Source organism: Acinetobacter geminorum (assembly GCF_013009345.1).
GTDB classification, from domain to species: Bacteria; Pseudomonadota; Gammaproteobacteria; order Pseudomonadales; family Moraxellaceae; genus Acinetobacter; species Acinetobacter geminorum.
Map to the genome: position 1 here is coordinate 1 of NZ_JABELE010000005.1, position 53,612 is coordinate 53,612.

The 53,612-nt window shown below is 39.4% G+C and carries 76 protein-coding genes, 1 tRNA gene and 2 pseudogenes (1 of these 79 running past the window's edge); 21 read left to right on the forward strand and 58 right to left on the reverse strand.

The features are described 5' to 3' along the window. From HJG58_RS05755 to HJG58_RS05810, 12 genes and pseudogenes are all read right to left on the reverse strand, one after another. Positions 1–378, reverse strand: a pseudogene (locus HJG58_RS05755) (tail assembly protein); the annotation flags it as partial. Continuing rightward, positions 362–1,117, reverse strand: a complete 756-nt coding sequence (locus HJG58_RS05760) for a C40 family peptidase (RefSeq protein ID WP_170248240.1) — start codon at positions 1,115–1,117, stop codon at positions 362–364. The pseudogene HJG58_RS05755 and the gene HJG58_RS05760, both read right to left, overlap by 17 nt. A 6-nt stretch (positions 1,118–1,123) precedes the next feature. Next, complete coding sequence (locus HJG58_RS05765) at positions 1,124–1,930, reverse strand: phage minor tail protein L (RefSeq protein ID WP_170248241.1); 807 nt, start codon at positions 1,928–1,930, stop codon at positions 1,124–1,126. Beyond that, positions 1,917–3,077, reverse strand: coding sequence for a phage tail fiber protein (locus tag HJG58_RS05770; RefSeq protein WP_170248242.1), 1,161 nt, complete (start codon positions 3,075–3,077; stop codon positions 1,917–1,919). Before HJG58_RS05770 ends, HJG58_RS05765 begins: the two co-directional genes overlap by 14 nt. 52 nt (positions 3,078–3,129) lie before the next feature. Further along, complete coding sequence (locus HJG58_RS05775) at positions 3,130–3,471, reverse strand: phage tail protein (protein WP_170248243.1); 342 nt, start codon at positions 3,469–3,471, stop codon at positions 3,130–3,132. Further along, on the reverse strand, positions 3,468–3,611 hold the full coding sequence (locus HJG58_RS05780; RefSeq protein ID WP_164523119.1) for a hypothetical protein: 144 nt from the start codon (positions 3,609–3,611) through the stop codon (positions 3,468–3,470). The genes HJG58_RS05775 and HJG58_RS05780 overlap by 4 nt, the downstream gene beginning before the upstream one ends. A gap of 39 nt (positions 3,612–3,650) precedes the next feature. Next, positions 3,651–7,577 carry a tape measure protein gene (locus tag HJG58_RS05785; protein ID WP_170248244.1) on the reverse strand — a complete coding sequence of 1,309 codons (3,927 nt, stop codon included), beginning with the start codon at positions 7,575–7,577 and terminating at the stop codon, positions 3,651–3,653. A gap of 77 nt (positions 7,578–7,654) precedes the next feature. Continuing rightward, positions 7,655–7,927 (reverse strand): hypothetical protein, encoded by a 273-nt coding sequence (locus HJG58_RS05790; RefSeq protein ID WP_170248245.1) that lies wholly within the window; start codon positions 7,925–7,927, stop codon positions 7,655–7,657. Between the two features lie 5 nt (positions 7,928–7,932). After that, a complete protein-coding gene (locus tag HJG58_RS05795) occupies positions 7,933–8,457 on the reverse strand; it encodes a DUF4468 domain-containing protein (RefSeq protein ID WP_017394224.1) in 525 nt (174 codons plus the stop codon). A gap of 97 nt (positions 8,458–8,554) precedes the next feature. Beyond that, positions 8,555–9,094: an antA/AntB antirepressor family protein gene (locus tag HJG58_RS05800; protein ID WP_057076547.1), complete on the reverse strand. Its 540-nt coding sequence runs from the start codon at positions 9,092–9,094 to the stop codon at positions 8,555–8,557. Then, on the reverse strand, positions 9,091–9,477 hold the full coding sequence (locus tag HJG58_RS05805) for a hypothetical protein (protein WP_000932189.1): 387 nt from the start codon (positions 9,475–9,477) through the stop codon (positions 9,091–9,093). Before HJG58_RS05805 ends, HJG58_RS05800 begins: the two co-directional genes overlap by 4 nt. 79 nt (positions 9,478–9,556) lie before the next feature. Next, positions 9,557–9,718: an Arc family DNA-binding protein gene (locus HJG58_RS05810; RefSeq protein WP_057076546.1), complete on the reverse strand. Its 162-nt coding sequence runs from the start codon at positions 9,716–9,718 to the stop codon at positions 9,557–9,559. 141 nt (positions 9,719–9,859) lie between these two features. On the opposite strand from HJG58_RS05810, the gene HJG58_RS05815 reads away from it, so the two are divergent. Beyond that, positions 9,860–10,114 carry an Arc family DNA-binding protein gene (locus HJG58_RS05815; RefSeq protein ID WP_016803943.1) on the forward strand — a complete coding sequence of 85 codons (255 nt, stop codon included), beginning with the start codon at positions 9,860–9,862 and terminating at the stop codon, positions 10,112–10,114. 269 nt (positions 10,115–10,383) lie between these two features. Here the strand turns inward: HJG58_RS05815 and HJG58_RS05820 are convergent, their stop codons facing one another. The 34 genes and pseudogenes from HJG58_RS05820 to HJG58_RS05980 form a co-directional block, all read right to left on the reverse strand. Beyond that, complete coding sequence (locus HJG58_RS05820) at positions 10,384–10,917, reverse strand: hypothetical protein (protein WP_170248246.1); 534 nt, start codon at positions 10,915–10,917, stop codon at positions 10,384–10,386. Positions 10,918–10,963: 46 nt separating this feature from the next. Further along, complete coding sequence (locus HJG58_RS05825; protein ID WP_000094305.1) at positions 10,964–11,884, reverse strand: phage tail tube protein; 921 nt, start codon at positions 11,882–11,884, stop codon at positions 10,964–10,966. A 64-nt stretch (positions 11,885–11,948) separates the two neighbouring features. Then, complete coding sequence (locus HJG58_RS05830) at positions 11,949–12,344, reverse strand: hypothetical protein (RefSeq protein WP_170248247.1); 396 nt, start codon at positions 12,342–12,344, stop codon at positions 11,949–11,951. Between the two features lie 36 nt (positions 12,345–12,380). After that, on the reverse strand, positions 12,381–13,535 hold the full coding sequence (locus HJG58_RS05835; RefSeq protein ID WP_170248248.1) for a GIY-YIG nuclease family protein: 1,155 nt from the start codon (positions 13,533–13,535) through the stop codon (positions 12,381–12,383). Positions 13,536–13,582: 47 nt separating this feature from the next. Then, complete coding sequence (locus HJG58_RS05840) at positions 13,583–14,008, reverse strand: hypothetical protein (RefSeq protein ID WP_170248249.1); 426 nt, start codon at positions 14,006–14,008, stop codon at positions 13,583–13,585. Between the two features lie 4 nt (positions 14,009–14,012). Next, positions 14,013–14,405: a glutamate 5-kinase gene (locus HJG58_RS05845; RefSeq protein WP_170248250.1), complete on the reverse strand. Its 393-nt coding sequence runs from the start codon at positions 14,403–14,405 to the stop codon at positions 14,013–14,015. Positions 14,406–14,408: 3 nt separating this feature from the next. Continuing rightward, positions 14,409–14,795 carry a hypothetical protein gene (locus HJG58_RS05850; RefSeq protein ID WP_004989982.1) on the reverse strand — a complete coding sequence of 129 codons (387 nt, stop codon included), beginning with the start codon at positions 14,793–14,795 and terminating at the stop codon, positions 14,409–14,411. 56 nt (positions 14,796–14,851) lie between these two features. After that, positions 14,852–15,037 carry a hypothetical protein gene (locus HJG58_RS05855; protein WP_000818586.1) on the reverse strand — a complete coding sequence of 62 codons (186 nt, stop codon included), beginning with the start codon at positions 15,035–15,037 and terminating at the stop codon, positions 14,852–14,854. 11 nt (positions 15,038–15,048) lie between these two features. Continuing rightward, positions 15,049–16,065, reverse strand: a complete 1,017-nt coding sequence (locus tag HJG58_RS05860) for a hypothetical protein (protein ID WP_170248251.1) — start codon at positions 16,063–16,065, stop codon at positions 15,049–15,051. A 17-nt stretch (positions 16,066–16,082) separates the two neighbouring features. Then, on the reverse strand, positions 16,083–16,808 hold the full coding sequence (locus tag HJG58_RS05865; protein ID WP_006582101.1) for a hypothetical protein: 726 nt from the start codon (positions 16,806–16,808) through the stop codon (positions 16,083–16,085). A 182-nt stretch (positions 16,809–16,990) separates the two neighbouring features. Then, entirely contained in the window at positions 16,991–18,076 is a 1,086-nt protein-coding gene (locus tag HJG58_RS05870) for a minor capsid protein (RefSeq protein ID WP_170248252.1), read from the reverse strand. Between the two features lie 16 nt (positions 18,077–18,092). Further along, positions 18,093–19,499, reverse strand: coding sequence for a DUF4055 domain-containing protein (locus tag HJG58_RS05875; RefSeq protein ID WP_151277460.1), 1,407 nt, complete (start codon positions 19,497–19,499; stop codon positions 18,093–18,095). After that, positions 19,499–20,782, reverse strand: a complete 1,284-nt coding sequence (locus HJG58_RS05880; RefSeq protein WP_170248253.1) for a terminase large subunit domain-containing protein — start codon at positions 20,780–20,782, stop codon at positions 19,499–19,501. The genes HJG58_RS05875 and HJG58_RS05880 overlap by 1 nt, the downstream gene beginning before the upstream one ends. Continuing rightward, a complete protein-coding gene (locus HJG58_RS05885; protein WP_170248254.1) occupies positions 20,742–21,251 on the reverse strand; it encodes a terminase small subunit in 510 nt (169 codons plus the stop codon). The genes HJG58_RS05880 and HJG58_RS05885 overlap by 41 nt, the downstream gene beginning before the upstream one ends. 301 nt (positions 21,252–21,552) lie before the next feature. Then, positions 21,553–22,035, reverse strand: a complete 483-nt coding sequence (locus tag HJG58_RS05890) for a NinB/YbcN family protein (RefSeq protein ID WP_000433690.1) — start codon at positions 22,033–22,035, stop codon at positions 21,553–21,555. A gap of 34 nt (positions 22,036–22,069) precedes the next feature. After that, entirely contained in the window at positions 22,070–22,255 is a 186-nt protein-coding gene (locus HJG58_RS05895; RefSeq protein WP_000907104.1) for a hypothetical protein, read from the reverse strand. Further along, positions 22,255–22,530, reverse strand: a complete 276-nt coding sequence (locus tag HJG58_RS05900; protein WP_001257963.1) for a DUF968 domain-containing protein — start codon at positions 22,528–22,530, stop codon at positions 22,255–22,257. Before HJG58_RS05900 ends, HJG58_RS05895 begins: the two co-directional genes overlap by 1 nt. Further along, positions 22,481–22,684: a hypothetical protein gene (locus HJG58_RS19195; protein WP_001984758.1), complete on the reverse strand. Its 204-nt coding sequence runs from the start codon at positions 22,682–22,684 to the stop codon at positions 22,481–22,483. Before HJG58_RS19195 ends, HJG58_RS05900 begins: the two co-directional genes overlap by 50 nt. A gap of 163 nt (positions 22,685–22,847) precedes the next feature. Next, a tRNA-Ser gene (locus HJG58_RS05905) sits at positions 22,848–22,937 on the reverse strand. 91 nt (positions 22,938–23,028) lie between these two features. Beyond that, the gene (locus HJG58_RS05910; RefSeq protein WP_050436878.1) at positions 23,029–23,820 is read right to left on the reverse strand and encodes a death domain-containing protein; all 792 of its coding nucleotides are present in this window, start codon (positions 23,818–23,820) and stop codon (positions 23,029–23,031) included. A gap of 94 nt (positions 23,821–23,914) precedes the next feature. Beyond that, positions 23,915–24,355 carry a hypothetical protein gene (locus HJG58_RS05915; RefSeq protein WP_039245343.1) on the reverse strand — a complete coding sequence of 147 codons (441 nt, stop codon included), beginning with the start codon at positions 24,353–24,355 and terminating at the stop codon, positions 23,915–23,917. Positions 24,356–24,364: 9 nt separating this feature from the next. Continuing rightward, positions 24,365–24,658 (reverse strand): hypothetical protein, encoded by a 294-nt coding sequence (locus HJG58_RS05920; RefSeq protein ID WP_079270956.1) that lies wholly within the window; start codon positions 24,656–24,658, stop codon positions 24,365–24,367. Beyond that, complete coding sequence (locus HJG58_RS05925) at positions 24,658–25,110, reverse strand: hypothetical protein (protein ID WP_006582144.1); 453 nt, start codon at positions 25,108–25,110, stop codon at positions 24,658–24,660. The genes HJG58_RS05920 and HJG58_RS05925 overlap by 1 nt, the downstream gene beginning before the upstream one ends. Positions 25,111–25,121: 11 nt before the next feature. Then, on the reverse strand, positions 25,122–25,490 hold the full coding sequence (locus tag HJG58_RS05930) for a hypothetical protein (protein WP_000123971.1): 369 nt from the start codon (positions 25,488–25,490) through the stop codon (positions 25,122–25,124). 260 nt (positions 25,491–25,750) lie between these two features. Next, positions 25,751–26,023: pseudogene (locus HJG58_RS19000) on the reverse strand (hypothetical protein); the annotation flags it as partial. Between the two features lie 3 nt (positions 26,024–26,026). Next, positions 26,027–26,251 carry a hypothetical protein gene (locus HJG58_RS05940; RefSeq protein ID WP_170248238.1) on the reverse strand — a complete coding sequence of 75 codons (225 nt, stop codon included), beginning with the start codon at positions 26,249–26,251 and terminating at the stop codon, positions 26,027–26,029. Continuing rightward, on the reverse strand, positions 26,244–26,720 hold the full coding sequence (locus HJG58_RS05945; protein WP_170248255.1) for a DNA N-6-adenine-methyltransferase: 477 nt from the start codon (positions 26,718–26,720) through the stop codon (positions 26,244–26,246). The genes HJG58_RS05940 and HJG58_RS05945 overlap by 8 nt, the downstream gene beginning before the upstream one ends. Then, entirely contained in the window at positions 26,717–26,893 is a 177-nt protein-coding gene (locus HJG58_RS05950; RefSeq protein ID WP_170248256.1) for a hypothetical protein, read from the reverse strand. Before HJG58_RS05950 ends, HJG58_RS05945 begins: the two co-directional genes overlap by 4 nt. Then, positions 26,890–27,147: a hypothetical protein gene (locus HJG58_RS05955; RefSeq protein WP_000854669.1), complete on the reverse strand. Its 258-nt coding sequence runs from the start codon at positions 27,145–27,147 to the stop codon at positions 26,890–26,892. Before HJG58_RS05955 ends, HJG58_RS05950 begins: the two co-directional genes overlap by 4 nt. Continuing rightward, complete coding sequence (locus HJG58_RS05960) at positions 27,144–28,463, reverse strand: replicative DNA helicase (protein ID WP_170248257.1); 1,320 nt, start codon at positions 28,461–28,463, stop codon at positions 27,144–27,146. Before HJG58_RS05960 ends, HJG58_RS05955 begins: the two co-directional genes overlap by 4 nt. Next, positions 28,463–29,287 (reverse strand): hypothetical protein, encoded by an 825-nt coding sequence (locus HJG58_RS05965; protein WP_068568587.1) that lies wholly within the window; start codon positions 29,285–29,287, stop codon positions 28,463–28,465. Before HJG58_RS05965 ends, HJG58_RS05960 begins: the two co-directional genes overlap by 1 nt. After that, complete coding sequence (locus tag HJG58_RS05970) at positions 29,287–29,445, reverse strand: hypothetical protein (RefSeq protein ID WP_001109087.1); 159 nt, start codon at positions 29,443–29,445, stop codon at positions 29,287–29,289. The genes HJG58_RS05965 and HJG58_RS05970 overlap by 1 nt, the downstream gene beginning before the upstream one ends. A gap of 41 nt (positions 29,446–29,486) precedes the next feature. Beyond that, positions 29,487–29,861 carry a helix-turn-helix domain-containing protein gene (locus tag HJG58_RS05975; RefSeq protein ID WP_000049343.1) on the reverse strand — a complete coding sequence of 125 codons (375 nt, stop codon included), beginning with the start codon at positions 29,859–29,861 and terminating at the stop codon, positions 29,487–29,489. A gap of 10 nt (positions 29,862–29,871) precedes the next feature. Continuing rightward, complete coding sequence (locus HJG58_RS05980) at positions 29,872–30,072, reverse strand: helix-turn-helix domain-containing protein (protein WP_001077692.1); 201 nt, start codon at positions 30,070–30,072, stop codon at positions 29,872–29,874. Between the two features lie 113 nt (positions 30,073–30,185). Between HJG58_RS05980 and HJG58_RS05985 the strand changes: the two genes are divergently transcribed. From HJG58_RS05985 to HJG58_RS06050, 14 genes are all read left to right on the forward strand, one after another. Continuing rightward, the gene (locus tag HJG58_RS05985; protein WP_025466410.1) at positions 30,186–30,848 is read left to right on the forward strand and encodes a LexA family protein; all 663 of its coding nucleotides are present in this window, start codon (positions 30,186–30,188) and stop codon (positions 30,846–30,848) included. Between the two features lie 20 nt (positions 30,849–30,868). Then, on the forward strand, positions 30,869–31,084 hold the full coding sequence (locus HJG58_RS05990; protein ID WP_000370478.1) for a hypothetical protein: 216 nt from the start codon (positions 30,869–30,871) through the stop codon (positions 31,082–31,084). A 155-nt stretch (positions 31,085–31,239) separates the two neighbouring features. Further along, positions 31,240–31,503 (forward strand): type II toxin-antitoxin system HicA family toxin, encoded by a 264-nt coding sequence (locus HJG58_RS05995; protein WP_068543841.1) that lies wholly within the window; start codon positions 31,240–31,242, stop codon positions 31,501–31,503. 1 nt (position 31,504) lies between these two features. Continuing rightward, a complete protein-coding gene (locus tag HJG58_RS06000) occupies positions 31,505–31,957 on the forward strand; it encodes a type II toxin-antitoxin system HicB family antitoxin (protein ID WP_068543839.1) in 453 nt (150 codons plus the stop codon). A gap of 24 nt (positions 31,958–31,981) precedes the next feature. After that, positions 31,982–32,434 carry a hypothetical protein gene (locus HJG58_RS06005; protein WP_068543836.1) on the forward strand — a complete coding sequence of 151 codons (453 nt, stop codon included), beginning with the start codon at positions 31,982–31,984 and terminating at the stop codon, positions 32,432–32,434. A gap of 285 nt (positions 32,435–32,719) precedes the next feature. Continuing rightward, positions 32,720–32,929 (forward strand): hypothetical protein, encoded by a 210-nt coding sequence (locus HJG58_RS06010; RefSeq protein ID WP_170248258.1) that lies wholly within the window; start codon positions 32,720–32,722, stop codon positions 32,927–32,929. Then, positions 32,926–33,135: a hypothetical protein gene (locus tag HJG58_RS06015; protein WP_170248259.1), complete on the forward strand. Its 210-nt coding sequence runs from the start codon at positions 32,926–32,928 to the stop codon at positions 33,133–33,135. The genes HJG58_RS06010 and HJG58_RS06015 overlap by 4 nt, the downstream gene beginning before the upstream one ends. A 7-nt stretch (positions 33,136–33,142) precedes the next feature. Continuing rightward, complete coding sequence (locus HJG58_RS06020; RefSeq protein ID WP_128202745.1) at positions 33,143–33,457, forward strand: hypothetical protein; 315 nt, start codon at positions 33,143–33,145, stop codon at positions 33,455–33,457. A gap of 2 nt (positions 33,458–33,459) precedes the next feature. Beyond that, positions 33,460–34,338: an ATP-binding protein gene (locus HJG58_RS06025; RefSeq protein ID WP_170248260.1), complete on the forward strand. Its 879-nt coding sequence runs from the start codon at positions 33,460–33,462 to the stop codon at positions 34,336–34,338. A gap of 10 nt (positions 34,339–34,348) precedes the next feature. Next, positions 34,349–34,717, forward strand: coding sequence for a hypothetical protein (locus HJG58_RS06030; RefSeq protein WP_170248261.1), 369 nt, complete (start codon positions 34,349–34,351; stop codon positions 34,715–34,717). A 4-nt stretch (positions 34,718–34,721) separates the two neighbouring features. Further along, positions 34,722–35,135, forward strand: coding sequence for a hypothetical protein (locus tag HJG58_RS06035; protein ID WP_170248262.1), 414 nt, complete (start codon positions 34,722–34,724; stop codon positions 35,133–35,135). Further along, positions 35,132–35,614 carry a TRM11 family methyltransferase gene (locus HJG58_RS06040; protein WP_170248263.1) on the forward strand — a complete coding sequence of 161 codons (483 nt, stop codon included), beginning with the start codon at positions 35,132–35,134 and terminating at the stop codon, positions 35,612–35,614. The genes HJG58_RS06035 and HJG58_RS06040 overlap by 4 nt, the downstream gene beginning before the upstream one ends. Next, positions 35,611–35,898, forward strand: a complete 288-nt coding sequence (locus HJG58_RS06045; RefSeq protein ID WP_016653786.1) for a hypothetical protein — start codon at positions 35,611–35,613, stop codon at positions 35,896–35,898. The genes HJG58_RS06040 and HJG58_RS06045 overlap by 4 nt, the downstream gene beginning before the upstream one ends. Continuing rightward, positions 35,898–36,098 (forward strand): helix-turn-helix transcriptional regulator, encoded by a 201-nt coding sequence (locus HJG58_RS06050; protein ID WP_001291525.1) that lies wholly within the window; start codon positions 35,898–35,900, stop codon positions 36,096–36,098. The genes HJG58_RS06045 and HJG58_RS06050 overlap by 1 nt, the downstream gene beginning before the upstream one ends. A 141-nt stretch (positions 36,099–36,239) precedes the next feature. On the opposite strand, the gene hchA is transcribed toward HJG58_RS06050, so the two are convergent. The 4 genes from hchA to HJG58_RS06070 all read right to left on the reverse strand — a co-directional run bounded on the left by hchA (position 36,240) and on the right by HJG58_RS06070 (position 40,240). Beyond that, on the reverse strand, positions 36,240–37,115 hold the full coding sequence (hchA, locus tag HJG58_RS06055) for a glyoxalase III HchA (protein WP_170248264.1): 876 nt from the start codon (positions 37,113–37,115) through the stop codon (positions 36,240–36,242). 207 nt (positions 37,116–37,322) lie between these two features. Further along, positions 37,323–38,333, reverse strand: coding sequence for an NAD(P)H-quinone oxidoreductase (locus tag HJG58_RS06060; protein ID WP_170248265.1), 1,011 nt, complete (start codon positions 38,331–38,333; stop codon positions 37,323–37,325). Positions 38,334–38,366: 33 nt separating this feature from the next. Further along, the gene (locus tag HJG58_RS06065; protein ID WP_170248266.1) at positions 38,367–39,263 is read right to left on the reverse strand and encodes an AraC family transcriptional regulator; all 897 of its coding nucleotides are present in this window, start codon (positions 39,261–39,263) and stop codon (positions 38,367–38,369) included. Between the two features lie 158 nt (positions 39,264–39,421). Next, on the reverse strand, positions 39,422–40,240 hold the full coding sequence (locus tag HJG58_RS06070) for an undecaprenyl-diphosphate phosphatase (protein WP_002116515.1): 819 nt from the start codon (positions 40,238–40,240) through the stop codon (positions 39,422–39,424). Between the two features lie 353 nt (positions 40,241–40,593). Here HJG58_RS06070 and HJG58_RS06075 point away from each other — a divergent pair, with 353 nt between their 5' ends. Then, positions 40,594–41,394: a PaaX family transcriptional regulator C-terminal domain-containing protein gene (locus HJG58_RS06075; protein ID WP_170248267.1), complete on the forward strand. Its 801-nt coding sequence runs from the start codon at positions 40,594–40,596 to the stop codon at positions 41,392–41,394. Between the two features lie 106 nt (positions 41,395–41,500). Next, positions 41,501–42,493, forward strand: a complete 993-nt coding sequence (locus HJG58_RS06080) for a fatty acid desaturase family protein (protein ID WP_170248268.1) — start codon at positions 41,501–41,503, stop codon at positions 42,491–42,493. 48 nt (positions 42,494–42,541) lie between these two features. Here HJG58_RS06080 and HJG58_RS06085 read toward each other — a convergent pair whose 3' ends face one another. Beyond that, entirely contained in the window at positions 42,542–43,567 is a 1,026-nt protein-coding gene (locus HJG58_RS06085) for an AraC family transcriptional regulator (protein WP_170248269.1), read from the reverse strand. A gap of 153 nt (positions 43,568–43,720) precedes the next feature. Here HJG58_RS06085 and HJG58_RS06090 point away from each other — a divergent pair, with 153 nt between their 5' ends. After that, complete coding sequence (locus HJG58_RS06090; RefSeq protein ID WP_170248270.1) at positions 43,721–44,419, forward strand: NAD(P)H-dependent oxidoreductase; 699 nt, start codon at positions 43,721–43,723, stop codon at positions 44,417–44,419. Positions 44,420–45,017: 598 nt separating this feature from the next. Next, entirely contained in the window at positions 45,018–46,529 is a 1,512-nt protein-coding gene (locus HJG58_RS06095; RefSeq protein ID WP_170248271.1) for an OmpP1/FadL family transporter, read from the forward strand. A gap of 58 nt (positions 46,530–46,587) precedes the next feature. Here HJG58_RS06095 and thrH read toward each other — a convergent pair whose 3' ends face one another. Then, positions 46,588–47,205: a bifunctional phosphoserine phosphatase/homoserine phosphotransferase ThrH gene (gene thrH / locus HJG58_RS06100; protein ID WP_170248272.1), complete on the reverse strand. Its 618-nt coding sequence runs from the start codon at positions 47,203–47,205 to the stop codon at positions 46,588–46,590. A 184-nt stretch (positions 47,206–47,389) separates the two neighbouring features. Here thrH and HJG58_RS06105 point away from each other — a divergent pair, with 184 nt between their 5' ends. Both HJG58_RS06105 and HJG58_RS06110 read left to right on the forward strand, forming a co-directional pair. Then, a complete protein-coding gene (locus tag HJG58_RS06105) occupies positions 47,390–48,124 on the forward strand; it encodes a phosphoadenylyl-sulfate reductase (RefSeq protein WP_068565648.1) in 735 nt (244 codons plus the stop codon). Between the two features lie 171 nt (positions 48,125–48,295). Then, complete coding sequence (locus HJG58_RS06110) at positions 48,296–49,681, forward strand: WS/DGAT/MGAT family O-acyltransferase (protein WP_170248273.1); 1,386 nt, start codon at positions 48,296–48,298, stop codon at positions 49,679–49,681. Between the two features lie 27 nt (positions 49,682–49,708). Here the strand turns inward: HJG58_RS06110 and HJG58_RS06115 are convergent, their stop codons facing one another. The 6 genes from HJG58_RS06115 to HJG58_RS06140 form a co-directional block, all read right to left on the reverse strand. Continuing rightward, on the reverse strand, positions 49,709–49,882 hold the full coding sequence (locus HJG58_RS06115) for a PA1571 family protein (protein ID WP_002116397.1): 174 nt from the start codon (positions 49,880–49,882) through the stop codon (positions 49,709–49,711). Positions 49,883–50,021: 139 nt separating this feature from the next. Continuing rightward, the gene (gene rng / locus HJG58_RS06120; protein ID WP_005064412.1) at positions 50,022–51,476 is read right to left on the reverse strand and encodes a ribonuclease G; all 1,455 of its coding nucleotides are present in this window, start codon (positions 51,474–51,476) and stop codon (positions 50,022–50,024) included. Positions 51,477–51,590: 114 nt separating this feature from the next. Further along, positions 51,591–52,151 (reverse strand): Maf-like protein, encoded by a 561-nt coding sequence (locus tag HJG58_RS06125; RefSeq protein WP_170248274.1) that lies wholly within the window; start codon positions 52,149–52,151, stop codon positions 51,591–51,593. Further along, complete coding sequence (gene mreD, locus HJG58_RS06130; protein ID WP_170248275.1) at positions 52,139–52,630, reverse strand: rod shape-determining protein MreD; 492 nt, start codon at positions 52,628–52,630, stop codon at positions 52,139–52,141. Before mreD ends, HJG58_RS06125 begins: the two co-directional genes overlap by 13 nt. Then, positions 52,617–53,474, reverse strand: a complete 858-nt coding sequence (gene mreC / locus HJG58_RS06135) for a rod shape-determining protein MreC (RefSeq protein ID WP_033850763.1) — start codon at positions 53,472–53,474, stop codon at positions 52,617–52,619. Before mreC ends, mreD begins: the two co-directional genes overlap by 14 nt. Before the next feature lie 16 nt (positions 53,475–53,490). Continuing rightward, positions 53,491–53,612: the 3' end of a rod shape-determining protein gene (locus tag HJG58_RS06140; RefSeq protein ID WP_000601379.1), read on the reverse strand. 919 nt of this gene lie beyond the right edge of the window; 122 of the gene's 1,041 nt are visible here — the last part of the coding sequence; the start codon falls outside the window, past its right edge; it ends in the stop codon at positions 53,491–53,493.

Here is a 53,612-nt window from a genome sequence, read left to right on the forward strand (position 1 = left end):
GACCATCACAGCACCTAAAACAGTCTGTAATATTCCATTACCGCCTGCACCAACTACACGTGGAACAATATGAATAACCTCAGCTTCAGTATTCATATCAAGCTGTTCTTCACCGATATTGTCACCAGTGATTAGGCGCTTAGTTTCATGGTCATAAATTGCTGGGCGTTTCTTGCCTCGCTTATTACTTGAGTTATTACCCTTTAAAAACACGGCAAAGCGTAGGCCATGCTCATGTGCATGTAACATAAAATGTTCAAAGCCAGAAATTTGAACAGATAATGCTCGCATTGCTTCGCGGGTATTTGCGACATCAAGCTTAAATTCGCGGCCAAATTTTTGCCCCAAGATGCCGTACAACTTAATTGTTTTTAACATCTCTATGCCTCAAGATTTTTACCGTTCTGGTTGACCATTGCGGTCCATAGATTTCACGTATAGATTTACGGCCGTGAAGCTGATGCAAAATTAATGTATTGCCAATACAAGGTTCAGTATCTTCGGACTTGAGCAATGCATTATCACCAAGCCAAATGATGCAATGATTTGGGTGTTCTGTTCGTGGTACTCGACAAATCAACATATCTCCATATTGCGGAGTGTCCACTTCATAGAAACCAGCTTTCGGAAAGTTATCAATCAAAATTGACGGATGATCTTTGTCTTCCCACCACCCATCTTTTCGTTCAAAGTCTGGCAATTTAATACCAAATTCGCGGCCATAAAAGTCACGAACCAATGCATAACAATCCTGATAATGGTGAATATAATTACGCCCCACTAAGGGGGCGCGATAACCAAATGGTTCATAAACTTGAAAATCCAGATCTGGATATGAACAAATCACCCATGGTTTTTTGTGCAGTTCAATTTGAATCAGATCAAGCTCAGATGCTTTTGTAGTTCCATCTGGGTGGCTATGAATATATGCAGTAATTTCACCTTGATCTTCAGCATTTGCCAAATCTTCGGGATGAATTTCAAATTGATCATGTTGATTTGAAATATTACGGCATGGGATATATTGCTTATCAACAATCACCCCACAGCATTCAAGCGGATAGCATTCATCAGCATGCGCCATGATTGCTTTTTTAAGTTTTGCTGTAAGTTTCATAAGACCTCACAATAAGCTTGAAGCTGGGAACCCACCAAATGGCAATGGTTTATTTTCACCGTGACGCAATCCGCAAGAACGCAAACGTCCACCACAACGATCAAGTGCCGGATTATCTGTTGGCTCATCTTTATCAGTGAACATTGCAACACCTGTGTAACCGCATTCTTCGCCTCGATATTTCCCGACCATGCACCAATGACAAAGTGAAGTAATTTGGCGAACTGGAATTTTCAAGCCTTCAAAATCAATCGGATTTGAAAGTTCAAAAGTAACCTGCTGGGCATTTTCCGATGTCTTTTGCTCGATGTACCAGATTTGCTCTTTTGATTCATTCGATGCAGTTGGATTGCCTGCTGTGAAGTTTTCAGCATCAAGGTATTTAGCAAGGGTGGTAATGACTTTAAGTTTTGCACCAGCAAAGTCTTTAAACTGCAAACAGTAAGCAGACACAGCATTTTGAATGCCGTTAATATTGTTCGCCATGCTTAAAGTGGGTGCTGAAGCTTTACCATCTGAACGCATTTCAAGCCCAGATACTTCCAAAGCCATAGGCTCAAAAACTTGACCCTGCCAGATAATATTTCGGTTCCATACTTTTTGATCACCGGTATCAAAAACTTTGCCAATGCTGCCAGAGTCGGCACCAATTAAACCTTCGGAACCAATTGAAGAGTAGATTTTCTCCCAGTCTTGAAAAGAAATATGTCCATGAAAACGCAAGATGCCAGCACCTAAGCTGCTGGCATCTAGTTCATACAAATGAATTAATCCATCAACATACAGCTTCTGGAAATCACTATTCAGGGTCATAAGTCACCTCGTCATAGATTGGATTTCCATCTTTGTCTAAGACTGGCACCTCGTCATAGATTGGATTTCCATCACTATCAACTGCTTGAACCCATTCAAAAACTGGCTCACCATTTTCATTAATGACTGGTTGATTCGACAAAATAGGCGTACCGTTTTGATCAGTTTGAATGTGAGTTACTGGCTTTTTATAATTCTTGCCATCCACAATTACAGCTTTTCCTTCATCATCAAATAAATCTTCGTATTTAGTGATATAGGTCAATTGCGGTGCATATTTTACTTGCTGGACCATACGCGGTTGTTTTTCAGTACGTGGAATTTTTCTGACGATTGTCTTCTTGATACTGTTTAAACGAATATCAATCCAGCGCGGCTCACCGTTTGCGTTATTTGGGATATCAATTGGTGCATCGAGATTCGCAACAATGTCACCCTCTTCATTCATTTTTTTCTTGTATGTTTTAATTTCAAGATCACCATTTTCCAATGTCTGATATTCAACTGCACAAATCTTATTGCCGTGAGTGTCGGTCGGAATTTCAATCCACCAACCTTCTTTAGCGAATCCAGAAGAACCTTTAACTAAATAATGACCAATACCCAACTTCTCAAAAGCAAGAGGTTGTTCAGCGGCTTCATCGTTAGGTTCAATTTTATCTGCAAATAGTTTTACGATCGGAGATGCTGACTTAATGAAACCGTTCGAGTCTGTTGTTGTATTAATTCCACTAATTAAGATATTTCCCCAGCCAGTAAACGAATCTGGACCCGTTCCAAATCGTATACTTAATTGGTTTTTAAGATTTTGCTTATGAATTTGGGTTTGATAACTTGGATTACCAAAAGCGAATAGATACCCTCCCCCCATTGCTCCAGGTGCTCCTGTAGCTGTGGGGGAAATACCATAATAACCAGTTGGAATATTTCCAATATTAATATTTGAATAGAATGTATTCGAGCCACCTGTTGTTCCAATCCCAAACGCCCCTACCTCCATCACATTCCCAGCAGCAGTCCCAACCAAACGACTAGCTGCATGGTTGTTATTCGTAAAGTTTTCATTTATTTTTGCGCCAGTTGAACGGAAAGTATCACCGCCTGCGCCAGTCGGTGCTGAACCAAGATTAACAGTTTGAATTGTCATTTTCTTACTCGCATAAAAAAGCCCCTAAAAAGGGGCTTTAAAGGGGTTTAAATTAAGGGTAAAAAACTTGGGTGAAAGTCGTGGAGATTTGCCAAATATCACCACCTAAACAACGGGGTTGATATTCACCTGTTTTAACTCGGACTTCACCGTCTAAAGGTGAATCCCAAAGAAAAGAGTCAGCTCCCTTGTGCTGATCAAAGAATGCTTTGATTTGCATAATTTCGGCTTTTACTGCTGTTCTAGTGTATTGCCATGTACCAGATCGGTTATTGATACCTACAGCAATGTTTTGTTCATAACCGTCACCAAATTTGCTTGATAACGTATTAAAGCGCTGAGTATTACTATTTCCGTTTAAGTCACACTCAAAAGTAAATTTAAGGTTGCTCATTTAGAAAGTAAGCCTCCTTGTCGTTTATCTTTCAGAATTAATTTCTTTACGGCTTCACCAATTTGCGCACCTAAAGTCATTTCTGATTTTTGGTGTTCTTTTAAAGTAAATCGACGTTTTTGCTTTCTAAGAGATTTCATTTTTAGATCTCCAATAAAAAACCCACATTTTCGAGTGGGTTACTTTGATAATAAACCACCCTGTCGTTGCTCTTGCCGGATAATCGTTCTAACAGCATTGCCGATCATTTGCCCAAGCTGCTTCTGATCCTGAGTATTAGCACCATTAGTACTAACACCTGAATCAGTTACATAGACTTGGATTGTGACAGGCTGTCCAGAAGATGAAACTGTTCTCTCCAAACTCCCACCAGAGTTAATGGCATTCAATGTATCAACGCCAACTCGCTTAGTCGCTGCGGCATTCAATACATATTCCTGACCATGAACCACACCAGCTACATCACCTCGGCCCATGTTGCCTGTGTAGCCGCCTGAAGAGAAGCCTTGCGGAGTTGCTGCTTGGATGAGAGATACAAATGTACCCGATTTAATTGTCGCGATCGCTGCTGCTGCCGCTTTTTGGTACCAAGTACCTGGCTCATTTGCATAAGCATCTGAAGCAGCTTTCCACATATTCATACCAGCCTGCGCCAAAGCAAATGCTCGCTGACTTTCATAAAGAATGCGGTATGCACTTGATGACTCACCAAGCATATTTTTAAACATGCCAGCTAATGCACCAGTTACATTAGCTCCATAACTTAACTGAAGGTTCATTGAGTCATTTTGATAAGTTGATTCAATCAGTTTCAAACGCTCAAAGTGCTCCTTCATGATTTGTTCACGTTGTGCATTTAGAGCTACCATATTTGCATTTGGATCTTGTTCCTGAGTTTCAATATCAGCAAGCTGGCTATCAAGTAGATTTGTCGCGGCACTTAGGCGGCTAGATCGTTCTTGATCTAGTCTATAGAACTCACCACTGCCATTCATATCAGCTTGAATACCACCCCATGCTTGACCAGCTTTTGCTGCACGATCAAGGGCTTCTAATCGTTCTTGATCACGTGATAATGCCAGTCGCTTACGTTTTTCCTCCTCATCTTTTGCTGTTTTAGCAATTTCTTCTCGCTCCAATCGGTAGCGTTCTTGCATTGCCTCAGTTTCTGAAAGCAAGAATAATTTAGCTTGAAACAACCGCTGTTCCTGAGCGAGTTTTAATAACCCTAACTCTTGCTGTTTTTGCTGTTCCAGCAATTCAACGGCTTGCTTCTGCTCAGACTTACTTAATTCAATGTCATGAGCTGCATTGAACTTTTTACGGTTAAAGCTCTCCTCAAGTAACTGCTCCTCGGTTTTCTGGAACTCCTTATAGTCTTCCAGTTTGCTTCTAATTGCTTGTTTGGCAATAGCCACATCATTATCAGCACGGCGCTGTAATTCTGCCTTAATTTCAGCTGTTCGTTCTGGCGAGAATCCTGCCTTATCAACGTCTTCCAATCTAACTTTCAAATTATTCTGGATCCGCTGCACTTCAGAAGCTACTTCATTTTCAAGAGAGCGCTGAGCATCTAATTGACGATCAAGTTGAGACTGGATGTCACCTGCTGCTTTATCACTTCCCTTACTCGCACCACCTTTCACCTTGCTTTGCATCTTTGGAGATTGATGAAGCAACTTAAGAGATACACCATCCTCAAAGATTACTTCACTGACATAACCACCACCCTTGCTGTCATACCATGTCTTGATATCTTTCACAGCAACATTAGTCGTGATCGGCGTTCCTTCAGGCATTGAAAAATCAATACCCTTATGAAATGAAGAAGCCCCTTTAGTAGGGGCTTTTCGTGGACCATAATTAGAACTGATCTTGTAGGAAGTTAAAGGTTTGCCTCCCGCCTGTAATCGAGCCAGATGTTCATTAGAAACTTTCTGGCCCGACATTGAGCCACCATATCGAACATCAAGATGTGGACCAGTACCAATACCAGATTGACCGGAAATACCGACTAGACGTTTGCTGACCTTTTCTTGTTTCTCTAACTCTTTAGTACGTGCCTTATCCTTGTTTACAAGATTATCAAGAGCACTTTCCTGACTAACAATGCCCTTAATGATTTTGTCTTGTTCAACTGTGACGCCTGCAAAACCTTTTTTCTGATTTTCTCGATAGGTCTGTAACAGAAGCTCTGCTTCTTCTGCTGATCTCCCATATTTAGTGATCAGAACGGACTTAAAGTCTGCATCCCATTTGCGATCTGCAAGCGATTTATTGATGTCTTTAAGCTTTTTATTAAGCTCGGTTACGTCTTGAACCGCTCCTTTCGCTCCTTGACTCACATCATTAAAACCAGCTTTTGCATTGGCACCAGACGCGCGAACCTGATTTAACTCTGCGTTTGTTTGTTTAACAGCTTTTGAGTTTTCATCTACTTTCTTCTTGCTATCAGCCAGCTGGTTAATTTGATCCGAACTGATGAACGAAAGTTGATTTAATCTATTGAAAGCTTGGTTTACATCAATAACGCCAGTTTTTAATTCTGCCCATATTCGATAAGCTTCAGCACTTTGCTTATTGTTGTCAGTGATAGACTGAGTAAGTAACAAGAACTCGTTCTGAGATTTAGATAGTTGAGCATTCTGTAAACTTAGTTGCTTTGTCAGTTCACCTTCCGCTGCTCGCTTTTGTGCACCTTCAAGCTTCATGAGTTCATCAGCTGCCATGCCTGCATAACGTGATTGCTTCTCAAGCATATCATTGGCTTTATCGCCATTGTCTCGCATTAATAAATATCCAGCTGCTAAACTTGCTACTGTAATCCCAATACCAACTGGACCACCAAGTAAACCTAAAAGCCGTGATCCTATCCCTACACTAGCCGCACCTGCCGCTGCCGATCTAGCTTGTGCTGTTGCCAGTGCACCTTCCGCTACTGCCAATTCTCTTGTAACTTGAGCCTCAATCTTCTTAAGTTCAGCCATACGAGTTAAAGTCGCTGTACGCCCCTTCTCAGAGATTTGGGATTTTAAGCGCTGTACTTCTAAGGCTTTTTCTGCGGCAATTGCAGCTAAAGTTGCTTGAGTATTTGCAACAACTGTTTGAGTGCTAATTACTTGTTGAGCTGCAGCTGCGCGCTCGGCTTGAATTGCAGCATATTGCGTAACTGTTTGAGCAACTAATTCCTTTGTTTTTGCAACTACAGCAACACCTGAGGCATAAATTGCAGGAATATAGGTTCCAAGCCAATATGCACCACCGATCATCATTGCGTTAGTTAAAGTATCTAAATTTCCTGCAAGCGTTTGAATGGACCCTGATAATACTTGCGCTGCGCCAGATCCTTTGCCTGCTTCACCTACGAATTTAGTAATCCCATTACTTAGCATTCCAAGAGATTGACTAATCGTTTTATCGGTTTTCCCATAAAGCTCTTCAACACTATCACCAGCTTGCAGAAGTGCTTTAGTGATTACCTCCCCAGTTAGCTTGCCATCAAGCATCATCTGACGAAGCTCACCACGTGTTACTCCTAGTCCTTTTGCCATGGCATTTAAAAGACCACCAGCCCCGTCTACTAGACTGTTGAATTCCTCTGCACGAAGCACACCACCATCCAAAGCTTGCCCATACTGAAATAGTGCTGCCGAAGCTGATTCGGCATTAGAGCCACTAATTGCAACCGCTTTTGACGTAATTTCGGTAAGTTTTGCAGTTTGTTCTTGAGTTAGATTTAGTGTTTTTGCATTTGACATATATTTGGAGTAGACATCATTTACTGCACTCCAAGAAGAAGCCGATCTTTGAGCAATATCAAAAGTGTCAGCCATGGCCCGAGTTAATTCTTCTTGGCTATTTGTCACTAATTTCAGTTTATTGTTAATACCTGTATAGAGATCCATTCTATTAATGGCAGCTCCAACAGTTATAACGCCTGCCATATAACCTGCAAGTTGACGTGTCGCAACAGATAACGCATCCATTGATTTAGTGGCAAAGTCGCCTTTACGCTCAATGCTATCCAGCTCATTGCCTAGATTGCGTGCATTTCGCTCTGCATTTTTAGCATCAATTACAATGACCAAACGGGATTCTTGTGCCATCTTACTTTCCTCTAGGCAATAAAAAGCCCACTCAATGAGTGGGTTGTTAAGGTTGATTTTTGGGTTAGTGTTTTTGCTTAAGATGCGCTCTTGTTCTCGTGATATCTCAATATGCTGGCAATCTTTTGGAACAGATAGCCTACTAAAAATCCATTAAAGATTATCCCAATACCTGTAATCACCATGATTCCTGACCATACGGTCTCGGTACCATAATAAGTTCTTGGCACTTCAACTCGCCCAAATACAAGTATAAAAATAAATCCAGAAATAATACCTAGAACAATTATTCCCCATCCAAGAGCATTGCAAACTTCACTCTCGGTCATGCCTTGACTTTCTGTGCTCATGTTAATTACCAATCCGCGTTAGCTTTTTGCTGTGTTTTGATTTTTTCAGCCATTTCATCAGATGATTTATTTAATTCATCTACAATTAATTTTGCTGATGGATAGTTTTCAGTAATAGGTCTATTAGTTTCATTGTAGCGAACTCCACTAATCACCTGTGCAGGTTTGTAGTGGCTAAGATTGTCGTAGCTAACTCGCATTTTTCCATCTTTTGTATCTACGCGCACTGTGAAATCTACTCGATCACCAGCAGTAACAGTCATACAATCAGCAAACCCAGAACAACGGTATGGCATATTACCTTTGCCAATAATTGAACCCGTAGTCTTATCTTCGTACTGAATTACTGCATTTGCTGAGCGAAAAGCTGTTGCAAACCATTGACGTGCGCCATCATAAATTTGGCCTTGCTTTAATCCATCTATTTGATAAACCTTTTCAAACTTTACAGGTTCTGATGGTTGCTGAGGGGTAGTAGCACACCCAACTAATCCCAAACTCAATAATCCAGTAGCCAATAATTTTTTCATGAATTTCACCGTTTGTTATAAAGTGTACTAACTTTAACAAACTGATCATTAAATGTCACACGAAGAAAAACCCGCACTTGGCGGGTTCTTAATTCTTTTAAGCTTGCATCTCGTCTTCTTCGAATGGGAGCAAAGGCGTAATCTTTTGCTTCAGCTCCTCAACCTTACTTAATGCTTGAGGTTTGTACTGCTTACCAACCAAACATAATGTTCTTCCAGCATTTGAAGCAATTTCAGTAAACTTCTCAAACTCTAATACAGCTCTGTTGAATTGGTTCATCAAACCAAACGCAGTTTGACGCAAGGCTTTCTCACAATTAATAAAGTAGCGTCTTGCAGCTCTACCTTGTTCATTGTTTTCAACCATCGAAAGCTCTTTAGCCATATCAATAGTTAATATGTATTCTCTTGAAGAACGCCCACCATTAGGTTTTTTGGGGTTTACCAAAAAACTAATATAGTCTTCATTTTCAATAAATTTATAGGTCTTAATCCGTTTTTTTATCCATGTGGCAAACATTTCCCCAGATTTAAGCCACTTATGCAATTCACGTGCATCAACAGAAGGCTGAACCTCTCCGCCAATATCTCTATCAACAACTGGAATTAAAGTTTCTTGGTTAATAAGCATATTCATGACATTAGCCCTCCATTGCCCTTAGAGATTTTGTTCTTATTACTTGCATCAAGAAGTAAGTCAGCGAACCCTTGCATATGGCTTATAGCTAAAACTTGTTCGCTAAGCGATTGTATTAACCAGCCAACATCATTAAATGTTCCTAACGGTATTTCTTCATTTGCGTTGGCAAGCAACACACCAATAGCACTTAATCCCTTTAAAACTGGAAGGTTTGCATTTTCCGCAGCACGGCCTACAGATTTTAGAAAATTTTCTTCATCTGCCGAAACAGAGCCGTTTTGATCTGTTACTTTCTCAAGAATCTCAATAGGAATGGTTGGCAGTAGATCGGTAATATCTAGAACCTTGTCTTTATCAAATTCGAATGGTATATTTAACATAGTTCATATCTCACTGTTATGACTTCAATCAAGCTCCGCATCCGCCAAGATTCAGGGGCTTTTTTGTTGTCTATTAGATTCATGCTTTCGCATCCTGTTGTTTTTTGCTATCTAACCATTCTTCAATAATTAGATTTATCTGTGCTGTCATAGTTCTTCGCTGATCACCTGCCTCTTTCTTAACTTCGTTTAACAAATTCTCAGGGATTCGTACGTTCATCTGTGGATCATGTCTTGCCATATTTTCACTCCTTATAGCATGTGATGTTTATTTCAATCACAATCACATTAAAGCAAGTGCTTTACGCCAAGTCAAGATTTTTTGACTATTTATTTATAGCACTCTATAGTTAATGTACTTTGTACAATCTCTTTGACTGCTATGGCCCGCACAGATCCTCAAGTAAACTTTAGAATACCTGCTGAATTAAAGGATAAGCTTGATAATGCTGCCAAAGAAAATGGTAGGACTTTAACTGCTGAATTGATTCTTCGCCTTGAAATGACATTCGAGCATGATGATCATATTCAAGATCTAATTGATAGAATTGAAAAGTTAGAAGACACTGTTTCTGATTTAGAATACCATGCAAACGACCATAGTCGACGTATTGATAATCTTGAAGGTCGTTATTAAAAAAGCACCTCACGGTGCTTTTTTTGTCGCCTTCTTATGCGCCTCATCCAAGAACATATCGTCGAGTGTAAAGATACAGTCATTAAAGATGTAACGCTCAACTGGTAAATCATATTGCTCAACATAAGCATTAATTGCTGAGATATCTAGCGCCAGAGGAACACCTTGTTCATAGCGTCTAGATCGTGCAATTGTGTTATATGCAGACAGGATGGCATTAGCTACATAAGAATAGTCAGGTTTAGTTAAAACCTTAGTGTTGTTGAGATTTAAAGCTTTTGCGACTGCGCTTTGCTTTTTGCTGTAGTCGCTCGCTTCTTCTTCTGAGCTGAACTTTGCCCATTCGTAGAGGCTGACGACTTTCCCACAACATCATCTCGATACTGATTTGCTTCAGATTGGATCTTTTCAGATTCAGTTCGAATAAAGGACCAGAGAGAAACCCCTAAATCGCCCATGTTAAGCAATTTCGTAGCGTTCTCTGCATTGTATGCAGGTTCGGACTTTAACTGTTCGCCATTAGGACCTTCTTCGACAAATACAACACCCTTCCAGTCTTCAATTAAATGGCATGCAACTGCTTCCAATAGTAATTCATGAAAGAGTTTGTCATCGGGTGAAGCTTTAGCAACATCAAATCCTTTAGCTGTGATTTGGTTATTCGCACGTTCTAAAGCTACTTGATAAGGCTTATATCCAATGCCTCGGATTTTGAACTCAGCAAGTACATTACCTTCTTCATCTTTATATTCGCGCCACAAACTGACGTCTTTATTTCTTTGAATATTGACTTCAAGAGCCATGTTATATCTCCAAAAATAAGGCAGCAATTAAGCTGCCAAATCAGTATTAAGGCGTTGCTGGTGTACGAGTAATTGTTGGAGCTTCATCAACCACTGTGTAGTCAAAAGAAGTATTTAAGATGTCGCTTGTACCACCTGTAGGTAATCCTGCCGTAATTTCAACTTTAGGAATGAATAGCTCATATTCATTACCTTCACTGTCTGTAATTGGCACACGAAGAGAGATATTGGCATTCGTGAATTGTTTAGCGTACATCTCAGAGGTGTTTTGAGACCAAGCTGCTGTAAATGATCCTGTCCCTGCTGCAATCATTTCAAGAATCTTTTTAGGATCAATGCCGCTACCTAAACAGCGTTGAACCTGCATTGAGTTATCCCAATTGAATGTAAAAGCTGTAATACATGAAATGCCCGCTTGAGAAACACCATCAATCAAAATATCCCCTACAGAGATATTAGACATTTTAGGATTGTCATCGGCTGGCGTTACTGTGCCCAATGGAGGAGTAGTTGCACCCAAACGACCTAGAGCCATTAACCCGAAAGTCATGGTGATTAAGCCCTGCTCTGGAATATCAATTCCAAAGGTGTTTACGTGCGTGCCTTTAAAGATGTGGTAGTCATTTACATCAGTGAAACCGCGGAGCACACTAAATGTTTGACGCACATTTCCGCCAAACGTCAGAACATTGTTATCCCAATTATTGAAAGCGGCTGCGGCCATCAAGTCTTGAATCAATGGACTGTATTTAGCTTCACAAGTTAAATCGCCCGCATATTCAGCACCAGTAATCATTGATGATCGGGCAATTCGCGAATCTGCAATCGAATTAGACGATTCTTTAGTTACCGTAGCATCTAATGCATTTTCGGTGAATTCAAATGTTTGACGATCAAATGGGCTTGGTGTAACCCCAATTGTTGTTTCTTTAGCTATTTGTGTTAGCTGACGAGCGCCTGAACTCATAATAAGCTCCTAATTTTTGGCAATAAAAAACCCAGCTATTGCTGGGCCTAATTTGTCGAGAATGTTAATTGACTCTAAAGTTTATTGTTACCATAAATTCATAGAAATCTGAGGTACCAAGAGGCTGGATAGAGCCTTCAAGAATCTCTAGGTTTTCCTTCCTATAAAACTCAAAATGTTGAAGAACCTGGTCAGCCTTTTGAGTAATAAGAACTTCATGAGTTTCCGGTCTACACATTAACCGTATCTGAATAATTCCTGTTCTTCTTACGCTTGGCGAATCACTTAAGGAAGCAATAATAGACCCGCCCCAATTAATGTATATTGCTGCCCACAATCCTTCTGCTGGAACAGAAATTAGTTTTGCATTCGGATATTGAATTCTAGACTGTTCGAGATATGGGAAGGCCATCATTCGCTCAATTATGAACTTTCTAGCCTGATCAATATTGTTCGCCATGATGTTTCCCTTAACCTTTAAATTGATATGCTCCCTTTACACAATTAGTTGGAGCTGATTCGTTCTAAACAATCCTTCAACAAAGTCAGTAATTTGCTTAGGAATTTCAGAAAAACACTCAGATTGCCCTTCAAACGATTTCAAAGGTCTGTACTTAAAGTCTCTTAGAAGTTTATGCAGCTTATGTTCTAGATCATAAATAAAGCCAGCCTCGCCCCTATACAAGATTTCATGCTTAATTGAATAGCACTTAACTTTCCTGAATCGCACCTTTGGATTGTGTTTGGTTATTCCCACTTTAAAGAAAACTTCACCCTCTGAATGCATCTTAATTATATAAAGGTTGCTCAGACCATCAGTGTCTTTGCAAGCTCTTATGTACTTTTGTCGAGCATAAGCATTTCTGCAAAGATCGGCACATTTTGGGCATTTAAGTCCATTCGTATGTCCTGCCGCTTTCTGATGGAACCACCCATGGTCCTCACAAAATATCTTTACTTTTTTATTACTACTTACATAACTGCTTTCATCATATTTATATATATTTCCATGCACTTTTTGGGCATGGTTTACGAAATCACTGAATGTCTTGATTGATTTTATAGTTGTTTTTAATGTGCTGCATTTAACACACCCTGACCCTAGTCGATGTTGATATGGTGTTTGAGAGAAAACCCCATGTGATTGACAAATTATCTCTACTGGCTTATCAATCCCAATGTATTCAACCCTACTATAATCATAAGTATCACTATGAACTTCTTTGAATTGCTGAATAATAGTGATGTTATCTAACCTCTTGCAACCTGCACATGCTGGACAACCATGCCCCTTCATGTGATTCCCTGCCATTTGGTAGAATTCACCATGTTTAGGGCATATTATTGCTATCTGCTTATCAACTCCATTAAATATAGAGCCAACATAGCTATATTTACTATTGTGAACTTTGTTTGCTCTTTCAATGAACTCATCTATTCCAATACTTGGCCTTGTTTTTCTGCATTTTAAACAGCCAAATCCTCTTAAATGAGAACCAACCATTTGATGAAAAAAGCCATGCTCCTTACACTCAATAGAAATAATGTCTTTCTTATATGAAAACTCTACTTGATCATAATTGTATTTATCTGAATGGATTAGCTTAGCTTGCTGGATAAAATCTTCTTTTGTAAGGGTGGATTTTCGCATGGCCACTCCATTAAATAGGCAAATATCAGAATGCAATTATATCATATTTACCTATACTTTTCAGATATATACATAAATGTTGTTTCATAAAAACCTGTTGGATCTTGTTGACTATACCCATTTACCGTTTTACTCGGTTCGACCTTTGGATTCTTAGGGTAAAGGCCATAGTTAAGAACATATGCGTAAGGTAGGCTATTTGATAAGTACACCGTTTGGAATGGCTTAAGGCTGCCTAATTTAGCTAACTCACGGCTTAGCGTGCGTTGCCCGCCCTCATCTACGTCATTCTCATCAGCTTTTCCATCTACATGACCAATCCCAATACGGTTATTTGCTCTCACTGCACCAGTGTCCACCGCGCTCGAAAGAACAACACCTTGCAATGCATCAATCACAATATCTTTTTGTAGTTTAGTTAGATCGGCTTCAATAGTTTGAATAAAGCTAGTTGGTTTCTTTGTCCAGCCCATGGCGCTACACCTTCCTCAGTTGGGCCGTCCATACACTTGATGATGGATCCTGACCATAACTCACAACTCGATAATTGCCACCTTCAATCACCCAAATATCATTAACATCTGGCTTAACTAAAGTTCCTGCTGAATCCTTCACTTCATTTTGCAGTAGCACGGCTTTAGAGTCTGTTGCTCGGTAATCTATAGGCTTGACCAAATCTTTTGCCCAGCTTCCAAATAGGACGCCTCTGCCGCTATACACATATTCGGTGTAAGTATCCTCACCAGTAGCAGGATTGGAGCTGACTAATTGTTTGCGAGTACAGGTAAAGGAATCAACCGCGTCTGCCAGTTCATCTTCAGCATCAAAGGCAGCGCCAAGTTCTTTTTGAATCTCATCACGCATTCCCATGACTTACTCCGTAATGACATATGTGTTGATGTGATACTTCTCGCTAAAGAATGGTTCTAGAAGGTCAAGGATGAATTGCATATCTCCACTTACTGACTCTTCTTTGCCTGCAACATAGGTCTTGCTTACTGATGTTCCAGATTGAGCAGATACGGTCTTAGAAGCAACCACACCTTCTTTAGTTGTGTAGAGTTGCCCTGCTGCTGCCAGTTTTGCTAAGTAAGCGCCAGCCGTAAGAATCGCATCTGGCACTTCGCCTTCTGGATAATCTGGTAAATTTCTAGCATTAAGCCACGCATTAGCCTGCATCACAGCAATAACCGGATCACCAGTTCCCCACCAGTCAGGCCCTAGCTTTTGAGTCACACTTTCGACTGTTACATAGTTCATAGCTTAATCCTAAAAATCTAATTAAGAAGGACGGCCCGAAAGCCGCCCTGCTTTAGTTATGCACCACCATTCAGCGGTGCTTCTGGCACAGGAACTGCTACTTCTGGGTCCTTAATGCCATAGTCACCCGCTGTTTTGGCAGGGTCAAACATAGTGCCTGCTGCTAATGTGTCAGTCGCATCATCAGCATATCGGCGGTCAGTTGGGTATTGGTATTTGTAGTCTGGTTGCTTCTCAGCCATGACTGCTCTCCTTAAAGGTTAGTAATTAGGAAGCGGATTGAGGTGTCTTCTGGTTTGGTTACAAGTTCCCAGTTAGCTGCCTTCTGCAAATCAGCCCAAGAAGCGCTTAAAGACTCACGCTCTGTACCACCAGTTAAAGTGTCTTTAGGTGCAATGAAGCTAAAACCTTGCGGATGGATCAACATGTTGCGACGCGTCCAAAGGATTTCATGACCAGCACCATTACCAGTTGATTGTGTTTCTTCAACCTTCAAATCTTTTGGACCGGGAACAGAGTCATATGCAAATGCGCGTGGACCTGCAAGAATCGTGATGAACTTAGCGTTTGCGCCTGTGCCAATTTGCGTATTGGTATCTGTTTCAATGACTGCGCGCCCGTTGTAAACGGTGATTGGTGGCAAGTTATCACTTGTGGTCACTTGTTCAAGTAATTGCTGTTTACGCATCTTCGCAGCAATACGTGAATGCACGAACATCACACCACGTCCACGTAATGAAGCATTCATTGTGCTTTCCGCATCAATGTAGGCATCTACTGACCAACGTGAAGCATCTGTTGCTGTTGAAGCAGAGATGTCAGTAGTGAATCGCTTGCCGTTCGCCTGGTCATAATTACGCAAGCCAATTACTGTTGCTAGAGCACGGTTTTCGGCAGCTTGTTGCCAATACTTATTCAGCATTCCACCAATAAGCTCAAGTGAATTGACCTTCGATAAATACTGCCCAAGAACAGACTCAAGAAAGCCTTCGTTCATATAAGCAACGCGGCCTTGCATTTCACCTGCATCAATCGTGCGAGGCATTGCGATATCAGTCAAAATGGTGTTGCCATAGTTCTGTTCAACATTACCATCCACACCGTTAATGTATGGAACGACGAATGTTGATGAACCACTTGTAAGCAAAGGACGTAAAGATTCATCAGATACGAATGCACCTGAATGCACGAGTGGCGAAACTGCCACAGGATTTGGACGTAGATAAGATAAAACTACGTCACGGTTAAATACTTCTACTAAAGAAGGCATGGAGTTACTCCCAATAATTAATTATTAAAGTCACCATTCGCTACTGCTGCTTGGAACCCTTGAGGATCATTCTTTTGGAATTCCAAGCGCTCTTGCGTGGTCATTTCACTTGGTTTCTTGGCAGCTCCACCACCTGAACCACCGCCAGAAGCCCCACTTCCTGACGCATTTGAAGCAACAATTAATGGCTTGAATGCCACATTGCCGCGGAACTCTTTTTTGAGGTCATCAATACTTAAAGCACTAGGTTTGCCCTGCGAATCTAGTACACGTACTTTGACCTCTCCGTTTTCATCAGTTTCAACTTGAAGACGATTTGTAATATGTGGAAGCAAAACTGCCTCCGAGCCTTTGATTGAAAGCTCACTTGCTAATGCTTGTGCTGTTTGCCCGACAGTTAATTTGTAGACTTGGTCTTGCAATGCTTTGGTTGCTTCCGCATGTTTTGCTTCTGCCTGCTCAAGCTTGGCTTTCCAAGATGCTTCAATTGCAGCAACGTCACCTTTTTTACGGGCTGCTTCTTCGGCTTCGCGTTGAGCTTTCTCTTCGGCTTCGCGTTGTTTTTGTTGAGCAGATTTCTTTTCACCAAGAAGTTCTTCAACTTTCTTCTTCAGCCCATCCAGTTCTGAATTATCTTGCTGCGGCAAACCTTCAACTTTTAAATAAAATGCACCATCTTTTTCTTCATAAAGTGCTTTAATTTCATCAGATAAGCCCTCTAGGCTATCGAGTTTGTATTTCATGTTTTGCTCCCTGAGCGGTTTTGCAGTCACAAACTGCGGGCAATAAAAAAGCACCCGAAGGTGCTATGGTTTAATTTATTTGGTAGGCTTGTTAATTCTTCTAAGCCATCGGCGCAATCTGAACTTACTTCGCGTTGAAAGTCTTGAAAGCTCTAATGAGCCTTCGCCTGTTAAATCAATGATCATAATCCCAACCTCTTAAACATTTCTTCATCAAGCTTTTTTAGTTCTGCAAGCGTGAATGGTTGACCTGTTAGCGGATCCACAAACTTATCCAATGAGTACTTACCCTCTTTGAATAGTTTGTATCGCGACGGCCCAAGCCAAGACTTTTGAAAAGCTGCATCTTGTTTATCAAACCACCCTTTGAATGTTGTATTTGAATCAACTACACCTATCTCCCCCTCTCCATTCACTTTGTTGTTGAATGGGCGCATGCCGATTGTTTTCCCTGAATCATCCGAAACCGGAATTAGGATCGATCTACAGTTGGGGTGAAGTGGTGGCACTGGATGAGGTTCATCTTTCTTATAAACCTTGTCAGAGTAACCCATACAGATTTTAGAAGTACGGCTATCTAGTGTTGCGATGAACTTTACATATTCAACACCAATGATCTGATATGTTTCATTCAGAGCAACATTGGACACATGACTTCGAGCAGTGCGAACCATAGTTGAAATCTGGTTTCTACTCTGATCAAGCAAACCGTCTTGGTAATTAAGAGCCTTCTTGCCTTTAATTCGCTGAACAATCTGCTGGTTTGTCTGACCCCGAGATAGACCATCTCGAATTGTTTGCTCTACCCGAACTTTTGCATCGTCTGCGATCTTCTCGAATAGGTAATCAAGCAGCACACCACCGCTTAAAGGCGTTTTCTTTGCCTTGTTGAATAGCGTCTTTCCATTTGGTTCTATTTTGCGATTAGCGAGGGTTTTAGCCTGATATGTAGCTTCATACACCGCTAATGCAGTAGCGCTTACTGTGAAGCTCTCAAGCAATCCTGATGCTACACTTGCCTGCCAAGTCTGAACCAGTGCTCTAACTTCTTTCAAAGCAGGTGTTGTGTATTGCGCTGCCATCAATGCAGTCTTTTCAGCGTCACTCAAGTCATCTAACAAATCTCTTAACTTTGAAAGCATCTCACTAGAGAGCGAATCAAATTGTGTTAGGAGATTATTGATTTCAGTTGAAGAGAGCCGATACAGATAGGCCTGATGTGATACCAGGGCATCAAGTAGAGCTTGTTGTGACAACTGGACGTTCATTTGTCACTCCTGCGATTTAAACCACCATAGGTCTATTAATTGACTCGCTTTCGATACGTGTTTGCTCATCTTCAAAGCTAATTTCTGGCACTTTCCCAGTTGTAAGCAACTCATGGAAGGTTTCCATACTCATGCGATTAGCAAGCACCATTTCCCAATAGAACTTAAGCGTATCAAGGTCAATCTTACCTTTAGCAAAATCTTGCTTAATTGTGAGTTTCGCTTTAGATCCGCTTCCATAATATGCAGCACACCATTTAAGCGCATATTCCATCGCCTCATTGGTATTCGCCACACACAAAGAAAGAACACTATACTGAGCCAGCTTTTCATTATTTGATTGGGTAGCTGTCTTGTTGACCTGCTCGGTCTCAAGAATCTTGGCACCCATGGCCTGCATGTACTTTTCTTTAGCATCCATAGCCTGCTTGGCTAAGGTACTTTCAGTTACTTGCTTGTAATCAAATGATGAACCTTTCGGAAGCATTAAAGGATTCTTAGAACCTAACCGCACTCCATTTTTCTGCAACCAGTCGCGCCAACCTTCATCAAGTTCATTAATAACTGGTTGAGCTTGCCCACAGATAAATACCATCTCTTCATAGCTTGCGCTGTTCTGATAATGGGCCAAGTTCATAGTGACAATTGGTTCTAATGGGATCGGGTCAATATTCCAATCATTAGCCAAAGACCCCAAAGGAATAAAAGGAATTTCATTCCATCTTTGGCCTAATGAATTTGTTGGATAAAAGATATCCCCGCCCTGTAGTTCTCCTGACTTATCTGTATAAACTTGAACGTTATATTCATTGTTTTCATCAAGGCGAAGTACACGGTAGATATTGATTTCTTTCTTAGAGAACTCGTCTTCTGGATCCTTTTCCGTAGTCTTCTCATGCAAGACAATAAGTTCAGGCTTATAGACCGAACCAACTCGCTTTAGACTCCAATTGATAATGCTCAACGACTCATAAAATACGATTGTTGGTCGAATGCCTAAGCTCTCTGCCTGCTGCACAGACACATTGCCGTCAGTAGTTGGATAATCAACAAATAAACCACCACGTGCATGTTTAAGCTGACCTTGCAAGGCAGATTGTGCAACTTGGTAAATTGACTTACCTGTACCATCTGCATCGTATTTAAGAAAATCCATTCCATCTGGTTCGAATGTTGGATCCTCTGCAAATACCACGCCGACCATCTTGTTTAATGTGTCCTTAGAAATCTCATAAAACACAGCACGGGTTAAGTAAGCCAAATAATATTGATCATTCTGCGTTAAATCAGACGATACATTGGGTTTTGGTAAATAAAGTTCGCCACGCTTCTTAACCGTGGCAGAACCATCACAGACATCGTCGATAGTTTCCCAACGCTTTTTCATGTCTGCATAAGCTTGATGTTCAGTATTAACTGGCATTAGTAAACCATTCCTATATCTAGTGATCTTGCAGGACGAATAATCGGGAAGCGTTTAGCAAGAGGATATCCGCCAGCATCTCCCACATGGTCCAAGCCTGATTTCTTATCTGGCATTCCAAAATCGTCATAAACTTGCTGCTCAAAGGTCTCTGTGAGTCTTGGGCATTTATTTGTGTTGACTAAGAGTGTTCGCTCACCATTGCCATTTAAGATCAAAGCATTTACTGCATTAATTCGGTCTTTAATGTTCGGGTTTGTTGAATTTACTTCGACCCTTAAACCCTTCTGTCTCAAGATTGCATGATCAGATTCGCTACTCTTTTTCGATGAAGTAGCTTGGCCTGCCGCATCTGGGATAATTGTCATCTCATGGTTTGGGAACTTTTCAATCAAAAGATCAGCCATAGTTGGCGTATCACGAACGCCTACCAGCTCATCTAAGGCTCTTGGCTTGCCATCTCGAATGACATAAACAACAGCTGCCATTTTCAAGACGTTGAAGTCCATACCAATGAGTAAAGCCTCATTAGGTCTTATTTCCTCATCTGTATGGTTTAAGGTCCGGTCGAAGTCTGGATAAACTGCTCCGCTCGTTAAATTAACAAACTGCCCTTTTAAGTAGGCTGAAATCAATTGAGGTGGGTAAGACTCAAACAATGATGCAATGTAGTCATCAGGAAGATTGGCTTCATTGTCATAGGTGGAAGCTTGAATCATTCCATATAGAGCGCGCTTAGCATCGCTTTGGTTTGCTTCTTTGACAAATTGCTCATGAGTGAACTTAAAGCCTTCTGGCGTTGTTGCAACATCAATACCGTTCAACAAACCAGCTTGTTTATATCGCATACGAGCAATGATCTTGCGCCAAGCTTGTTGAGCCTTGACCTTTGTCATCACATCAAGCTCATCAATCAGAGCATGACCAATCTTAAAACCTACAATAGTGTTGGGCTTTTCCATTGAACGGCAGATAATTGTGCTTCGATACTGACGTCCATAATAAAGATCCACTTCTTTATTTGATTCATAGATCTTTGTCTTTAATCCCCAATCGAAAGCAACTTCATCAATAGTGGGAAAAAAAATATCCCGGATCTGCGGATACGTTGGAGCGAAGTAACCCAACGGCACCTTTGGAAATGACCAAGATTTATCACAAAGACTTGAACAACCTACCCAAGTTTTACCTGAACCAAACCCTGCAACAAAAGCTCTAAACTTATTTGGCAATTGGAGAAAGTTAGCCTGAGGCACATTCAGTGTTGGATTGATGTTCGGCATCTTTTTTACTCGCATCTACAACATGAATAGTCACCTGCACTGGGGTTACATCTTCATCTTCTTCTGGATTAAGTTCTTTTTGGAGTTTTGCTATTTCAAGCTCTTGTTTCTTCACCTGAAGTTCACTCACTTTATCCAACCCTAGTAGCTTAGCTTTGCCCATTGTTGCTGCAACTGCCGCAGAAACTTGAACTCGCTCTCCTTCAAATGCGGCTTTACGTGCTTCTTCTAATTCTTGAAGCAAGTCATCCACAGTCAAGTTATGGCGGGTTTGATGTTCCTTTCTAATGAGTTCGAGCCTTGTTGTAATCTTGTGGTTATCAAGTAATCTTTTAGCCTCACGGTTGACCGTGTTTTCATTCATTGAATCCGCATCGTAGGCTTGTCGATACGCCTCCGAAGCGTTCCCCAATTCGATAAACAATTGGCAAAAGTTCTCTTGCTTCGGAGTTAGTTTTAACTCCGCCATAAATCTCACCCATTAAAAAACCGCCACTTGGGCGGTCATAACTACTTCACAATTTCCAACTTTTCCAAGAACCGATCTAGCTCTTCCTCAGAATTAAACTCTAGATCTAGGATGTCATTGGAGGTTAAAGTTAAAACTAACTTATAAAAATCTCTATTAGCAAATTTATTGTTTTCTGATGTAGCCTTTTTCACTTTTACCACATGATTTAAATTAATGTATTCGGATTTATGCTGAACAAACATTATTTTTCCTTTATTAGTAATGATTAAAGAAAAAACAATATATCTTAGCTGCTTAACTATTCCAACACATACTTAAGGTCATCAGGTGTTTCCAAATAACACCCATGTTTATTGCAGAATGCATGAATGTCATTTAGGTATTCTGTGAATTGAGCTGTGCTTGCATCTGTAGTGCTCATTAGCTCGCATAGTCCATCAGCTACTTGTTGATAGGCTGGATGTTTAGAATCCTTCAATTCTCTAACAGCCTTGAATGTTTTTTTGTATTGGCCAACGTCATCACGGTCATAGATTTTTGCTAAGAAGTTCTTCTTAAAGAACAGATGCTCATAATCTTTATCAGTACCTTGACGTTTAGCCCATTGATTAAGCCACATCCAGTACAAACGATTTTGAGCTTTTGTCCGGTCTTTCTCTTGTGGTGCAATTAAAACCACTAAAGGCTTCCCTTCACTCGCTGCCTTTGCATGATTATTATTGAGATAGCCAATTACATAGTTGATGTCAGAATGGTTTTTGATGACGAATCGTGGTTCCATTTTGACCTCGCAATAAAAAAACCACTGAAGGTGGCTAAGCTTCTTTATTCACTAATAACAAAAATTCTTCTAATGAGTATTCAGTAAGACGATACCACTCATTATCAACTGTCATGACAAACCATGCTTCAGGATTACATGGTCCTTCCACAATTTCTTTCTTTAATAATTTTACTTCTTCAGTCTTAATTACCATCTTGCTATTAATTTGTATAAGCATCAAAACACCTCATCATCTTTAAGATTAAGCATGCGCTCTGTTTTTTCTAACATCTTGTCGAACCATTCTTTAGATTCTACAAGTCCCATCCCTCGATACTGGTCAAACCATTGATGGCAGGAATGGCACAAAGGTATTGTGTATTTATCATCTGCTTTAATCCCCTTGCCTTTACCATGTTCACTGAAATTAGAATGAGCCGCTTGTGAGTGAGGATATCCGCATCTAACGCATGGTAACGCTCTTATTTCGTTTAGCCTCTTTGTCGAACGCATTTTCTAGGTTCTCTATTCTGGTTCTGAGAGTATTTACTTCACGCTGGCATTCAGTCTTAAACGTATGGCTGCTGAATAAGTGGTTATAGTTTTCTAACCGGCTAAGATTACGTTTATAGATTTCTAAATTCTTCTTCGCTTCGATTGTGTCCATGTTCACCCCAAAAAAGAAAACCCCGTCAAACGACAGGGCTATAAACACTTAATCTTTCCACACTTTCTGCATTCTTTCTGATTGAACATGTCGGATTCATATTCCCAAACATGTATGCAAAAGACCTGCTTAATGATTCGGAGCATGTGAACCTCCTAGAATTTGGCGGAAAGTATGAGGTTCGAACTCATGCGTCGCTGATAGCAACAATGGCTTAGCAGGCCATCCCCTTTACCAATTCGGGCAACTTTCCTATAGGCAACAAAAAAGCCCACGATTAAGTGAGCTTTTAAATGACAAGTGACATATGCTTGTAACTCTGCCACTCTATCACATAATTTACCCTACGCGTTTAAACGAGTCAACACTTCTTCAAACTTTTCATGAACTAAATCATCATCTCTATAGCATTCGCCCATTCCAGCAAAACCAATTTTTGGAGAATATTTAAATTTTGATAAGAACTTGTGAATCTTCTTTTCCATATCCCAGATTCTGGAAGCCCTTCCTTCAATTTGCTTTATAAGCTCATACTTGTACGGCATCTTGGAAATAGTTAAAAAGCGCTGCTCAACAGTTGTTGCACAAATACCGATCTTTATAAACGATTCTTTTTCTCTAAAACAACGAACAAGATAAATACTGGAATTGCCATGATATTTTTCACTACACAATTTTTGATACTGTGTCTTGCTTAAAGGGCTTAAGAAGCAATTTGGACATCCCTGACCTAAAAGATGCGCGCTAGCTCTTTGTTCAAAGAAACCATGTTTGTAGCACTTAATTTTTACTTTTAAAGTAGACTTCACATATACAGTTTCAGTGTAATCATATCTATCACCATGCTTCTCCCTGCTTTTTCTAACAAAGTCTTCTTTTGTTAACTTCGCCTTGGTTGAACATTTTGAGCAAACCATTCCACGCATATGTCGATCAGCCCTTTGCTCAAAAACACCATGAACTTTACAAATTATAGATACCTTCCCAAATAGTCTCTGGAAGTTAGTTATTGAATAATCATACTTGTCGCCATGGATTTGTTTGCAATTTTCAATATATTGCTCCTGTGTTAATTTTGTTCTTGAACTTTTTGTTTGCATAGCTTCCGCTATGACAATAGAATTGCTTCCAGTCATTTTGTTGCCCTTTTAACGATTTGATTAGAGCCATATAGGTGTTGGTAGCACCTGTATGGCTTGCTTAAATATTATACCATAATAATAAATAAACTTATGATATTCTTAATCTTTTGTCATGTGCATGAAGAAAGAATCTTGCACATCCAACCATGATATTTACTTGTGCCTTAGATTGCTTCGTGATGATACCCACAGCACTTAATGATCTGTTTTCCACCTTATGTCGAACTAAGCACATCACTGCATATTTAGCCTGATAATCCACTTTTTCTGATCTTAGGACACTTCGCAACAAAGCCTGTACTTGATCCGCCTCAAAGTCATTAATCTCACATCGAATGTAAGATTTACCTTTTGGAAGCTCTCTGTCTGCTTCACGCATTAACCAGTAAATTTGATTGATATGAAGATCATCTGGTAAATCCCCTCCTTTCATGCGCACAGTTTCACACCAAGCGCCGAATTGCTCTAGCCATCCATCAATTGTGTATTTGTTCCAATCCATTACTGGTGTTACTACTGCCGCATTCATACCATCACCCTAATCGTCTAATTCTGCTTTGTTTATAAGTATTGAGTACATGTCTTTTGAATAGTTTGATATTGGGAACTTCTTGCCGATCAGTTCCGCAAATTCATCATCAAGCTTGCGCACCAGATCCATGTATTGAATTTGCTTTTCATCAGTCTCACCTGTAGGCCATTCAGGTGTCTTAGCTTGGTACTCCTCTGCCCATGCTTTGACTTGTTCAGCTTTATCTTCATATCGAGTGCGAAAGAAAGCATGAAAACCTTCTTCGTATTGTTCATATGTCCCAACTTCGTAAAAGACCATCACGCCACCTTCTTCCCTTGCATTCCCCAGATCAACATGCCTGCGTCACGCTGCTCTTGATTCGTACGCCCTTGCCAACCTGTAATCTTGTTAAACTGCTCTGCATTGAGTTTTGATTTAGTAGGCTTCACCAGTAAGACTGCTAAGCCTAAAGCCTGTGCTATTTCTGCTAACAAGATGCCTGTTGCATGGTTCATCCCAACGCGTCTAGCAATCTGCTCGTTCACTTGTTTTGAGTGACCACCACCTACTCTGAAGTTTGCTTTCTTATTTTCCCAGCCTGCTTCGATCACAACCTTTTTGATGCTGTCCTGTTCATTTCTGAATAGCTCAACAGTTTCAGGAAAAGTTAGATTTTTGAGTTGAAGATCATTCCCTAGAATGGCAACTCCCGACTTTTCCAAGTCAGGATCGATGCCAATGATGATTTGAGCCTCTTTGAATGTGGTCATTGGCAAGCTCCCTAGTCGTAGTAATAATCGTCAAGGTTTTCTTCGTTCCAACGCTTCCAAAACTTAGATACACAATCAGAACATCTGCTATAAACTGGCCCATGACTACCTTCATCAGGATCTCGATAAGAAGAGAGTTCAGGCACTAACGTTTTGCATCTTGGGCATTGCTCCCATTGAGATTCATCATTTCGTTTTTGTTCTTTATAAGCTGTATATTGATCTGAGCATTCCTGGCACATATTTGAATATTCAGCCCCAAAGCTATCTGCTTCTACACAAACTCTTCTTACCGCAGAACGCTCTGGGTGGTTATGGCAATTAGTACCCCATTCATCATCTTCAACAGATACTGATTGATTTGGTAAATGTGCTGTCATAGTCCTTCCCCCTTGAGCGCTTGCTCTTCCAACTCACCTCTAATTGCCTGCTCAGCCAAATCTAGAGCTGACAACATGCCGTCGTAGTAAGGATTACGATCTTTCTGATAATCGCTTTCTGCTCTTGAATAGAGCTTTTCAATTTGTTCTAAGGCACTGTTAATTTGCTTTTTGCGATGAATTGCCAGACTTCTATGTCCTTTGCGACTTTGCTCATAGAACTCACAATGTCTAGTTTTGATCTGTAATTTACGCTCAAGCTCATCCACCCGCTTTTGCAGCTCTGCTTTCTCATCTCTTAAACCAAGCAGTTTTTCAGCTTGTGTTTCAATCACTTCGTTTTGATAAACGAGCTTTTGACCTTGCTCTTTTATGTTGTCGTTAAGCATCTGATTTCTGCGTTGCAGCTCCTCCACTTTCGCTTGCATTGACTGCTGACCAGCTTCATAGGCAATGCGACAGCAATTGGCATGAAGCAGAACCATATTGCCTTGAGTGCCTAACCATTCGTTAAATGTCATTGGTTTATCCATTCTTCACCCCAATCTATTGAGCTTGTCAGCTTCGTTAATGTGCGCTTCAGTTACTTTGCAGTTAGGCGAAATGCGGTTTTCTATGGGGAAGTCGTCTCCGATCAGCTCTAGAAAGTTCTCGTGAAGCACCTTTGCGAACTCAGGATGCAATTCTTGTAAACTCCCAACTGGCTCGGGCAGAGAAGGCACATTCATGGCGACGATGTCTTTTGCTTTAAACTCACTCATGGCTGGCTCCTTTGTCCCACTGGACATCTTTAAGACTTGGACGGAATACGACAACACAGCAACCGAATGGCGCATTAGATGAAGAACCACCAAACTTTAAACGCCCACGAATAAAATGGATTTCACGCCCTAAACAATAGTCTTGAAACCAGCGTGCATCAGTTCTAACTGGAACCAATGCAACAACTGTATGTCCTTGTTCTGCTGTGTAAGCTGCTTTTGCTATCCAGTCTACGATCTCACGGCCGTATGGAGGATTCATCCAGCAAGTACCGGTCCACTCTTGCTTTAAACCGTTTTGTTCTGGGCTAAAGAATCGTTCACACTTTGCATTTTCAGGCAGAGCACAAACGTCTAAATCAAAGTTAAATACTCGATCCAATTTTTCGAAAAAATCTTGCGGCGTTGACCATACATCTGTTCTATTTTCAGCAAGACCAAACAGCTTGCTTTGCGCCATTGTGTTCATACCGCCTCCTTGTAACGTTTAGTAATGGCTTCCTGCTTAAGCTGGTCTAGCATTTTCAGCTTTCTTAATTTCTCGTATAGGTTCGCTGCTGCTCTTGTTTCTTCATTACGAGTACCGAGGTTGTACGCTCTACGCAGCTTCATCATTGAGTTGTAATCTGCAAATTCGATCATGCTTTCAGCTCCCCTTTAACATTCAGGATGTCTTTTGCGTATTGAGTTGCCTTGTAATGATTTTTCCCAACACGTTCGAAATATTTCCATTCAACAAATTTTTGAAGATTGCTGTAGATGGTTCCTCGATTGAAATCAAACACTGATTCCTTCACGTCTTTGACACTGAAAGGCGCTGATGCATGACAGCCAAACACGAGTAAGCTAAGCTGGTCATCAAAGTTTAATTTCTTTGTTCTATTTAAAGTTTTCACGCTGCACCTCTCTCTTCTTCTCGAATAGTCACAAAACGGCAGATATCTAAGCGGTCCATAACTCGAACTACGCCTTTCTTGCCATGACGATTTTTAGCAACGATTAATTCGGTGACACCTGACGGTAGGTCGTCTTCACCAATGATTGGATTCGCTAGGATGATTTGGTCTGCATCTTGTTCGATCTGACCTGATTCTTTTAGATCTGATGCTTTAGGGCGCTTGCCTTTCTCAGACTCACGATTAAGCTGTGCCAATGCGATAACTGGGCAATCAAACTCTTTAGCCAATGCCTTTAAATCACGGCTAATTGAGCTCACTTCCTGGTAACGGTCTTTCTTACTTGGGTCACGAACCAACTGAAGGTAATCAATTACGATACAGCCAAGTTTCTTGTACTTACGTTTCGCTTTACGAGCCCAAGAATGTATTTCTGCAATTGTCGGCTTTTGCTTGTCTTCGATATGGATTGGCAAAGAACTGAATCGTCTTTGAGCATCTGCAAATTGAGCCAACATCCCATCAAATAATTCAGCGTTATGAATGTTGTCATAAGGAATTTTGGTTAATGCTGAGATGCAGCGGTTTGTGAATGTCTCCACATCCATTTCCGCAGATACAACCAATACAGGCTCGTTGTATCGCACTGCTGTCTGAATAACTAACATTTGAGCCAGAGTTGATTTACCTGAACCAGGACGACCACCCACGATGCAGAAGTGTCCTTTTTGAATTAATCCAACAAGGTTATCCAGGTGAGTTAAGTTAAACTTTACGCCTGTGTACTGCTTGTTAGCTTTAGCCTCAGCCTTTTGGATTAAACGATCTGTAGCACGGTTCATAGCCTCTTCAAATGTGAAGCTGGTTTTCTCAACATCGTTTGAAGTTTTCTTTCCATCTAGGATGCTTTCTGCTGCAATGTGAACGTCAGGGATTGTTAAGTCTTTAGCAATCTCAGCAATGCTTTGACCAATATGCTCAACTTCACGGTGTGCCTTGAACTTGTTTAGTTCTGCAACATAAGACTCCAGGTTGTAAAAGCTTGAAGGCGCTTCGCTGCTCATTTGAAGCAGGTATTCAGAACCACCCATCAAATGAATTACGTTTTTTTGTTTAAGCTGCTGCTCAACCATAACGAAGTCATAAGGCTTGTTTTCGTTAGCAAGGTCAGCAATAGCCTGGAAGATTTGCTTATGGCGCTCTGGAAAGAAGCACTCAACATCAAGATCGTTACTTACAACATCAAATGATTTGTCTACAGTCATCAATGCTGTAAGAACTGCTTGTTCCATAGGGATGTTATGAATATTCGACATTACCAATCCCCCATGTCTGCTTTGAGTTCAGAAGGATTGATGTTTTGTGCAACACCGCTAGCTTGTTGGAATAAACGCTCTAAGAGCTTGCAATCACGCTTAACCCACTTCACGAAATTTGAATACATCTGAGTGCTTGTTACTGCACCAGTGATGATTTTGTTTTCGTAGTGTGGGTTGATTTCAAGAAGTAATTCTTCAACTTGAGCTTGATTGATTTTTGGTAAACCTGATCTTTGCATCCAAGAATTCAATTGTTGTAAATCTGGTTTCCAGATATTCAGAACTTCATCAACTGGATTTTCTTGTGTGCTCTCCTCTCTATAAATATTTTTATATAATTCTATTGTGTCTTTAGTTTCTAAAGTGCTGGCGCTTTCGTTAGTAAAGTGCTCGCGCTTTACTTTCTGTAGTGCTTTACTTTCTAAAGTGGTATTGCAGTTTTTAAAGTGCTCGACTAATGACACCTCATTAATTCTGTATTCATTACCCTTTCTTGAATCAGAACTAACAACAGTTACAACGCCTAAATCGGTTAATTCTTTTAGGCCTTTACGAACTGTAGTAGTGCTTAGTTTTTTAGAACCTTCAAGCTTGCCGCCCTGCAATTGAGAGTAACTTACAAAATCAGTAGTTTTGTCTTTAAAACCATTGATGCGGTCTTCCAGTTCAGCATACACATTACGTGCTGCATCACTAAGAAATGGACGCACATCACTACGATAAAGACGACTAGACATCACATAGCCCTTTTCGAACTTGTCTGTCATCTTGTCCCTACCTTTTGAAATTGGAATAATTTCAGCCTGCTTCAATGCACCCATCAAACACCTCTCAATACAAATGCAGCTAAATCAGCTTTCGCTTTAGCCAATGCCATAGAGTTTTCGAGAGTTCGATTAAGCACATAAGCCTCAACCGCTTTTTGAAACAAACTAATCTTCCGATTTAGTTCAATGTCTGCTAATATTTGATAGTTCATTTGGTCCTTCTCCGATTGAACACTAAGCCTGATCCACGAAATCAGGCTTTTTCTTTATATCCAAGCTCAAAACACATGCCGAAATCTTCAATGTCATCTTGAAAAAGATCGTCAATTGTTTGTTTGCTTTCCATCCACGCTTTTGACATCACAAAAAGCGCATTTAGTTTTTCCTCGCTAATCATTCGATATTTCTTGAGTACAGTTTTGAATCCAAGAACATCCAATAGCACTAAACAGTTCTCAAGCTCAGTCAAGCCATTGGATTTTCTATCATTTTTCATTCGTGATAATGTGCTTGGATCAATCCCCAACTGTTCAGCAACCTGACTTTGATTGCTTGATGCAAGGGCTTGCAAAACTCTAGAAACTTCATTTCTAGCCCTTGCACTCAATTCGGTTGATACTTTGCTCATGGTTTAGTTCCTAAGCGGTTAATTGTTCTGAACAATATTCCTTCCATAAATTTTCTAGTTTTCTTCCTAGATCATATGAAAGGCGTTTCCCACATAACCCGCGCTCTAAATCACTAACGTAATTCTGTGAGCACCCGATTTCTGCGGCTATAAATGTCTGAGTAAGACCCTTTTCCCTTAACTCAGAGATCATCTTCTGCCATTGATTCATGGGCGGTCTCCGATAATTTTTATTAAATATATAGGTTTTCCGATATTTATTCAATAGCCAAACCGATTGAAATATGTATCAGAATTCCGATAGAAGTAACAATGGACAAATTTATGGCTACTTTGGGCGAAAACTTAAAAGCAATTCGCAAAGCTAAGAAAATGACTCAAAAAGAACTGGCTATGAAGTCAGGTGTTAAACAATCTGTAATTTCTGATCTCGAAACAGGGAATGCCAAATCGACAGGCTCTATACTTGAGTTGGCTACCGCACTTGGTGTTACCGCAGAAGAGTTAAAAAAAGGCATTGTCAGTAAGTTTGATAATAACGTTGAGCCTATAACTAAAAAGCTAATTCCCGTTCTTTCTTGGGTGCAGGCAGGAACAATGACATCAGTAGAAGCTATCGATCCTAATAAAATAAATGAATGGTTGCCACCCCTTAGTGCAGATGATCCAGATGGATGTTTTTATTTAAGAGTTGTTGGCGTAAGTAATTCCCCAAAATATGAAGAAGGTGACTATATTTTAGTTAATCCAAACTATCAGGTTTGTGATTTACTTCCTGATGATCTAATTGTTGTTCGAAATAATACAGATGCAACCTTTAAAAAGCTTGTAATTGAAAGCGATCAGCGCAAATACCTGCAAGCCCTAAATCCTAACTTTCACCCGAATATTATTGAATTTGAAGACGGTATGGAACTGGTAGGCTTGGTTATTGATGCGTTTAGGCCCCTAGGTGGATCACGCCCAAAGCGTGTTAGAAAAAGTTAAATTAAGGTTTTAGGTGATACATGGACAACTCTAAACTACCAATCAACCAGATTATTGCTCGCATCAATGATGCTGCGAAACATGGTGAAGCTTTGGTGCTAACAGCCGAAGAAGTGAAGATCCTCTCAAAGGACATTGGTGATAAAGTCTTTATTCCAGTCCTTACAAATGAACAAGTAGTGCAGTTGGTAAAAGAAGGAAAGCTTGGACAACGGATTGATAATACAAAAAAGTAAAATCGTATGAGTAAGAAGGGTAGACAGCAACACCCTAAAGCAAATTAAACCGCGGCTCGACACGATTCTATAGAAATTAATGAAGGGTTAAATTTAATCCACAAAAGTGCAACTAAATTTTAGTTGCAATATTTTTTAAATACAAGGAAAATAATGTGACCAAAGCAGAGAAATTATTAGAACGATTTTTCACTAATCCTCCCCCTAAAAATTTTAAGTGGAATGATTTCGTTACAATGATGGAACGCTTAGGCTTTACTCTAGTATTTAATGGAAGAGGTAGCTCCCATTGCATATTCTACAAAGATAATCCAAAAATCGTACTTAACTTCTTAAAACCTCATCCAAATGATGAGTTAAAAGTTATTTATGTGAAGAAGGCAAGAGAGTTCCTTAGAGAGCATGGCATTGGAGTATAAAATGAAAGAAACTTTTAAATATAAGGGCTTTGAAGGCTCAATGGAGTTCAGTTCAGAAGATGAATGCTTAGTAGGCGAGGTCTTATTTATACGTTCTAAAATCATCTATATCGGTGAAACTTATAGTGAGTTAAAAAAATCTTTTGAAGAGGCTGTTGATGCTTATATTCTCCATTGTGAAGCAAACAATATTAAGCCAGAGAAACCATGTAGTGGAACCTTTAATGTGAGAGTTGGCACTCATCTTCATCAAGCGGCTATTAAGCTTGCATATCAAAATAACATCTCGCTTAATGAAGTGGTGATACGAGCCTTAGAGCATTTTCTAGCAACTGAACACTCAGAAAGTAGCAATTTCACAGTTAATTTAAAAAATAGCCCAGTCAATATTATGAATATCTCTCAAAGAAATATTGTTTTACCTAAAAAACGTAATTCAGAATATTTTAATTAATTTTTAAAGCTATAAGGATGATCAATGAGTAATTCTAGAGATAAAAAAACGAATCTAGCATTAAGTATATTGTGTGACTCAATAGATGGTTCTGAAGACAATATTGAGTTTCCAATCACACTAGTTGTTGGTGGGCAACTTATAACTGGACTAATTATTAGTGAAAAAAATTTTTATAATTTAGAATCAAATCAGGCCCTTAAGCCGATTTATGAATTGATTTATAAAGAAAAATCTGAATATTTTAATACGAATGGTTCTTTTAAAAATGAAGATATAACTGATGAAGAAATTGATAAAATTCCAGATACTCTTTGGCAAAGATTTTTGTATTTAAAAGATGCAAGATATATGACTGGGAATACATTTGTTCCCAGTGAAAATAATCAAGGGTCTGCAATACAAGTTAGGGTATCAGATATTGTTGCTTTTAACTTTGGAACATTTACTACCGCGAAAAACGATGATGATGCTTAATATTTAATTTGCCCACTCTAATTGTTATTGCAGTGTTTAGTTTAATAAATGATTCCGGAGCGACTGGCGTAATTTGAATATTTACTTTTGACATAGTTATACCTCCAACCCACCCTGTGTGGGTTTTCTTTTGTCTATTAAAACACAAAAAATCGGAATTTCTATAAAAATATCGGATTCCCTATTGACTAATAATATCGGAAATGCGATATTTATCTCATCGACAAACAAAAACCGCCATAGGGGTCAGAGTCTAGGCGGTTTGCATCAAATGCGGAGATAAGTATGAATCAAAGAATTGAAAAGTACAAGTTTAGCCAAGCTGCAATAGACAGCTTCAAAGGCTTCTTAGGTGGCTCGGTGCTATCTATGGTCATCGGTGTTTTTATCGTAGTCCCTTTCCTTCGTTCATGTGCCGACGAGCAACACGTCAACGAACTCAAAGCAAAACAGAACATGTATGTGCGTGTGCAAGTGGAAGGAGCTAACTCATGAATATGTTAGCCAATATCTCGTTTGATGCTGCTCAATCAAAGCTTTTAAAGGACTTGAGCAAACATCCTGAACTATTAGCCGGTGCAGTCGAATACGCATTCCAGCGTGGTGATATCGACCCTAAAGAGTACCGCAACTGGAAAAGCCAGATTGCAGAAATGGAGCATCAACACACTGCAAACCTTCTGGCGACTATTAAAGCGTGAGGTGTGTATGGGCTTTTTCTTCAATGCAGAATTTCTTGAACAGTTTGGTTTCAGTGTTGGTGAAGAAGATGAAGCAACTCACTACAGCACTTTTGGTGGCAGCGATTGGAAATTGAAAGCTAATAAAGACCAGATGTTCTACTGGGATGCCCTTTCAAAATCTTGGAAAAGATGGGCATTAACTCTAGAGCACTGCACACCGATCGGCGAGAAAGAACCAAATTACAAATGCGGACCAGTTAATCAAGTCGTAGTTATGAAAGACGAAACGACTCACGAACTGTCTCCAATTTACTCAGATTCGAAATATAAAGGTGATTAAAGATGAACATGCAAAGTAAAGAACAGTTCTCTTTCACTAAAGCAGAACGTAAAAAAGCAAAGCTTAAGCTAAATCTTAATGGCGCCAGTGGTTCGGGTAAAACCTACTCTGCCCTTGTGTTGGCTTCAAGTCTTGGCAAAAAGATTGCAGTTATTGATACAGAAAACGAATCTGCATCTTTATATGCAAATGAATTTAACTTTGACACATTGCCATTAAAACCGCCCTATAGCCCTGAACGTTTTGCAGGCGCGATCCATGCAGCACATAACATGGGCTATGAAGTTCTTATCATTGATAGTGCTAGTCATGAATGGATTGGAACTGGTGGATGTTTGGAAATCAACGATGAAGCAGCTAAACGTTTTAAAGGTAACACTTGGTCAGCTTGGTCAGAAACTACACCACGTCACCGCAAATTTATTGACGCGATTCTTCAAACAGATATGCACATTATCACTACAACTCGTGCAAAAACTGAGACTGTACAAGGTGAAAAAGGAAAAGTTATCAAACTTGGTATGAAAGCTGAGCAGCGTGAAGGCTATGAGTATGAGCTTACCGTTTCACTCGATATGTTGCATGAAAATAAATTAGCAATCCCCACAAAAGACCGAACCAAACTTTTTAATCCAACAGGCGAAGTAATCACAAAGGAAACTGGCGAAAAGCTCATTGCTTGGCTTAACGATGGTCGCAGCCAAGAAGAAGCGCTTCAAGCTGCTTTTGATGAAGCTATCAAGCGTATCAATGCAACTACAGATGTTGCTGAACTTGGAATCATCTATTCACAGTTCAAAGGTACTGATTGTGAAGCTGAAATAGTTAGCGCTTGTAGTAGTCGCAAGCATTCTTTAATTGGCACACATGGCAATGCGTGAGGAAGGCAGCATGACAGATCAAGAATACAGAGGGAATATGAACTACCCTTTTCAAGATCACATCGTCTTGAATGTTGAAGAAAACGTAGTGCCCTTCCCAAGAACAAATCTACATAAGTGCCAACATTCTCAAGTTGAAATTGACACTAAAGCTTTGGAACTTATATGCATGAAGTGCGGAGCAAAAGTAAATCCTGTGATGTGGATCAAAGACACTATGAAATATTGGTCAATACAACAAACAAGGATTACAGAGCAGAAAAGGAAGGTTAGTGAAGACCTTGAGGAGCTAAAGAAAAGAGCCCGAACCAAGTGTCAGCACTGCAACAAGATGACTGCTATTAACTTAAAGAATTTAAAATTTACAGTAATTGGGTGATGACATGACAGATTTGAATAAGGGAAGTGAAGTTAATCTACGCTTTGAGCAAGATGATGGTGCTGTTTGGGTCTTTGATGGAGATAGCCACCAAGGAACTGAAATCAGTCATTTAATGATGATGCATAGCGATGAATATAACGAAGATGAATTACGTGTTATTTGTAACCATGCAGCATGTGAAATTGACAGGCTTAGAGCAGAGCTAGAAAAAGCCAAAGCTCAGGCGGTGCCAGTCTGGATATCAGCTGACTTCATGAAGCCTGATGAAGGTGATTTAGTTTTAGGTATTTCAACAACAAAGCTAGCAAAATTTAATGTTTATCAAGTTGTAGCTTTAGATGAGTTTGATGAATGTGCGATTAATTATTGGATGCCATTGCCTAAGGCACCAAGCGAATCGGGAGCTGAGGGATGAATGCAAAAATTTTAGATCCTTGTTGCGGCTCTCGCATGATGTGGTTTGATCGTCAAAACCCTAATGTAGTGTATGGCGATATCAGAAAAGAAGAACATACATTATGTGATGGTCGGTCTTTAGTGATTGAACCGGATGTAATGATGGACTTTCGCGACATGCCTTTTAAAGATGGCCAATTTACTTTAGTTGTGTTTGACCCTCCTCACCTAGTGAAAGCTGGTAAACAAAGCTGGTTAGCTGCCAAGTATGGAAAGTTGTCAGAAGATTGGCGCGAAGATATTCGCAAAGGTTTTGCAGAGTGCTTTCGAGTGTTGGCCAATGGCGGTGTTTTAATTTTCAAATGGAATGAAACACAGATCAAAGTTAGTGAACTTTTAGAGCTCACAGATCAAAAACCATTGTTTGGCCACATTAGCGGAAAACGCAGCAATACACATTGGATTACTTTTATGAAGGTTGAGGGAGCTGAGGGATGAGTGAATCAATTTTTTATACCATTCCAAGAGAATGCCCAAATTCTAGATATGAGTTGGAATTCAAAGATATCGAAACATGGCTGGAGCAGGATTTAGAGTTTGTTGGCACTGAGTGTGCCCAAGACTATTTTGATAATCATGATGGCTGGGAATCTTCATGGCCTTTAGAAATTCGCATCTTTAAAGATGAACAATCTATTGAGCCGATAGCATCACTTATTGTTGAGATGGAAATGGAGCCACATTTTAGTTCAAGTGTTAAAGCGGAAAGTAAGGAGGGGTAATGTCAGAAAAGCAAAGTCGTTTGCTTGACTTGAAGGCGGTTGAATTAAAAACCAGCCTTCCAAAGTCAACTATCTATGACTGGATGAAAACAGGCTACTTCCCTCCTTCTATGTTATTTGGAGAGGGCAAAAGAAAAATTGCGAGATGGCTTGAATCTGATATAGACTGTTGGATAGAAAAGCACAGAATGGCATCCTAAAAAGGATGCCTTATTTGTTTGAGGGCTTTACTTTTTACGGTACGAGTTACGGTATCAAAAATAATTAAAAATAAAATAACTAAATAAAACCTAATTTTAACTATTAAATTCGAGTCCCGCAGGGCGCACATACTTAATACGTTAATCCTTCACTTCAGCCAACAATGTTTCAGCTGCAAGTTTGCCTAAATTATTAGAAGCAAGCGGACTATCACCAGTTAGCAATTTACGGTCTCTATGACATTGACCTGTAATGCCCTTATTTAAAATTTCCACACCAAGTTTTTCAAGGTTTTCACCCACTAGCCAAGGTAAAGCTCCAGGCATATAACCGATATCAATATTTGCTCCCTTATCTAATGAATCAGGGAATACACAAATTTGATAGCCTTTAAAAATATAGTTTTCTGGCTGTTCATCTACAGCCGCAGCAAGTAATGAAGCTGGACCATGGCATAATGTAATAATAAATTTATCATGCTCAACCGCCCATTTAAGAACTTTTTTCACCTCAAGGCTATGTGGAATTTTAGCTAATACGCCATGCCCACCCGGAATAAATATAGCCGCATATGGTGAGTTTTCACCGACTGCATTTTCTAAAATGTCAGCTAGTTTTAGCGGATTTTTTAATTTATCTGCATATTTCTGAAAGGTGTCTAACACCACTTGTTCTTGCTTTGGCATTGCCCACATTTCAAGTTTGGCTGGATTTCCTGAAAGTGTCGCAATATCAATTTCGAAGCCAGCATTATCTAAATGAAACATCGGTAAAAGCATTTCTACAGGATGATTACCTGTTGAGAAGAACTTACCGTTTTGCATCTGGATATAACGCTCATCAGTTGCAATCATTAAAACTTTTTTATTGCCTGCATACGGCGTTGTATAGGTTGTGCCATCGTAATCTGTTTTAGGAGCAGTGTATTGACTCAGTGAATATGGTGATGGGAAAAAGGCATTATCTTCAGCCAAATCTGGAGTAGGATTTTTATCATCAATATTTGCAGTATTCATTGTTACTATCCTTTTTCATCAGTATGGAAAGAAATAATAAGGTAAGAACCAATTGTTATTTCTTACTCAATTTATAGGTGAAGTTATAGAACTGGTGCAATCTGCCAATAGAATTTGGCAATTTTTATAGAGAAATAGGCAGAATCTAGAATTATAAAATTTCAGTTTAGGCAAACATGTCATTCACCTAAACTGTCACAGATAAGATTAAGCATTCATCTCTAAAACGATCTTTCCAATATGGTCACCTTGCTCCATACATGCATGAGCACTTTGTACATCTGAAAAAGCATACGTCTTATAGATTTGCGGTAAACACTTACCTTGTGCCAATAATGGCCACACATGCTCATGCAAAGATTGGGCAATCTGGGCTTTTTCTTGGCTATTACGTGCGCGCATCGTTGAACCTGTAATTGTGGCACGTTTTAAAATCAGTTTTTGTAAATCAAATTCTTTTGCAATTCGTCCACCCATAAAACCAATAATGACCAATCGGCCATCACGTTTTAATAGATTTAGGTTTTTCGTGAAATAAGAACCGCCTACAATATCTAAAATGACATCAACACCTTGATCTTGAGTGTGCTTCAAAACTTCCTGCTCAAAATCTTGGGTTTTATAGTTAATTGCTGTGGTGAAACTAGAGAGTGCTTCAACTTTATCTTCACTACCAACCGTAGCAAAAGTTTTAATCCCCAAAGCATGGCAAATGGCTAAAGCTGTGGTTCCAATACCACTTGCCCCACCATGAATCAGTGCAGTTTCATGTTTCTGTAAACGGCCAATATCAAATAGATTTGCCCAAACTGTAAAAAATGTTTCTGGAATCGCAGCAGCTTGTGTAAAAGATAAATTTTCAGGAATTGGTAATACTTGAGTTGCAGTTACCGCACAATATTCTGCATAACCGCCGCCATTTGTTAGCGCACAAACTTTATCACCAACCTTGAATTGATCCACTTGGTCACCTACAGCGACCACAACACCAGCGACTTCAAGTCCCGGTATTTGAGTAACACCTTTAGGCATTGGATATAATCCCATACGCTGCAAAACGTCAGGACGGTTAATTCCAGCAGCCTTTACCTCAATCAAGACTTCATCTGCCTGAGGTGCTGGAAGACTAGCATCTTGAACTTTTAGAACCTCAGGTCCACCAGGAGCCGTAATTTCAATAATTTTCATGGTTGTTGGAAGGGTCATAAAATGCTCCATGTTTGATTTATATTTCAAAATTACTAATCTACGTTAAATAATTGAGGACTTCGGTGGAACGCCAAACAGTCGTTTAAATTCTCGGCTAAATTGTGAAGCACTGACATAACCCACTTCATAGGCTGCTTCTGCGATTCCCATTTTATTGTTCATGATCAACTCACGTGCTTTATGTAACCGAGTAATTTTGATGTACTGTAAGGGAGAATAATTCGTCACCTTTTTAAAAGTCTGATGAAAAAGCGATATGCTCATGCCCGCTTGTTTCGCCAAATCTTGAACCGTTAAGTTATAATAATAATCACGCTGAATAATTTCACAAATGGTGTAAATCACACCATTGCGGCTTACCATAGCCGATAAACTCTCGACTAGATTGCCGCCTGAAGCCTGCACCACACGATAAACCAATTCTCTTTTAACTTGCTCACCCAATATAAAAGTATCTTGTTTAGAACGAAGTAAATTGAGTAATCGTAGAGCAACCTCCGAAATAGTCACATTCATGTCAATCACTCTAAGCCCACAGCTTAATTTTAAATCTTCTGAATGAGCATCTTCAGTAACCACTTGTTGTTGTTTATCCATTTTAGTAATGAGATCAGCCATCATTTGTGGTTCAAATTTTATGGCTATCGCCAGCATTGGTTCATTATTTTCAACAACAGTATCGCAATCAAACGGTATAGCAATAGAGATAAATAAGCACTGCCCTTGTTTAAATGGAAAGATTTCTTTACCAATATACCCTCGCTTTAATCCCTGTATCACTAAAACAATTGAAGGCTCTTGCAGCACAGCAATCGGTGGTGTGGAATGATCTACACGCATTAAAGTGATATTAGAGATAAAAGTAGGATAGAGGCCTTCTGCTGGAGCCAAGTGCAAAAAAGCATCGACCAAATGTTCTGTAAGATGATTTTGCGGCATAGTTTTATTGTGAGAGGTAATCTAATAATCAATATAACAATGAACCCAAAATGAAAACATCTGTCTTACGTTTACTTTGTATAAATAGGCAATTCAAATCAATTTTTAGGCATAAAAAAACCTAGAGCATTCTAGGTTTTTTCACTTTATCAGGCTATTTAAGCAGATAAATTAAAGAACATGGCTGCAATTAAAATAATTACACCGAGGACAATTCGGTACCAAGCAAATACACGTAAAGTGTGACGTTCTACAAACAGTACCAATGCTTTTACAACAAACAGCGCAGCAATAAAAGCAGCAACGAAACCTACGCCAATATTAACCATATTGTCTGAGGTGAGTACGTCGGCATTTTTAATTAAATCAAAAGTCGCAGCGCCCAACATGGTTGGCATAGCAAGGAAGAAAGAGAATTCTGTAGCAGCTTTACGTGATAAGCCCGCAAACATTCCGCCTACGATTGTTGCGCCTGAACGTGAAGTTCCTGGAATCATCGCCACACACTGAGCAAGACCCACTAAAAGCGCTTGCTTAAAAGTAATTTTAGTTGCATCGAGTGTCTTATGTTCAAATTGTCTAGATTCAACCCAGAAAATGATCAGGGCACCAACAATTAAGGCAATCGCAACCACAATTGGGCTAAATAGAACACTTTTAATAAAGTCTACTGCCAAAACCCCAATAATAACTGCTGGAAAGAATGCAATAAGCACACTAATCGCAAAATGACGTGATTCCACATCACCACTAAAGAATCCCTTAATCAAGTTAATAATTTTTTGTCGGTATAACCAGCACACTGCCAAAATAGCACCTAACTGGATTACGACCTCAAATACACGACCGCCGTCTGAGTGGAAATCGATAATATGACCAAATAAAATTAAATGACCTGTACTCGAGATGGGTAAAAATTCAGTTAAGCCTTCGACAAAGCCTAAAAACAGTGCTTTTATAACTTCAAAATTTTCCATAACTTGCTCAAAGAAAGTTAATCATTAGAACGACCTAAAATTTGTTTTATCGCAATTGGTAAGTCTCAAATTAGACTTAACACATGTTCAATATCAGATCATTTCTAACGTTTGTGGTTATTGCCCCTAGTTAAAGGCAGTTTATTTAAAGTGCGATAATGTATCACATCATGATGACAAACTTGGGTTAACTATCGTAAAAAGATAAAACTTGGTTAAGAACTGCCAAGGTTTTTCTTGTTATAGATAAAGCTTTTTACCTTTACTTACTCTACAAAATGATCTTAAAAAGTCCTTAAAAAAACATGATATTATTCTGATCAAATGCAGTTCATCTCAAAAATTCAATCTGAATGAAAAATACCAAAATTAATGCACGCCATCTCATTATCGATTTATTTCTTTCCTCGGCCTACCCTCAACTCACCATTAAACAAATATTGATTGCCGCTAAACTTTTTAATATGAGTGACAACGGTATTCGTGTGGCTACGACTCGGCTATTAAATGAAGGCATGATAGAAAGTGTAGAACGCGGTATTTATCAACTTTCGCCATCAACCAAAGAATGGGCAAAAATCATTTTGAACCGCAAAAATGGCATTAAACAAACCAAAGAATGGCAACAGTATTATCTTGCAGTATTTACAGGCACATTAGGTCGCATAGATCGCACCGCTTTAAAAAAGAGAGAACACGCTTTACGTCAATTTGGTTTTAGAGAACTCGAAACTGGAATTTATATACGTCCAGATAATTTAGCGTATAGCTTTGAAAAAACATGTGAAGAACTCATTTTAGCCGGGCTTGAAAATGAAGCTAAAATTTCTATTATTCAAAAATTTGATTCAAAAACAGTTTCGTTAATTCCTTCTTTGTGGGATACCCAACAACTTGAAAAAAACTATGAAATGTATAGTCAAGATATTCAAGAATGGCTTTTGAATTATAAAAATTTATCCTTAAATGAGGCCGCTACCCAAGCTTTGTTATTAGGACGTGAAACAATTACCTTACTCATGAATGATCCTCTACTACCCTCTCCATTTGTTAACGAGCATGCCCGCAATCAATTTGCTCAAAATGTACAACAACTCGATTCGATTGGACAAAAGATATGGCAGAAACTTTATGAAAATGAATTAGCTCACTAACGGGCGATTTATTTTTTTACAAACAAATATTTCACTTTTTAAAATTTTATAATTATATTTGTAATATTAAATATGAATACCAAAAATCTGTTTTGGGAGAATAAAAATGAATGCACAAGTGAGTGTGACCGATCTATTTAGCAGAGAAGAAATACAGGAACTCACACAACCTTCAGATATATACGGTGCTTGGGCTGTTGCTAGTACGTGGGCCGTTATTGGAGGAACATTTGCTAGCTTAATCATGATGTGGGATTACTTACCTAACTGGGGAAAATTACTTGCTTGTATGCTAGCTTTAGCTATATTGGCAGGTCGCCAGTTATGCCTAGCAATTTTGATGCATGATGCATCTCATAAGAGCTTATTCAAAAATAAAAAAATAAATGACTTTGTAGGCGAATGGCTATGCGCCCGTCCAATCTGGAATGATCTACAAAAATATCGCGTACATCATGTTCGTCATCATGCAAAAACCTCTACTCCAGATGACCCAGATCTTTCTTTAGTTTCTGGTTTTCCTGTAAGCAAAAAATCGCTTACTCGTAAATTTTTACGCGACTTAACGGGTATGACGGGATTAAAGTTTAGCTTTGGTCGAGTGTTAATGGACCTAGATCTAATGAAATGGACAGTTGCAAATGATCAAGTCTGGTTAGACCGCAGCCATAAACATCTTGTTGATTATGCCAAAAGTCTTGTAAAAAACAGTAGTGGAGCCATTGCAACCAACGCAGCTCTTTATAGTGTTTTAAAGGCATTTGGTCAGCAACGTTTTTATTGGTTATGGCCTTTAGCTTATTTGACCCCATTTCCATTATTTTTAAGAATTCGATCAATGGCGGAGCATGCAGGTATGCAAACGAGTCTTACAGCCTTAACAAATACACGAACAACACGTGCAGGTTGGATTGCTAGAAGTTTTGTGGCGCCTATTCATGTCAATTACCATATGGAACATCATTTAATGGCTTCGGTGCCCTACTTCAAATTGCCGCGTATGCATCGTTTATTGAGAGAGCGTGGCCATGTTCCGGCACCACCTAGCTATTTTAAAGTGATTGAATCTCTCTCATCTAAGCCAGAACAATCTACTTAATTAATTCATATGATAAATGAAAGGCCATGAAGTTAAATTTATGACCCTTTAATTTGAATCCGCCATTTTATGCTGGGTTTGGAAATATTTAGGCGTCATCCCCATCCAGCGCTTAAACGCACGAGTGAAGTGAGAAGTCTCGGCATAACCTAGCATTAAAGCGACTTTTTCGATCGACATGTTATTTTGAGCTAAAAGTTTCTGGGCATGCTCCTTTTTCAGTGAGTCTACCAAGAGGGTAAAACTAGTATGATCAAGAGCTAAATAGCGTTGCAAAGTTCGCTCCGACATATTCATGATATGAGCCACTTGCCCAACTTTTAATGCGTCAGTATTCCTATTTAAAAGCAATTTTTCGGCAACTTGTTTGACTTGCCCTTTCCAACCACTTTTTAAGTTTAATTTCTCTATATCCCGCTTACATTGTGCATTTAACAACGGCGCTAGCATTGGGTCTGCTGTTAAAACAGGCTGTGCTAAATACTCTTTTGGGAATATCCAACGATTAAACTTTTGGTTAAATAAACAAGTCACAGCCAGTTGATGACTGATTTGGTCAAAACCTATCGGCTCTGGCATTTGTAATTCAACCTTTCCTAAATGAGAAAGTCCTGTTAATTTTTTCGCAATTTGGACAAAACCGAGTAGCAAAAAAATGTTGGCATTTGGGCTCAGCTGAAATGCATTGACGGGCTGATGAATGGACCAATATGCATCATTATTTTCTTGTTTTAATTCTGGTTTAAAAACCTTACAACGTGAACCAATGAATTGTTCAAGTATTTTCAGCGCTTCTCCTAAATTTGGAGAAACTATGGCAGCCATTCCTACTGAACCATAACATGAAGCCGTCATGCTTAAAACTAAATATCCTGCCAGTGCTGGCTCTTTGCATAACTCAATCGCCCGCTCAATAAGCTGATTTAAGGTATTAAACTCAACATACCAATATGGTTTTTTTAATTGATCTACTCTTATGCCGCTTCCATCTAAAAGCTGCTCGCAAGAGACACCCCACCGCTTAACAGTCTCGACGATTAAGTTAATATAAGTTCCGGGTAATTCTGGATTCATGAGTAACCCATTGAGCAAAATAAATGGCGCGAAATGGTAAAAACTGTCAGTTCATGAACTATGCCATGCTTTTAAATTCAGGCATAGTGATTCAAAACAAAATCCGCTTAATTGCACTAAACAGTACAATTTCTGAAAAACACAGGTGCCCCTATGAATATCCTGATTGTCCATGCTCACCCAGAACCACAATCTTTTACAACCGCGTTAAAAAGCAGAGCTAAACAAACTCTAGAAAAATTGGGACATCGCGTAGAGGTTTCAGATTTATATGCCATGCAATTTAACCCTGTTTCATCCAAAGAGGATTTTTTAGAGCTTAATCAGCCTGACTATTTTAACTATGCACTAGAACAAAGGAATGCCAGTAAAAATCAACTTCTAGCTCCAGATATTCAAGCAGAAATTGAAAAGGTAAAAAAAGCAGATCTAGTCATTTTAAATTTCCCACTTTATTGGACATCTGTGCCAGCAATTTTAAAAGGTTGGATTGATCGCGTATTTGTCTCAGGGCTTTTTTATGGAGGCAAACGGTTTTACAACCACGGCGGCATGGTAGGTAAAAAAGCGATGTTGTGTTTAACACTCGGTGGTAGAACACACATGTTTGGAGAAAACTCTATTCATGGTCCAATTGAAAATTATTTATCCCCGATTCAACGTGGTACTTTGGCATATGCTGGTTTTGAAGTCCTGCCTCCATTCATTGCTTACCATGTACCTTATATTAGCCAAGAAGCACGAGAAACCCTTCTTGAAGACTATGTAATCTACCTTACTCATTTGGACCAGCTTGAGTCATTAACATTTCCAAAGCTTGAGCAATTTGATGAAAAACTATATCCACTCTAATGCTATGTTTTAGCTATAAAAGTTAAATAACCGAATCTAGATTGTTATTTACAGTTTTTTATCGCATATAACTTTCAAATATAGAATCCAAATTCGCTCAAAAAATAGATCAAATGGTAAAAAAATTAAGGTAAATTTTTTTATAAGGCTAAGAATATAAAACTGAATCAATAATATACAGATGTAGAGAAACGAGACTTATCAACTAAAAATGACAACTAATACTCATTTCATAATCACTTAATTCATATTTTTACAAAAAAATCTTTGACCATTTTTCTTGGATTTGTGACAAAAATGTCATAAAAATAAAGACCATTACTAATAGATAAAAAATATAAATATCAATAAATTAAATTAATTTAACAATACAAATATTCCTTCATTTTTCATTCATTATTGACAGATTTTGTATAAAAAGTGAGTACTCTTCAGTTCATACAATAGATTTACTCTTATTTTAATTATGCTATTTTTGTTACATGGAGTTATCAAAGCTTCTATTACTTGTAATTAGGAGCTTTGAAGGCAACACAGTTTAAACGGTTTAACTCTGTTACTTTTAAAAAAATGTCTTGAAGTTCAAGGAAAGATTAAAATGAAATTAAAACATCTGAGCACTGCAATGATTTTAGCAATGCTGCCTGCAACTGGGGTTTTTGCAGCAGCATTGGATCGCTCTGGACAATCAATGTCTGCATTCTTCCAACCGGGTAATTATTTTGAAGCAGGTATTTCTGTTTTAGACCCAGATGTAGCGGGTAAAGAAGCAGGATCAAGCGCAACACGCCGCGATATTGGCGATATGGCTAATGATTATTACTTTCCAAGTGCGGCATTAAAATTACAACTCAACGATAAATTCTCTTTCGGTCTACTCTATGATCAACCATTTGGAGCAGATGCAGAATATTCAGGCAACAATGTATTCGTTTCAAATCCAGGCACTGATACTATTTTAAGTCAAAAGGCATTAACTGACTTAGCAACCAGCTCAATTAACAAGTTAGTTCAAGCATCTGGATCAGCATTTACACCAGCTCTTATAGCTGTGACGAATGCTACTGGCGGTGATCCTACAAAACCAACTCAAACAGAGATCTTAGGTGCATTACAACAAGTTGCTGCTGGAGGAAATACAACTGTAGGTGCAGGACTGACAGCATTACAAAACACCCAAGCTGCTATTAATGCTGCAAATAATTATTTAGGTACAGGTGGAACTAAAGTTAAAGTTGATACACAAAATTTATCTTTTGTTCTTGGTTTCCAACCAAATCAAAACTTCAATTTCTACGCAGGTCCTGTATTACAAACCGTAAAAGGTAATGTAAGTCTTCGAGGTCAAGCTTACAGCCTTTATAATGGTTATGACGCAAATATTAAAGAAACTACAGGCGTTGGTTGGTTAGCAGGTGCAGCTTATCAAATTCCTGAAATTGCACTTAGAGCATCTTTAACCTATCGATCTGAAATTGATCATAAAGTGAATATTAATGAAGACTTATCTATATTAAATTTCCCTGGTCTTACTTCAGTACTTGCTGGTTTAGATGTTCCTGCCTCTAAACTTCAAGCTATTAATTCAGAAGGCAAAACTACAATTACTACCCCTCAATCTGTAAACCTTGATTTCCAAACAGGCATCATGGCTGATACTGTTGCATTTGCGAATGTACGTTGGGTGAACTGGAAAGATTTCTCAATTCAACCATATAAATTTGGCAAAGTCTCAGAAGCTGTAGGTGGGCTTGTTGGACGTCCAAATGGCTTTAACCTAGTTGAATACTCCGATGACCAATGGTCTGTGAACGCTGGTGTAGGCCGTAAACTGAATGATAAATGGGCTGGTAATATGTCTGTAGGCTGGGACTCTGGTGCAGGTAACCCTGTAACAACACTAGGACCAACAGAAGGTTACTGGAACGTAGGTTTAGGTCTTCAATATAGCCCTACTCCACAAACATTTATTGCTGGTGGCGTAAAATACTTCTGGTTGGGTGATGCTAAAGCTCAAACAGGTGCACAAGCAGGTAGTGATGAATATGTTGCAGACTTTTCTGACAACAATGCCATCGCTTATGGTTTAAAACTTGGTTATAAATTCTAAGTTTCAAAACTCATTCATATAAAAAAGGCGCTTAAAGCGCCTTTTTTATTATTTATTTTTAAGCTGGAATTGTACGCTGTGAAACTGAACGGATTGCTTCTTTTAATGCATCATATCCGTGAATCGCTGGAAATTGTGGAAACTCAGCAATCACATTTTCTGGTGCATCAAACAAGAAACCATGGTCCGCTTCACCAAGCATGGTTGTATCGTTATACGAATCACCTGCAGCGATTACACGGAAATTCAAGCCATGCAGTGCTTTAACACACTCACGTTTTTGATCTGGTTGACGTAGTTTATAAGCGGTAATCATGCCTTCTTCATCTGTCTCTAACTTATGACAGAAAATTGTTGGCCATCCTAATTGCTTCATTAAAGGATGTGCAAATTCATAGAAAGTATCTGACAAGATCACAAGTTGGAAATGAGTACTTACCCATTCAACAAACTCTTTTGCACCTGGTAATGGCCCCATCTGAGCAATAACTTCTTGAATGTCGTTTAAACCTAAACCGTGTTGTTTTAAGATATTAAGGCGCTGAGTCATTAAAACATCATAATCCGGAATATCACGAGTTGTTGCTTCGAGTTCTTTAATCCCTGTTTTTTTTGCGAAATTGATCCATATTTCAGGAACTAAAACCCCTTCAAGATCTAGGCATACGATTTCCATGAATGCTTCCAACGTTGGTTAAAAATTGCTGTATCATACCATTAAGATTTTCAGTTTTGCGTTGTTATTGATCAAATCAATTTTATTCATAAGGATCGAAATTAAAGTGCTAAGCACTTTATCAACTATCCTTTAGAATATTTTTCATAACTCAATGCGCCCAAGCCTTTTGCCAGGAACACACATGACCGTTATTCCGACTATTGATATCGTAGATGCTCTTGCTGCTGAATATGCAACCAAAAGCCCTCGAGAAATTTTAGAACTTGCCTTAAGCCAACAAGGTGAAATTGCAATTTCATTTTCGGGAGCAGAAGATGTTGTGTTAATTGATATTGCTTCACGCTTAGGCAAACCTTTCCGTGTATTTAGTCTCGATACGGGCCGACTCCACGCTGAAACTTATCAATTTATTGAAACTGTCCGTAAACACTACAATATCAATATTGAAATTTGTTTCCCTGAATCTGAAGCTGTTCAAAACATGGTAAACGAAAAAGGTTTATTCAGCTTTTTTACAGATGGGCATCAAGAATGTTGCGGTATTCGAAAAGTTCAGCCTTTGCGTAAAAAACTTGCGACTTTAGATGGCTGGATTACGGGTCAACGCAAAGATCAAAGTCCTGGTACGCGTACAGAGATTCCAGTAGTACAAGCTGATGCAGGTTTCTCGGGTCCAGATAAGCAACTTATTAAATATAATCCTCTAGCGAACTGGACAAGTGCTGAGGTATGGAGCTACATCCGTATGATGGAAATTCCATATAACCCTCTTCATGAGCGTGGTTTTGTTTCTATTGGATGTGAACCATGTACGCGACCTGTATTACCAAATCAACATGAGCGTGAAGGACGCTGGTGGTGGGAAGAAGCCACTCAAAAAGAGTGTGGCTTACACGCAGGTAATATGAAAAAGTAATTGGATATCAAAAAACCACTGGCAAATCAGTGGTTTTTTTTATGTCATGTTCCGTACACAAAGTCATATTTTCTCTACTCTAAACGCTATATACTTAATTTTACGGTTCTATAATTCTAATAAGAGCTCATATAAGGGCTTCTTAGAAAAATGCATGAGGCACAATGATTTATGCGTCCATTACACCCAATTGATTTCATTTTTCTGTCACTTGAAAAAAGACAGCAACCCATGCATGTCGGTGGATTATTTTTATTTGAAATTCCTGAAAATGCACCAGAAACCTTTGTACATGATTTAGTAGAAGATATTAAACGCTCAAAGAGCATTCCTATTCCGCCCTTTAATAACCGCTTAAGTGGCCTGTTTTGGGATGAAGATGAAGAGTTCGATATCGATCATCACTTTCGCCACATCGCTTTGCCTCACCCGGGCCGTATTCGTGAACTTCTGGTTTATATTTCACTGCAGCATAGCTCACTAATTGATCGTGCAAAGCCACTTTGGACTTGTGACATTATTGAAGGAATCGAAGGCAATCGTTTTGCCATGTATTTTAAAATCCATCATGCCATGGTAGATGGTGTTGCTGGTATGCGTTTGATCGAGAAATCTCTATCAAAAACACCAGAAGAGAAACATGTTGTTCCTTTATGGTGTGTTGAGAGCAAGAGAGCTAAGCGTCTAAAAGTACCAACTCCAAGTACTAGTAAAATTAAAAGTATTTTAGGCGGTATTAAGTCTCAACTTGACATAGCTCCAAGAGTCATGCACGAGCTATCTCAAACCATATTCAAGGAAATGGGTAAAAATCCTGATTATGTTTCTACTTTTCAGGCACCAGTTTCTATTTTGAACCAAAGAGTCAGTGCTTCACGTCGTTTTGCGGCCCAATCATTTGAATTAAGCCGTCTTAGAAAAATTTCAAAAGCATTAGGCGTGACAATTAATGATGTTGTTCTAGCTGTATGTTCAGGCGCTTTACGTGAATATTTGATTAGCCAAAACAGCTTACCTAAAAAGCCACTTATTGCCATGGTTCCAGCTTCATTACGTACAGATGATTCTGACATGAGTAATCGAATTACCATGATTTTGGCAAATTTAGGGACGCATAAAGATCAACCGTTAGAGCGTCTAGAAATCATTCGCCGTAGTATGCAAAATTCAAAGCAACGCTTTAGCCGCATGACTGCGAATGAAATTTTAAACTATAGTGCGGTTGTTTATGGTCCGGCAGGATTAAACATCATGTCAGGAATGCTTCCTAAGCGTCAGGCGTTCAATTTAGTGATTTCCAATGTACCAGGACCACGTGAACCGCTTTATTGGAATGGCGCGAAATTAGATGCACTCTACCCGGCTTCGATTGTCATGGATGGACAAGCTCTCAACATTACCATGACCAGTTATTTAGATAAGCTTGAAGTTGGATTAACAGCTTGTCGAAATGCTTTGCCAAAAATGCAAAACCTTTTGACTCATTTAGAAGATGAGATTCAACGTTTTGAAGAAATTATTGCAGAAAAACAGCTGAAACATCATTCAGCAAGTTAGAAAATTAAGGGGCTTTGAATTGGCCCCTTATTTTTTGATTGTGCGGCACTGGTTAAGCAACTGATGACATACTGAACGAATCATTGCAGTTGTAATCGGTACTTCTTTACCTTGGTCATTCAACATATAGCAGCTATTTACTGGCGTGCTCTCTAAAACATGTTTAAGACCGTTGCTAATTAAATTTTCACTTACATTCATGGGTTATACCTCTTATTGTTTGCTAAGACGTTTAATAGGGAGAACGTCTAGGGCTACTGTATGTAAGTAGTATTTAAAATTCATGAATGAAAGTAAAATTTCAGTTGTAACAAGGATTAAGCGATATCTTGTTACAACTTTAACTTAAAATGATATCGTATTGCTCTTGCGTATATAAATTTTCGACCTGAAATTTAATAACACGGTTAATAAAATGCTCTAAATCGGCTACTGCTGGTGCTTCTGCTGTTAATAATCGGTCAATCACAGAAGGATGGGCAACAACAGTAAAGCCACTCGTTGACTCAAATGCACGGGTATATCGTAATATCTCACGAAATATTTCGTAACACACTGTCTCCGCTGTTTTGACAAAACCACGCCCTTGGCATGTTGGACATGATTCACATAACAAGTGTTCTAATGATTCACGAGTTCGTTTACGCGTCATTTCTACCAGACCAAGTTCTGAAACTTGAGTAATTTTGGTCTTCGCGTGATCTCGCTCAAGCATTTTCTCAAACTGACGCATCACCTCTTCACGGTGAGTTGCTTCTTGCATATCAATAAAATCAATAATCAGAATACCACCCAAATTACGCAGTCTAAGTTGACGCGCGATAACTTGAGTCGCTTCCATATTGGTTTTGAAAACCGTGTCTTCAAGACTACGACCACCTACATATGAACCTGTATTAACGTCAATCGTTGTCATGGCTTCAGTCTGGTCGATCATCAGATAACCGCCAGATTTCAAAGCTACGCGAGTTTGTAAGGCTTTTTGAATATCTTCTTCAACATTATAAAGATCAAATAGTGGTCTCTCCCCCGGATAATGGATGAGACGACTCTTCATATTCGGGACAAACTCATCTACAAACTCAAGCAGTTTTGCATGAATCTCTCGCGAATCTACATAAATCTTTGCGGTTTCTTCGCTTGCTAAGTCGCGAATAATACGTTGAGGTAATGGAAGTTCTTCAAAAATTAAAGAAGGAACAGCAACATCCGTCTGCTTGCGCTGGATGTACTCCCACAATTTGCTCAGATAACACATGTCCTGTGCAATTTCTGCCTCGTCCACACCTTCTGCAGCCGTACGGACAATCACACTACCGGGTAAATTATGCTCAGATTGAATACCTTCAATAATATTACGCAGACGATCTCGCTCTTCTTCAGACTCAATACGCTGCGAAACACCAATATGGTTGCCATACGGCATTAAAACCAAATAGCGAGAAGGGATTGAAAGATCTGTACTGAGGCGTGCACCTTTTGTGCCCAACATATCTTTCATTACTTGGACAGTAAGGGTTTGCCCAGGATGTAATAGCTCAAAAACATTCGGGGTAGGTTGTGAACGAGGCCAAACCATATCATTGATATGTAAAAAGGCTGTTCGAGACAAACCAATATCAACAAAGGCAGCTTGCATGCCCGGAAGCACTCGTACAACTTTACCCTTGTAGATATTGCCGACTAGCCCGCGTTTAACTGTACGCTCGACATACAGTTCATTAACAGTTCCATTTTCGATTAATGCCACCCGACACTCCATAGGCGTGACATTAATAAGTAGTTCTTCTGACATACATAAACTCAAAGCATTATAAAATTTTTTATTAAAGAGTCAGAGAAGCTGTTAACTTTAACGTTGTCTAGTGTTCATCGACAATGCTATTCAATGAAGAATGATAACAACCCCTTATGTCTTTACTCTTTTGAATAACTGTGCAAATTCGTATAAAGGAAGTCCTACCACATTACTATAACTTCCTTGAATTTGGGGAATATATTGCGAGGCAATTCCTTGAATTGCATATCCACCCGCTTTTCCAACAGGCTCACCCGTAGCCCAATAATCTTCCATATCCTGTGTAGTCAGGCGCTGAAACTCAACTTGTGTTTGCACTACCTGACTTAACATCTGTTGTTGAGTCGCAACGCACAGTCCCGAAAACACATCATGCCAACGTCCAGATAATTGTTTCCAGATTTCAAAGGCATGATTTTTCGATTCAGGCTTTCCAATAATTTGACCGTCAAGTCCCAGACTTGTATCGGCAGCAATAACAATAGCTTCTGGAAAAAGCTTCAATACAGTTTGAGCTTTTTCTCTAGCCAACCGTTCAACATAGTGATGAACCAGCTCATTTTCATGAACAGACTCATCAATGTCAGGACTATAGATTTCAAAATCCAAGCCTAGCTGTTGCAACAGCTCCTTCCGACGAGGAGAGCTAGATGCTAAAACTATATGCGCCATTTTGCCAAACAATAATAGACGATTGGCCACGTGATGATACTTGTCATCAAAGGCTGCCAATGTCTAGCAATTGAAAAATGAATTCCACCCATCGTCTGTGTTACCCACATAAATGCTAAATGGGCAATAATGACCAACGTTGCTATCGTCCATAAATTAACAAAAGTTAAAATACGGCGTTCCCGAATTAAAAAACGGGTAAGAAAAGTCACAATTACAAAACTTAAGGCATTGAGTCCTAAAGGTGCATCAAGCAGTAAGTCTGTAAAAATCCCCATCCCAAATGCAAACCAGACCCCACACCATGTTGGCTGGCATACTACCCAAAATAGCATGATCATTAACATGAACAGTGGCCGCCATCCTGAAATATCATAGGATAGCGGATAAACCATGAGTACAGAACCCACAATAACGGAGAGAATAATTCCCCATAATGGATCTTTACGCTTTTCTCGTTTAAGTTTAGCGATCGGCATATGGCTGCTCCTTCGCTAATGATTCAGAGAAAAGTACAACTACATGATGCCCTGTTGCTAATTGTGCTGATGGTGTTACATCAATTTCAGCAAACTCACCTGAATTATGGCGTCTTATTTTGGCAACTGTACCCACTGCGTAACCTGCTGGGAAATGTTCACCCAAGCCTGAGCTAAACACTTTATCACCCACCTGAATATTCGCACTGGTCGGGACATATTCCATTTTTAAACGGCCCAAATCACCTGTACCAGAAACAATCGCCCGCATCCCTGTACGCTCAAGACGTACCGACAGTGAATGCTCTTTATCTGATAACAACATCACGCGTGAGCTATGAGGATATACGTTAATGATCTGCCCCATAATACCTTTATCATCCAAAACCGTTTGACCGACCTTTAGATGGTCCATAGAGCCGCGGTTAATAATGATGATATGACGTAATGGGTCTGCATCTGTTCCAATCACTTCGGCAATTTCCATACGACCATCAATAATTAATGGGGTATCAAGAAGTCCTCGTAAACGGGTATTTTCAGCTGACAGTTCAGAAAGTTTCTGTAAGCGGACTTGAGCTTGTAAAAGCTCAGCCTGCATCGCGGTATTTTCACGACGCAGTTGTGCTTCAGATTTTGTTTGTTGATTCAGCCATTCTCTCGACAGTACCGGATAACTAGCCAATGCATAAATTGGGTTATATGCAGCGTACAAGACATCCCTTGCTGGCTGAATTACATAAGGCATGCGCCAATCAAAGAACAGCACAACCAAACATGTAATGACCGCAATAATGAACGAGCGGAAAGATGGCGGCTGTCTTGAAAAAATATTCGGTTGCACCGCCTAATCCTTAAACTTAACCGACGAAAAGCATGTCATGGTTCGGGTTGTCGAAGAATTCTAATACTTTACCACCACCACGGGTTACGCAAGTGAGAGGATCTTCAGCAACAACAACTGGTAAACCAGTTTCTTGAG

Bases quoted from the DNA above. Each gene is read 5' to 3' on its own strand.
- HJG58_RS06075 (WP_170248267.1), top strand. From the start codon at position 40,594: ATGAAAAATACCAAAATTAATGCACGCCATCTCATTATCGATTTATTT.
- HJG58_RS05875 (WP_151277460.1), bottom strand. From the start codon at position 19,499: ATGCCAGTTAATACTGAACATCAAGCTTATGCAGACATGAAAAAGCGT.
- HJG58_RS05940 (WP_170248238.1), bottom strand. From the start codon at position 26,251: ATGAGTGAGTTTAAAGCAAAAGACATCGTCGCCATGAATGTGCCTTCT.
- HJG58_RS05900 (WP_001257963.1), bottom strand. From the start codon at position 22,530: ATGCGTTCGACAAAGAGGCTAAACGAAATAAGAGCGTTACCATGCGTT.
- HJG58_RS06125 (WP_170248274.1), bottom strand. From the start codon at position 52,151: ATGGCGCATATAGTTTTAGCATCTAGCTCTCCTCGTCGGAAGGAGCTG.
- rng (WP_005064412.1), bottom strand. From the start codon at position 51,476: ATGTCAGAAGAACTACTTATTAATGTCACGCCTATGGAGTGTCGGGTG.
- HJG58_RS06005 (WP_068543836.1), top strand. From the start codon at position 31,982: ATGAGTAATTCTAGAGATAAAAAAACGAATCTAGCATTAAGTATATTG.
- HJG58_RS05765 (WP_170248241.1), bottom strand. From the start codon at position 1,930: ATGACCCTGAATAGTGATTTCCAGAAGCTGTATGTTGATGGATTAATT.
- HJG58_RS05880 (WP_170248253.1), bottom strand. From the start codon at position 20,782: ATGCCGAACATCAATCCAACACTGAATGTGCCTCAGGCTAACTTTCTC.
- HJG58_RS05970 (WP_001109087.1), bottom strand. From the start codon at position 29,445: ATGAACTATCAAATATTAGCAGACATTGAACTAAATCGGAAGATTAGT.
- HJG58_RS06020 (WP_128202745.1), top strand. From the start codon at position 33,143: ATGGGCTTTTTCTTCAATGCAGAATTTCTTGAACAGTTTGGTTTCAGT.
- HJG58_RS05990 (WP_000370478.1), top strand. From the start codon at position 30,869: ATGGACAACTCTAAACTACCAATCAACCAGATTATTGCTCGCATCAAT.
- HJG58_RS05835 (WP_170248248.1), bottom strand. From the start codon at position 13,535: ATGCGAAAATCCACCCTTACAAAAGAAGATTTTATCCAGCAAGCTAAG.
- HJG58_RS05975 (WP_000049343.1), bottom strand. From the start codon at position 29,861: ATGAGCAAAGTATCAACCGAATTGAGTGCAAGGGCTAGAAATGAAGTT.
- HJG58_RS05780 (WP_164523119.1), bottom strand. From the start codon at position 3,611: ATGAAATCTCTTAGAAAGCAAAAACGTCGATTTACTTTAAAAGAACAC.
- HJG58_RS06015 (WP_170248259.1), top strand. From the start codon at position 32,926: ATGAATATGTTAGCCAATATCTCGTTTGATGCTGCTCAATCAAAGCTT.
- HJG58_RS05965 (WP_068568587.1), bottom strand. From the start codon at position 29,287: ATGGGTGCATTGAAGCAGGCTGAAATTATTCCAATTTCAAAAGGTAGG.
- thrH (WP_170248272.1), bottom strand. From the start codon at position 47,205: ATGGAAATCGTATGCCTAGATCTTGAAGGGGTTTTAGTTCCTGAAATA.
- HJG58_RS05815 (WP_016803943.1), top strand. From the start codon at position 9,860: ATGGCCCGCACAGATCCTCAAGTAAACTTTAGAATACCTGCTGAATTA.
- HJG58_RS06095 (WP_170248271.1), top strand. From the start codon at position 45,018: ATGAAATTAAAACATCTGAGCACTGCAATGATTTTAGCAATGCTGCCT.
- HJG58_RS05785 (WP_170248244.1), bottom strand. From the start codon at position 7,577: ATGGCACAAGAATCCCGTTTGGTCATTGTAATTGATGCTAAAAATGCA.
- HJG58_RS05930 (WP_000123971.1), bottom strand. From the start codon at position 25,490: ATGACAGCACATTTACCAAATCAATCAGTATCTGTTGAAGATGATGAA.
- HJG58_RS05800 (WP_057076547.1), bottom strand. From the start codon at position 9,094: ATGAATATGCTTATTAACCAAGAAACTTTAATTCCAGTTGTTGATAGA.
- HJG58_RS06115 (WP_002116397.1), bottom strand. From the start codon at position 49,882: ATGAATGTAAGTGAAAATTTAATTAGCAACGGTCTTAAACATGTTTTA.
- HJG58_RS06030 (WP_170248261.1), top strand. From the start codon at position 34,349: ATGACAGATCAAGAATACAGAGGGAATATGAACTACCCTTTTCAAGAT.
- HJG58_RS06040 (WP_170248263.1), top strand. From the start codon at position 35,132: ATGAATGCAAAAATTTTAGATCCTTGTTGCGGCTCTCGCATGATGTGG.
- HJG58_RS05980 (WP_001077692.1), bottom strand. From the start codon at position 30,072: ATGAATCAATGGCAGAAGATGATCTCTGAGTTAAGGGAAAAGGGTCTT.
- HJG58_RS05805 (WP_000932189.1), bottom strand. From the start codon at position 9,477: ATGTTAAATATACCATTCGAATTTGATAAAGACAAGGTTCTAGATATT.
- HJG58_RS05760 (WP_170248240.1), bottom strand. From the start codon at position 1,117: ATGAAACTTACAGCAAAACTTAAAAAAGCAATCATGGCGCATGCTGAT.
- HJG58_RS05985 (WP_025466410.1), top strand. From the start codon at position 30,186: ATGGCTACTTTGGGCGAAAACTTAAAAGCAATTCGCAAAGCTAAGAAA.
- HJG58_RS05810 (WP_057076546.1), bottom strand. From the start codon at position 9,718: ATGGCAAGACATGATCCACAGATGAACGTACGAATCCCTGAGAATTTG.
- HJG58_RS05840 (WP_170248249.1), bottom strand. From the start codon at position 14,008: ATGGGCTGGACAAAGAAACCAACTAGCTTTATTCAAACTATTGAAGCC.
- mreD (WP_170248275.1), bottom strand. From the start codon at position 52,630: ATGCCGATCGCTAAACTTAAACGAGAAAAGCGTAAAGATCCATTATGG.
- hchA (WP_170248264.1), bottom strand. From the start codon at position 37,115: ATGAATACTGCAAATATTGATGATAAAAATCCTACTCCAGATTTGGCT.
- HJG58_RS06000 (WP_068543839.1), top strand. From the start codon at position 31,505: ATGAAAGAAACTTTTAAATATAAGGGCTTTGAAGGCTCAATGGAGTTC.
- HJG58_RS05890 (WP_000433690.1), bottom strand. From the start codon at position 22,035: ATGGAACCACGATTCGTCATCAAAAACCATTCTGACATCAACTATGTA.
- HJG58_RS05865 (WP_006582101.1), bottom strand. From the start codon at position 16,808: ATGAAATACAAACTCGATAGCCTAGAGGGCTTATCTGATGAAATTAAA.
- HJG58_RS05825 (WP_000094305.1), bottom strand. From the start codon at position 11,884: ATGAGTTCAGGCGCTCGTCAGCTAACACAAATAGCTAAAGAAACAACA.
- HJG58_RS05770 (WP_170248242.1), bottom strand. From the start codon at position 3,077: ATGACAATTCAAACTGTTAATCTTGGTTCAGCACCGACTGGCGCAGGC.
- HJG58_RS06105 (WP_068565648.1), top strand. From the start codon at position 47,390: ATGACCGTTATTCCGACTATTGATATCGTAGATGCTCTTGCTGCTGAA.
- HJG58_RS19195 (WP_001984758.1), bottom strand. From the start codon at position 22,684: ATGGACACAATCGAAGCGAAGAAGAATTTAGAAATCTATAAACGTAAT.
- HJG58_RS05925 (WP_006582144.1), bottom strand. From the start codon at position 25,110: ATGACCACATTCAAAGAGGCTCAAATCATCATTGGCATCGATCCTGAC.
- HJG58_RS05945 (WP_170248255.1), bottom strand. From the start codon at position 26,720: ATGAACACAATGGCGCAAAGCAAGCTGTTTGGTCTTGCTGAAAATAGA.
- HJG58_RS05845 (WP_170248250.1), bottom strand. From the start codon at position 14,405: ATGGGAATGCGTGATGAGATTCAAAAAGAACTTGGCGCTGCCTTTGAT.
- HJG58_RS05775 (WP_170248243.1), bottom strand. From the start codon at position 3,471: ATGAGCAACCTTAAATTTACTTTTGAGTGTGACTTAAACGGAAATAGT.
- HJG58_RS06050 (WP_001291525.1), top strand. From the start codon at position 35,898: ATGTCAGAAAAGCAAAGTCGTTTGCTTGACTTGAAGGCGGTTGAATTA.
- HJG58_RS06110 (WP_170248273.1), top strand. From the start codon at position 48,296: ATGCGTCCATTACACCCAATTGATTTCATTTTTCTGTCACTTGAAAAA.
- HJG58_RS05855 (WP_000818586.1), bottom strand. From the start codon at position 15,037: ATGGCTGAGAAGCAACCAGACTACAAATACCAATACCCAACTGACCGC.
- HJG58_RS05830 (WP_170248247.1), bottom strand. From the start codon at position 12,344: ATGGCGAACAATATTGATCAGGCTAGAAAGTTCATAATTGAGCGAATG.
- HJG58_RS05960 (WP_170248257.1), bottom strand. From the start codon at position 28,463: ATGTCGAATATTCATAACATCCCTATGGAACAAGCAGTTCTTACAGCA.
- HJG58_RS05850 (WP_004989982.1), bottom strand. From the start codon at position 14,795: ATGAACTATGTAACAGTCGAAAGTGTGACTCAAAAGCTAGGGCCTGAC.
- HJG58_RS05885 (WP_170248254.1), bottom strand. From the start codon at position 21,251: ATGGCGGAGTTAAAACTAACTCCGAAGCAAGAGAACTTTTGCCAATTG.
- HJG58_RS06025 (WP_170248260.1), top strand. From the start codon at position 33,460: ATGAACATGCAAAGTAAAGAACAGTTCTCTTTCACTAAAGCAGAACGT.
- HJG58_RS06070 (WP_002116515.1), bottom strand. From the start codon at position 40,240: ATGGAAAATTTTGAAGTTATAAAAGCACTGTTTTTAGGCTTTGTCGAA.
- HJG58_RS05950 (WP_170248256.1), bottom strand. From the start codon at position 26,893: ATGATCGAATTTGCAGATTACAACTCAATGATGAAGCTGCGTAGAGCG.
- HJG58_RS06080 (WP_170248268.1), top strand. From the start codon at position 41,501: ATGAATGCACAAGTGAGTGTGACCGATCTATTTAGCAGAGAAGAAATA.
- HJG58_RS06010 (WP_170248258.1), top strand. From the start codon at position 32,720: ATGAATCAAAGAATTGAAAAGTACAAGTTTAGCCAAGCTGCAATAGAC.
- HJG58_RS06085 (WP_170248269.1), bottom strand. From the start codon at position 43,567: ATGAATCCAGAATTACCCGGAACTTATATTAACTTAATCGTCGAGACT.
- HJG58_RS06090 (WP_170248270.1), top strand. From the start codon at position 43,721: ATGAATATCCTGATTGTCCATGCTCACCCAGAACCACAATCTTTTACA.
- HJG58_RS05795 (WP_017394224.1), bottom strand. From the start codon at position 8,457: ATGAAAAAATTATTGGCTACTGGATTATTGAGTTTGGGATTAGTTGGG.
- HJG58_RS05870 (WP_170248252.1), bottom strand. From the start codon at position 18,076: ATGAACGTCCAGTTGTCACAACAAGCTCTACTTGATGCCCTGGTATCA.
- HJG58_RS05860 (WP_170248251.1), bottom strand. From the start codon at position 16,065: ATGCCTTCTTTAGTAGAAGTATTTAACCGTGACGTAGTTTTATCTTAT.
- HJG58_RS05920 (WP_079270956.1), bottom strand. From the start codon at position 24,658: ATGGTCTTTTACGAAGTTGGGACATATGAACAATACGAAGAAGGTTTT.
- HJG58_RS05910 (WP_050436878.1), bottom strand. From the start codon at position 23,820: ATGACTGGAAGCAATTCTATTGTCATAGCGGAAGCTATGCAAACAAAA.
- HJG58_RS05895 (WP_000907104.1), bottom strand. From the start codon at position 22,255: ATGCTTATACAAATTAATAGCAAGATGGTAATTAAGACTGAAGAAGTA.
- HJG58_RS06060 (WP_170248265.1), bottom strand. From the start codon at position 38,333: ATGGAGCATTTTATGACCCTTCCAACAACCATGAAAATTATTGAAATT.
- HJG58_RS06065 (WP_170248266.1), bottom strand. From the start codon at position 39,263: ATGCCGCAAAATCATCTTACAGAACATTTGGTCGATGCTTTTTTGCAC.
- HJG58_RS06035 (WP_170248262.1), top strand. From the start codon at position 34,722: ATGACAGATTTGAATAAGGGAAGTGAAGTTAATCTACGCTTTGAGCAA.
- HJG58_RS05915 (WP_039245343.1), bottom strand. From the start codon at position 24,355: ATGAATGCGGCAGTAGTAACACCAGTAATGGATTGGAACAAATACACA.
- HJG58_RS06045 (WP_016653786.1), top strand. From the start codon at position 35,611: ATGAGTGAATCAATTTTTTATACCATTCCAAGAGAATGCCCAAATTCT.
- HJG58_RS05820 (WP_170248246.1), bottom strand. From the start codon at position 10,917: ATGGCTCTTGAAGTCAATATTCAAAGAAATAAAGACGTCAGTTTGTGG.
- HJG58_RS05790 (WP_170248245.1), bottom strand. From the start codon at position 7,927: ATGAGCACAGAAAGTCAAGGCATGACCGAGAGTGAAGTTTGCAATGCT.